The sequence below is a fragment of the uncultured Salegentibacter sp. genome (genome assembly GCF_963972535.1).
Classification (GTDB): domain Bacteria; phylum Bacteroidota; class Bacteroidia; order Flavobacteriales; family Flavobacteriaceae; genus Salegentibacter.
Genome location: NZ_CAXAVR010000006.1, coordinates 1 through 57,567, shown reverse-complemented (window position 1 = coordinate 57,567; position 57,567 = coordinate 1). Strand labels below are relative to the sequence as shown.

The following is a 57,567-nucleotide window of genomic DNA, read 5'->3' as shown; positions in this document are numbered from 1 at the left end:
TTCCAGAGGTAAGTTTTACTGAAACTTTTTTAGATTCCTCATTTTCAAAAATGATTACATTTTCTTCAAAAGCGAGGGAAACTTTAGGAATAATCTCAAAAGGTTGATAGGTTTCGCCAAAAACAGCATCATTATATTTATAAACTATAGGTTTTTCAAAGTTTAGGGAAACATCTTTAAAATTGAGCTTAAAAACTGCTTTAGTAAGACCTGGTCTTTCGGGTAGCCCAATAAGCTCACGGTTTTTTACAATATACATTCCGTTTTTTGATTCTTCCTCTAACCAGTATGGCGTGGTATAAGATGTTTTTTCCGGAACCTTTAATGCGATCTTATTTTGCCAGTTTTCGTTATTTTTTAGTTCGGTTTCGGGTTGAACTTTAGAGTCATTCGGACTTAATTCTATTGAACTCAAAATTACAGGAAAATCACTTCGGTTAATAGCCTCCAGTTTAATTGTTACGCTATCTTTTGGAGTTGCTGAAGGCTGAGAAGCTACTGCTTCTAAAAATAAGCCTGTGCTGGCGTAAATAATATTTTTAATTTCTTTGGTTTTTAATTCCCGCCAATGTTCATTTGGTAATTTCTGGATCAGCTTATAAGCTTCAAGAAGTTGGGGTAGGCTAGCGGCAGGATTTGTAAAACTGTAGTTTTCTTCAACTTGATGTAGAATTTTACTAATTTCAGCACCACCTTCTAATTTGTTCCAGGAAGTATCTATACCTTCAAATACATCTTGTGAGCGAATGGTATCTCCTTTAATTGGTTCTAAATACTCCATTTGTTTCCCTCGGGATCCAGTACTTCCAAAGCCTTGAGATTGGTGTTGGCTTCGGCTTAAAGATGCAATTTCGGGATTTGAAAGTCCAAGTAGCGGAAAATAAACTCCCGTGTCAAAACTTATAAATCTATCTTTACTGGCCTCTTCAAAAGCTTCTTCACCGTCATAAAACCAGGGCGAAGTATTAAAATATGCCCGTTTTGGTTGGTGGGTGTTGGTATACTTTAATTGATCTGGAAATTTATTGGGATTAGCGGCAGCATCAAATGCTTCTAAACTTAGAAGGGCAGAAGAAGTGTGATGCCCGTGTGTACTGCCTGGGGTGCGATGATCAAACCGATTTATAATCACATCTGGTTTAAAATTTCTAATTATCCAAACCACATCGCTTAATACTTTTTCTTTATCCCAAATTTTAAGGGTTTCTTCCGGGGTTTTAGAATAACCAAAATCGTTAGCACGGGTAAAAAACTGCTCACCACCATCTATTTCTCTCGCCGCAAGTAATTCCTGGGTTCTTATTAAGCCCAGTTGTTCTCGTAATTCAGGGCCGATTAGGTTTTGACCACCATCGCCCCGGGTTAAGGATAAATATGCTGTTCGGGCGTGTTTTTCGTTTGAAAAATAGGAAATTAATCGGGTGTTTTCATCATCGGGGTGTGCACCAATGTATAAAACCGAACCAAGGAAATTCAGCTTTTTTATTTTCTGAAATATTTCAGAAGCATTTAATTTTTCGGGTTCCTGTGCGTGTAAATTCAACAGGAAAAAACAGAAAAGTAAACTAAATAGTTTTCGCATAAATTTCACGGCGATTAATAAGACATCCAAATATAAAAACTTTAGTCGCCTGAAGATAGAAAATTAACTGCTTTTACCCGGTAATCGTGATTTAATTATGCTGAAGCTATTTATAATTTACAATAATAACAGCAGAAATTTGGAAAGTAAAAGATTTCTAAAAGCTTTAAAGACTGCTTTTATCTCCATCCAGGTAAACATCTTTAGCTACTAAAGAAACCGCTTTTTGCAGAATTAAGTTATTCGGGTAGGTTATTAATTCTCCCTCTAAAGTTCTGAGGTGCAAATGGAAAGCCTTTATATCTTCAATAATAGCTTCAATAGGTAGATCTTTATCGTGAATCTTTATTTTGTCTCCAATTTTATACGGAAATGAAAAGAAAAGAATTACACCAGAAGTGATATTGCTAAGAATAGACCAAATAGCAAAAAGCGCAACTCCAAGCACTGCAAAAACTGAAGAAAATATTAAAGAAAGTTCGGTTAGTCCCATTCCCCAGGCAATGGCTAATAAGAAAACCGCAATAAACAGGATAAGAATATTGATGTATTTAAACATTAACCGGGTTCGGGTAAAGTCTATTTCACTTCGTTTTCCAACCCTATGAGCAGCTTTTTTTAATAAAAACTGAACGATTAATAAGGCAAATACAGTAATTATCGTGTAGGTAATTTCAGATCTGTATTGAGTTAAAACTTCAAACATTTTAGTGCTAATAATTTTATATAAAGGTAGATTTTAAAAGCTATTTTCAAATAAAAATTATGGACTTATTTAAAATTTTTACTTTTTGTTTAAGGTTAACTTAAAACTTAAGATTATATTGTGTAATACTTTTATAATCAAATATTTAAAACTTAAATAGACGCAAGATCAATTAGTTCATTATAAACTAAATGGGTTGGAAGCCCTACTACGTTAAAATAACTTCCTTCCAGATTGGTAATTCCAATTAAGCCAATCCATTCCTGTATGGCATAGCCGCCAGCTTTGTCAAAGGGTTTAAAATTTTCAACGTAATAATCAATCTCCCCGCTGGTAAGTTCTTTAAAAGTTACTTTTGTTTCGCAGTTTACGGTAGATTGATGATTGTGCGTAGTAAAACATACCGAAGTAAACACACTATGGGTTTTACCAGATAATGATCTAAGCATCTCTTTAGCTTCAACCGTGGTTTCAGGTTTTCCCATAGCTTTGTCTTCGTTATATACAATGGTATCGCTGGTAATTAAAATTTGAGCTTTTTTTAATTCTTTCTGAAAAGCTTCAGCTTTTAATTGTGAGAGAAAATCGGTTATTTCTTCTTTTTTAAGGTAATCTGGACATACTTCTTTTACCGGTCTCACATCAATTTTAAAAGGGATATTTAAATCTTTAAAAAATTGGTGACGTCTTGGAGAGCCTGATGCGAGAATTATTTCTTTCTTCTTTAAAAGTTCTTTAAGCATAATTATTTTATTAAAATCCCTGTAAGATAAGATTATTTGTAAAATTTTTGTTGAATGAAGAATACCAGGTGTAAATTCTATGAAGCAAGAATAAACTGATATAAGCCTATAGAAGTTAATCCGAAAAACATTATTATTTTTAATAATAAACTTAAGTGTGAATAATGTTTCTTCTTTTTAGCTCCCCAAATTTTAACCTGAAAATAGAGTAGGGGTGCGAGTATAAAAATAAGGATATAAATTACCAGGAAAGTATTCTCAAATAAATAATTGTAAATATAATATACAATTGCGGCCACAGGTAAAATACCTATTGCAAAAATGATCTTATTGGTACGGCTATGCCCAAGGATTATAGGTAAGGTTTGTATTCCGGCGTTATAATCTCCTTTCACATCTTCCTGGTCTTTTACTATTTCTCGAAGTAAATTTATTAGAAAAGCAAAAATTGCATAATCCAGTAAAATTGAAAATAGTAAAGATTGAACCTGTTTATTTTGTGAATTTATTGCAGGAAAAAGATCAAAAACTGAAGGCAAAAGCACCACAAAGCCAACAAGCAAGCTAATTAAAACATTCCCCAGCACAGGAATTTGCTTTAAATAACTGGCATAAAGGTAGAGTAAAGCTGAAGAAAAGATGAAAATCGCAACAAACCCGGGTTTGCCCAGTAAATTAGCAAGGTAAAAACCAATTCCTACGCCAATAACATTCAAAATTATAAATAAATTATTCGCTTTTTTTTCTGAAATTTTATTGCCTATAATCAGCTTTTCCGGTTTGTTAATTTTATCGGCCTGTACATCATAAATATCATTAATTACGTATCCCGAAGCGGCAATACAAAGTGTGGCAAGCATAAGGAGCGCATACCCAAAAGTGCTAAGCGTAATTGCAGCGCCAAATTCCTCGAAAAATGAAAATTTAATCAGGATTAAAGTGAGTGCAATAAAAACCAGGTTGGGCCACCGAATTAGTTTGAGGTATGCTATCATATTTAATTATTCAGAAACAAATTTTAGACCTATGAGGGAAATAATTAAGGTGCTTAAGAAAAAGATACGCCAAAAATGCGCGGGTTCCTTAAAGATAAAAATACCCAGCAAAACGGTGCCCACAGCTCCAATACCTGTCCAAACCGCGTAAGCAGTGCCTATGGGTAGCGTTTGGGTAGCTTTGTAAAGTAGAACCATACTTAGCGTGAGCGAAAATAAAAAGCCAACAAACCAAAGGGTACTGGTATTTCCCGAGGTGACTTTCATTTTTCCCAGACAAAAAGCGAAACCTACTTCAAAAAGTCCGGCGAGAATAAGTATAATCCAGTTCATTTATTATTTATCAATCCATTTACCCTGCACTTTCATCACCTGCTCAATCACATCTCTTACACAACCTTTTCCGCCTTTTTTATGCGAAACATATTTTGAAATTTCTTTTACTTCGGCTACCGCATCCTGGGGGCAGCAAGGTAAACCAACAAGTTTCATAGGATAATAATCGGGAATATCGTCTCCCATATATAGAACATCTTCGGCGTTAATTTCATAAATATCGAAGAACTCGTCCATTTGTTCCACTTTATCGTGAATGCCCAGATAAATATCTGTAATTCCAAGGTCTCTAAGACGTTTGCGAACACCTTCGTTTTTCCCTCCAGAAATTATACAAACCGTAAAACCGGCATTTTTAGCTGCTTTTAAAGCATAACCATCTTTAATATTCATAGTACGAAGAAGTTCACCCTGAGTACTAATTTGAATGCTCCCATCGGTAAGCACACCGTCTACATCAAAAACAAAAGTGTTGATTTGGTTTAAATATTCTTTATAATTTTTTTCCATGAAAATCCTGAATAGATTGGGTTAAAATGCTGTAAATGTCTTTATTTTTTTTTGGTAAAAGTCTTAAATGAGCTTCAATCGTTTTTTGGTCATTTCTTATGGCCGGGCCGGTTTGAGCATCTTTTGGTGCTAAGCTTTCAATTTTTGAAGCGGTTTCCTTAATAAGTGGTCTTAAAATACTAAAATCTACCTGGTTTTTTTCGCAAATTTCTGCGCCAAGAGTATATAAATGATTGCTGAAATTGTTTACAAAAACTGCTGCCAGGTGTAAAGCTTTGCGTTGCTCAGAATTTACTTCTCTAACGTCTTTGGTGATTTCTAAAGCCAGTTTCTTAATTTTTTCTAAATTTTCAGCTGAATTTGCTTCGATGCAAACCGGGATTTCCCCAAAATCTACCAATTTGTTTTTAGAAAAAGTTTGCAACGGATAAAACACTCCGAAATTACTCAAATTTTCCAACGCATTTAAACTTACCGCGCCCGAGGTATGTAAAACTATCCCTGGAAGGTCTTTTAGATTATGGGCAACATCGGCAATTACATCATCTTTTAAAGCGAGTAAATAGAAATCGGCCGATTTTAAGTCGCTGATCCTGTTTGTGGTATTGGTGTAATCTTTAAAATAATTCAGGTTTTCTTCCAGGTGATTATACACCTGGATTACCCTGGTGTTTTCTGCTTCAGAAAATGCTCTAAATAGATGAAATGCAACATTCCCTGCACCTAAAATTACCACTTCTATCATTCGGCTAAATTATTAAAAATATTGAGGCAATAAAATTAACATTCATGTAGGAGAATGTCTTGATTTTTACTATTTCAAACCGTTAAAATTCCCTAAATTTGCGGGCTTAAAAGAGTTACTTCATGCAGAATAAAATAGCCTCTGTCATATTTTCTACACGTATAATGGCAGTCTTATTTGTGGTCTATGCAATAGCCCTGGCGTTGGGAACATTTATTGAAAGTTGGTACAGTATAGAAACCGCGAGAGTGTTAATTTATAACGCCTGGTGGTTTGAAGCCATTATGGTATTTTTTGTGATTAATTTCGCCGGAAATATTAAACGGTATAACCTTCATAAACGCGAAAAATGGTCTTCACTTTTAATCCATTTATCGTTTGTATTAATTTTAGTTGGTGCCTTTATTACCCGTTATATTAGTTATGAAGGTGTGATGCCTATCACGGAAGGTGAAACAACAAATATCATGCTTTCAGAAAAAACCTATTTTACCGCATTTATTGACGGGGAAATAGACGGCGAACCTCGCCGAAGGGTTTTGGAAGAACAGGTGCTTTTTGCCCCTGAAACCGAGAATGACTACGTATTAAATACCGATTATAATGGGCAACCGGTTACTATTGAAGCTACTAATTTTATTTATGGTGCTAAAGAAGAATTAGTTCCTGCCGAAGATGGAGAGAATCATCTTAAATTGGTAGAAGCCGGTGGTGGTAATCGTCACGACCATTATTTAAAAGAGGGCGAAGTTCAAAACATACACAATGTCTTATTCGCGTTAAATGAACCTACCGAGGGAGCGATTAATATAACGTATGAGGAAGAAACCGGAAAATACACTATAAACTCTCCATTTGAAGGCGATTATATGCGAATGGCCGACCAGGAGAAAGGGAATTTGGTTAAAGATTCTACCCAAAACTTAATGCTGCGCTCTCTTTATAATATAGGGGCTATGCAATTTGTAATTCCTGAACCGGTGGTTAAAGGAAAATACGATATTATAAAAACCCCAGAAAAAACCGACGGCCAGAGCGATGCTCTAACGGTAAAAGTTACTTCTGAAGGGGAATCTGAAACAGTTACTATTTTGGGTGGCCAGGGAATTCCCAGTGAACCTCATAAAGTAGAACTTGCCGGCCTGGAACTATTCCTTAACTACGGTAGTAAAGAGATAGAATTGCCTTTTGCATTAAAACTGAACGATTTTATTGCCAATAGATATCCGGGAACTGAAAACAGTTATTCTTCATTTAAAAGTAAAGTTGAAATTGTGGAAGAAGGAAAAGAAAATGTTCCCTACGAGATTTATATGAACCACGTTTTAGATCACAAAGGTTTCAGATTCTTCCAGGCCAGTTTTATGCCAGATGAAAGCGGTACAGTACTTTCTGTAAATCACGATTTCTGGGGTACCTGGGTAACTTATATAGGTTATTTTCTACTTTATTTGGGATTAATGCTCATCTTGTTTGATAAAGGTTCCCGTTTTGGAAACCTTAAGGATATGCTTGAAAAAGTAAAAGACAAAAAGAAAAAATTAACTACGGTGCTTATTTTCTTTATGGCTACCGGCTCTATGTTTGCACAAACACCGGGAGACGAGCACGAGCATGCTGAATCGGCCAAAAGAGAAGTAGATTCTATTATTAAAAGCAACGCCATAAGCGAAGAGCACGCTGCTGATTTTGGCCGACTTATAATCCAGGATGCCGGCGGAAGGATGAAACCCGCTAATACGTATTCTTCAGAATTGCTTCGGAAATTAAGCAAATCTGATTCTTACGAAGGCTTAAGTTCAGACCAGGTTTTAGTTTCACTTACTCAAAACCCAATGATTTGGTATAATGTACCTATTATTTATGTTGAAAAACATAACGATAGTTTACATAATCTTCTTGGGATAGAAGAAGGGAAAAAATACCTTACCCTTAGTAGTTTCTTTGACGAGACGGGGAATTATAAGCTTTCTCCGCTGTTAGAAGAAGCCTACCAGGCTGCTGTGCCTAATAAATTTCAGAAAGATTTTATCAATACCGATAAAAAAGTGAATTTATTATATCGTGCGCTTCAGGGTAAGATTTTAAGAATTTTCCCAATTCCGGAACATGAAAATAATAAATGGGTTTCTTATCCTGAATTAGAAGATGAAGAAGGTGCTTTTAAAGGAATGGATTCGGTGTACACCAAACAAATTCTTCCACTTTATATGACTTCCCTTTCTGATGCGGTTGAAAGTGGAGATTATTCTAAAGCAAACCAGTTTCTGGAAAGTATAAAAGGATTTCAAAAGAAATTCGGGGCCGAAGTATTGCCTTCAGAAGAAAAGGTTAATGCAGAAATTGCTTATAACAAATACGATATTTTCAGGAATCTTTTCTGGATGTATATGGTAGCCGGCTTATTTATGCTGGTTATTGTAATTGTAAAGATTTTTAAAGAAAATAAATTTATTGATTGGCTGGTTAAAATAAGCGCCGGCGTTATAATTGTTCTTTTTGTTTTACATACTTTAGGTTTAATTGCCCGGTGGTATATTTCTGGACACGCACCCTGGAGTGATGCTTACGAGTCTATGATTTACGTAGCCTGGGCCACAATGTTCTTTGGTTTGGCTTTTGGAAGAAAAAGTACCTTAACCATTGCATCTACAGCCTTTGTAACTTCAATGATTTTGATGATTGCGCACTGGAACTGGATGGATCCATCTATAGCAAACCTCCAGCCTGTATTAGATTCTTATTGGTTAATGATTCACGTTTCAGTAATTGTTGGAAGTTACGGCCCGTTTACCCTGGGAATGATTCTAGGGGCAGTGGCATTGCTTTTAATGATTTTTACTACTGAGAAAAATAAAAAGAAAATGGACCTCAATATAAAAGAGATCACCATTATTACTGAAATGGCCTTAACTGTTGGTTTAGTAATGCTAACCATTGGGAACTTTCTGGGAGGACAATGGGCTAATGAAAGCTGGGGACGTTACTGGGGCTGGGACCCTAAAGAAACCTGGGCTTTAATTAGTATTATGGTTTATGCCTTCGTAATACATATGCGACTGGTACCGGGATTACGAAGCAGGTGGTTCTTTAACCTTATGGCTGTTGTATCTTTTGCCAGTATTTTAATGACTTATTTTGGAGTAAACTTCTACTTAGCTGGTTTACACTCTTACGCAAGCGGAGATAAAGTGATAACGCCAACATTTATTTATTACGCCGTGGCTATAGTAGCCTTGCTGGGTGCAGTTTCTTACTGGAGATTCCAGAAGTTTTATGCGAAGAAGAGCAAGAAGAAAATAGAGAAGTAAGTTTGTGATATATAAAGAAAAAGAGTTGTTTGAATGTTTTAAGCAGCGTCATCCTGAATTTATTTCAGGATCTAAGTGGTTGTCAATCGAAATACACTAGAAGCTGAAACAAGTTCAGGATTACGAATAATAATAAAAAAGCCTGTCTAAATTTTTTAGACAGGCTTTTTGAGTTTATACAAAGGAATCGATTATTTAATATTTCCAACCATATCTTTAGGTTGTACCCATTCATCAAATTGCTCTTCGGTAAGATGACCTAATTCAACGGCTGCCTCTTTTAGCGTTGTGCCATCTTCGTGTGCTTTATTCGCAATTTCAGCTGCTTTGTAATACCCGATTTTTGTATTTAAAGCGGTAACCAACATCAAAGAATTATTTAAATGTTCTTTGATTCTTGGTGTGTTCGCTTCAATTCCACGGGCACAGTTAACATCAAAAGATACACAGGCGTCACCAATAAGTTCTGCACTTTGCAATAGGTTAGCAGCCATAACCGGTTTAAATACATTTAATTCAAACTGGCCCTGCATTCCGCCAACCCCAATAGCTACGTCGTTACCCATTACCTGAGCGCAAACCATAGTTAAAGCTTCACATTGCGTAGGATTCACTTTCCCTGGCATAATTGAAGAGCCCGGCTCATTGGCAGGAATATTGATCTCTCCAATTCCACTTCTTGGTCCTGAGGAAAGCATTCTAATATCGTTTCCTATTTTATTAAGGGAAACCGCTAATTGCTTTAAAGCACCGTGAGTTTCTACAAAAGCATCATGTGCGGCCAGGGCCTCAAATTTATTTCCTGCCGAAACAAATGGTAATTCGGTGAATTTTGCAATGAATTCAGAAACGCGCTTTGAATATCCTTTTGGAGTATTTAATCCAGTTCCAACCGCAGTACCACCAAGTGCTAATTCGGCTAAATGCGGAAGTGTATTTTCCAGCGCATTAATTCCGTGATCCAGTTGAGCCACATAACCACTAAACTCCTGGCCCAGGGTTAGGGGAGTGGCATCCATAAAATGCGTACGCCCAATTTTTACAACTTCTTTAAACTCATCTGACTTTTTCTTTAAAGTATCACGAAGTTGTCTTACACCCGGGAGGGTAACTTTCGTAATTTTTTTATAGGCAGCGATATGCATTCCCGTAGGAAAAGTATCGTTAGAAGATTGCGATTTATTTACATCATCGTTTGGTTGCAGGGTTTTGTCTCCTTCTCCCAAAGTTTTTCCTGCAAGTTGGTGTGCGCGGTTGGCAATAACTTCATTTACGTTCATATTGCTTTGAGTACCGCTTCCGGTTTGCCAAATTACCAAAGGAAATTGGTCATCATGTTTCCCTTCAAGAATTTCGTCACAAACCTGGGCAATGTAATCTCTTTTATCTACCGGCAAAACACCTAATTCGCAGTTGGTGTATGCAGCAGCTTTTTTGAGGTAAGCAAAACCATAAACTATTTCCAGAGGCATACTGGCGGCAGGACCAATTTTAAAATTATTCCGGGAGCGTTCCGTTTGGGCACCCCAGAGTTTATCGGCCGGAACCTTTACTTCCCCAATAGTATCTTTTTCTATTCTATAGTCCATAATTAATATATTAGTTGTGACACAAATTTACAAGTTAGCGGCTTTTTACAGGTATAAAAACAAAGAATTTAGCCTGTATTTTTTCTGATTTTCGTCAAGTAGGTGTGAATTTCTCACAAATTAATTGTGATAAGCCGGCAAAGCTTACTATCTTTGACCAGATCAAAAAAATTTTGATATTATGTTCGAATTCGATCAATACCTCGGTTTCCTGGCTTTCCTGGTTATTTTAACTATGGGATTCTGGCTTATGATTTTCCTAATGGCTATCTTACCCTATTGGATAGGCGGTTCGGTTGCTGAATTGCTTAAAGAAAAGAAAGAAGCTAGAAAAAAAGCTAAAGAAGAAAAAGCATAAAAAAAGGGACGGTTAATGTCCCTTTTTTTATGCTTTATTTTTTCCAATAAAATAAAAAACCGGCTTATTTAAGCCGGTTTTATTAGTTCTAAATTATCCTTCAAATCCAGGATCATCAAAATCTTCTTCACCACCACGTCGTTGTTCGCGTTTTTGCTGATTGAATCTATAAATTACTGAAAGGTTAATTTGTCTTTGTCTCCATTGGAATTCACTTTCCCTGTTAAAGAATTCAGTAGAAGTAAATGATTTTCTTTTTCTTGAATTTAATAAATCTCTTACGTTTAAAGAAAGCGTAACATTATCGTTTAGAATTTCTTTACTAAAAGCAAGATCTATAGAAAAAATCCCTTCGTTTTTAGTTTGTGCATTTTCCTGTGGACCACGATAGAAAGCATTGGTTTGCCAATCTATAGCACCGGGAAGTGTTACTTTAGAGCTAAACCTTGCAAACCAGCTTGTATTTTTTGCTCCATAATCTACACCATTAAATTCACCTTCAGTTTCAAACTGAAAAAAGTTAAAACTACTATTTAATCTTAACCAGTCTGCCGGGTTGTAAAGAATACCAAGTTCTCCACCGGTTCTTTTATTAGTAGCAAGGTTAATAGGGATAGTTCTAATAATATCAATACCATCTGTAGTTTCCTGGCCTGTATTTTCTTCAACTCTTTCAAACGAATCTGTTTCGTGTTGATAATAAACAGAAGAAGTAAAGGTTATTTTATCCCATCGTTTTAAGTATCCAATATCAAAAGCGCTGGCAAAAGCCGGTTGTAAATTAGGATTTCCCTGAAATACGTTAGTACGACTTGAACGAGATGGGAACGGATTAATATACCAACCTCTAGGGCGGTTAATCCTTCTATTATAACCTACAGTTATATTTTCTTCTTCGCCACCGTCACTGGATAATTCGTAAATTAAATTAACTGTTGGGAACAAGCCTAAATAATTATTGTCAAATTTTGTTTGAATTGGGAATCCAAAAGCTTCAACAAGTTCTTCATCACTTAGTCTTGAATTTATATCACCTTTAAGTTGAGTGTTTTCTAATCTTAAACCTAAGAGAAATGAAAATTTACCAAATTTGGTTCCGTATTGAGAATACAGGGCATTTACGTTTTCTTCGTAATCAAAGATATTGGTAAGCGTATCGTTAGTTACCAGATTTCCGGTAGCTAAATCTTCCTGCTGTAGACGGTAATCTGTAATTTCGTTTTCAAAATTTCCGCGGTAACCGGCTTCAAATCTAGCGTCTTCCCCAAGCGGTAAAACATAATCTGCCTGGATTAAATATTCTTTTTGATCTTCTTCGGTATAAACTTCTTCTCGTTGAAAAGCTTCAGGATTTTCCTGATTTGTAGAAATATATTCTTCGTTTATAAAAGTATTTTGAACTTCGGCATCGTTTTCATATTGAAAATCGGCTGTTAGTTCGTGACCTTCATCATTAAATTTATTCTGGTAATTTATTGAAATCTGGTAGCTATTATCTTCTTCACTTTGTAACTCTCTTCTTAAAGTTTCTTCAACTAAACTGCCACCAATATAGCGATCGCTATTATTTAAGGTTTCATCTTCATCCTCACCGTAGCGATAAAAAATACTGGCTGTAAGCGAAGATTGCTCGGTAAGGAAATATTCAATTCCAAAATTACCGTTGTAGTTTCTATTTAAACGCTCTGTTTCCCGTTCCTCGCGAATTCTATCATACTCGGGTCTAACAATTTCCCCATCAGAATTAAATCGTCTTAGATATTCGGTATCACTAAAGTTATTTTGGGGAGCATCAAAATAGCGCCATCCAATATTAGTAAATAGATTGAATTTTTCAGTTCTATAGTTAAGATTGGTGGAAAGTCCGGCATTATCAGGATGACCTAAGTTTAAATTTACTGAACCGTTGAATCCAAGGGTTTCTTTTTGTCTAAGAATGATATTTAGGATACCTGCCGTTCCTTCAGCATCATATCTAGCCGAGGGGGAAGTAATAACTTCAACACGTTCAATAGCTTCAGCAGGAAGCTGGCTTAAAACATTGCTATCTCCAAACCCGGCCATTGCCGATGGTTTACCGTTAATTAGAATTCTAACATTTTGATTCCCTCTTAAGCTAATTCCGCCTTCAACATCTACAGAAACCGAAGGAACGTTATTAAGAGCATCACTAACAGTACCTCCTGCGGTGGTAAGGTCTTTTCCTATATTATAAATCTTTTTATCAAGTTGGACGCTTACCTGTGTAGTTTCGGCCTGGACTACAACCTCGTCAAGACTATCTGAATCAAGCCCCAGAGAGATAGTACCTAAATTAATATCTGAATCTACCTTACGATCATTGAATTCTTTAGTTTCATAAGAGATAAATTCAACAATAACATTATAAGTGCCTTCTGGGACTTCTATAGAGAAATTTCCCTGGGAATTGGTTACAACTCCTGTAACATCTGCAGGTTCGTTGGCATTAACTACAGAAACTGTTGCAAACTCCAGAGGAACATTCATCTCCTCGTCCATTACTTTTCCGGAAATTTTATGCGGGCCCGATTGGGCGAAGCCGCTAAGGCTGAAAAAAAGAAAAAACGCTACACTGAGCGTACTCAAGATTTTGGTGGTCATAGAAAAATTTTATTCTTTGACCCCAATTTTTTGAAATGGTTTAATGGAATTTGGGTTAAACTCGCGTTAAATACGACTTTTAAATGTTAAAAGTACTTTTATCACTGAGCTTCAATACTTAAGATTTACGACTAATTTTCTTATTTAATTCAAGATATTTTTCAAACTGCTTTTGGCTCATTAATTTCTGCAACTTTCTATGTTCTGCCTTTTGAATTTCCTTGAGTTTAAAGATTATTTCATCTTCATGTAAAGCCGTAGTATTAAGGATTTCATTCTTTTTAAGGGTATATTCTATAATAAGATCTTCAAGTTTACCGGTTTGTTCAAAATCCAGTTCTAATTCTCTTTTCCAGGTATAGGCTAATTCCCTTGCAATTTCAAGAAGTTCTTTTCTGCTTTTTCTATGCAGGTAAAAATGGGAAAAAACAAATCCCGCAACTAGAAATCCGGCGGCTCCAATTATAGCTATTTTATGTTGAGTTTTCATTTTTTACTGGTTTGAATTACCAAAACTTTTATTGTAATAAATCTTCAATTTTAGAACCCGGGCGACCTACAACCGCAGTATCTTTAGTTTCTACAATAGGTCTTTCAATTAATTTTGGATTTTTAACCATTACAGTAATTAATTCCCTGTCGCTAAGATCTTTATTTTTATATTCTTCTTTCCAGATCTTTTCGTTGGTTCTTATTAACTGCATAGGATAAAAACTTAATTTATCCAGAATTTGCTTTAATTCAGTTTCAGAAAGAGGTTCTTTTAAATATTCTCTAACCTCATAATCTTTTCCTGAGTTTTTAACGATTTCCAATCCTTCCCGGGATTTTTTACATCTGGCGTTATGGTAAACTGTAATCATTATTTTTTGGTTTTGGCTTCTTTAAAATAAACAATAAATTCTAATTCTAAAATTTATGAGTATAAACTTATCAATCTTCCTGCCGTTGTCCCATCATCATTAAAAAAGCTTTTAAAAACATATCAATATCACCATTCATCACGGCATCTACATTTCCGGTTTCTTCTGCAGTTCTTACGTCTTTAACCAATTTATAAGGATGCATCACGTAATTTCTAATTTGAGATCCCCATTCAATTTTCATCTTAGAATCTTCAATTTCCCTACGTTGGGCCTGTTGTTTCTGAAGTTCTATTTCATACAACTGACTTTTTAAAAGCTGCATTGCCTTGGTCTTATTTTCCAGCTGCGATCGTGTTTCAGAATTTTCTACAACAATTCCAGTAGGAGCGTGGCGCAATCTAACCGCCGTTTCAACCTTATTTACATTTTGTCCCCCAGCTCCAGAAGAACGCATAGTTTCCCAGGAAATCTCAGAAGGATTAATATCTATTTCAATTGAATCATCGGCTAATGGATAAACATAAACCGAAGCAAAAGAGGTGTGCCTTTTCGCATTACTGTCAAATGGGGAAATACGCACCAGCCTGTGTACGCCATTTTCGCCTTTTAACCATCCAAAAGCAAAATCGCCTTCAATTTCAAGCGTTACCGTTTTAATTCCTGCAACATCACCGGCCTGGTAATTCAATTCTTTTATCTTAAACCTGCGTTTTTCGGCCCACATAAGGTACATACGCATAAGCATCTCGGCCCAGTCGCAACTTTCGGTACCACCGGCACCGGCAGTAATTTGTACAACAGCACTCAATTTATCACCCTCTTCCGAAAGCATATTTTTAAATTCAAGGTCTTCTATAAGGTCTAAGGCTTGCTTATGTTTTTCTTCCACATCTTTTTGCGTAGCTTCATCTTCCTTATAAAATTCATACAAAACCTCTAAATCTTCTACCAGGGTTTCTCCTTTTTCAAATTCGTCTACCCATTGCTTTTCAGTATTGAGATCACGCATTAGTGCCTCAGCTTTTTTAGGATCGTCCCAAAAATCTGGAGCAAAGGTTTTTTCTTCCTGGTTGGAGATTTCTATTTTTTTGGCATCAATGTCAAAGATACCTCCTTAACGCACCAAGGCGCTCTCTGAGATCTTTGATCTGCTCAGTTGTAATCATATCTAAATTTTATAAGGTAAAAATAGAATTTAAGACTGCGACGGGAAAGTATTTAACGATATTTTTATAGTTTTAGACTTCCTATAAAAGCACGTAAATGCAGCAATTTTCACTTATTTTGCTGTTAGTCAGTTTCTCACTTTCCAGAATAATATAATTTCTTCTGAAAAAGAAATTTTGCATTGGAGGTTTGAAATTGATTTTAGAAATTTAGTTATAATGAATCAAATGGAAATAATTTCTGTTTTTGCTGAAATAAAAAAGAAATATATATGAAAGAAATAGATTTAAGAAGTGATACCGTAACCCGCCCAACAAGCGGAATGTTAAAAGCAATAATGGGCGCCGATGTTGGGGACGATGTTTATAAGGAAGATCCTAGCGTAAACGCTTTAGAAGAAAAACTGGCAAAGATGTTCGGGAAGGATGAAGCCTTATTTTTTCCTACCGGAAGTATGGCTAACCAGGCCGCAATAAAATTGCATACACAACCTGCCGAGCAGCTTATTTGTGATAAATGGGCGCACGTTTTTAACTATGAAGGTGGTGGCGCTTCTTTTAATAGTGGGGTTTCCTGCAAGTTGGTAGATGGTGATCGCGGAATGATTACTGCTACCCAGGTTGAAGAAAATATAAATCCGCCAGACTTTTATCACAGTCCGTTAACGAGTTTGGTTTGTTTGGAAAATACCACCAATAAAGGTGGTGGCGCTTGTTACGATCTAAAGGAAATCAAAAAAATAAGAAAAGTTTGCAATACGCATAAATTAGGTTTGCATTTAGACGGCGCAAGGCTTTTTAATGCCTTGGTGGCTAAAAATGAAGATCCAAAAGAATACGGAAAATTATTTGATACTATTTCGGTTTGTCTTTCTAAAGGGCTGGGAATCCCTATGGGATCGGTGCTTATTGGTGATAAGGAAATTATGAAAAACGCGATTAGAATTCGTAAAGTTTTAGGTGGTGGTATGCGCCAGGTAGGTTTTATAGCCGCAGCCGGAATTTATGCCTTAGATAACCACGTAGAACGTTTAGCCGAAGACCATAAAAGAGCTGCAGAAATTGCTGAAACTTTAGATGCTGCAAGCTATGTGGGCGAGGTGGAAACTGTGGAAACAAATATTATTATTTTTTACCTGAAAAATGCTTCAGATGAAACTGCTTTTATGAAAAAGCTTCAGCAGGAAAATATTAGAATAAGCAATATGGGACAGGGAAAATTAAGAATTGTTACCCATTTAGATTATTCCGAAGAAATGCACCAGAAGTTTTTGAAGGTTCTACGGGAAATTAATTTATAGGTTTTAATAGAGTTTAACCTAATCTTACAATGCTTTTAATATGTTTCGGGAATTGAATTTCATAATTTTCAAAAAACCAAAATTAAGTTATGAAAAATGTATTGCCAAGAAAAGAAGTACCAAGATTAAGAGTAGAAACTACCAGCGGAATGCAATGGGATTTACGCGACCAGAAACCAGAGAATTTTACGATGGTTATTTTTTATCGCGGATTGCACTGCCCGGTTTGTAAATCGTATTTAGAAGAATTAAATAAAAAAGTTGAGAAATTTCAGGAGAAAGGAGTGAGTGTTATTTGCATTAGCGCGAATAATAAGACCCTGGCAGAAAAAACGGTGAAGGAATGGGAAGTAGATAATCTTACTATAGGTTATAATTTTAATACTGAAGATGCCCGGAAATGGGATTTATATATTTCTGAAGGAATTAACGATGAACCGGAAGTTTTCTTTGAACCCGGACTGTTTCTTGTTAAACCTGATAATACCCTTTATGCGGCTTCTATTCAAACGATGCCTTTCGCAAGGCCAAAATTTGATGAATTATTAAAGGCTATAGATTTTGTGGTAGAAAAAGAATATCCAGCAAGGGGAGAAGCATAAAAAGAAAAACCTCACAGTTTTTAGAAAGCTGTGAGGTTTTTTTGATTTAAATTCTGAAATAAATTCAGGATTTAAGATAATTAAATTCTATTTGAATTGATCTAAACCGGGAATATCTGGCATCCCGTCTTTTGCTACGGCAGCAAGTTCTGCTTCGTTAATATCTGAAGCTCTGCTTATCGCTTTATTTAAAGTGAGTACCAAATAATCTTCCAGCTGTTCTTTATCATCCATCAATTCATCAGCAACGCTAATATTCTTAATTTCACGCGTAGCGCTAATAGTTACTTTTAGAAGTCCGTCACTGGATTTTTCTTCAATAGTTACCGTTTTTAGGCGTTCTTTAGTTTCTTCAACCTTTTGTTGGGTTTCCTTGATCTTATTCATCATACCCATCATATCTCCAAACATAGTCTCTTTTTTAAATTTAATAAACACAAATTTACTAATTACAGGTTTAATCCTGTTAATTTGAACCCACTAATTATGTATTTGGTTGGGAAGCCTTACCTTTGCAAGCGCTTAAAAATAATGCAGATTTGAAAAAAGAAATTTTACCGCCAAAAGCTAAGAAAATACCTAAAACCCTGGAATTTCACGGAGACGTGAGAATAGATAATTATTACTGGATGAACAATCGCGACAATCCAGAAGTTATTGATTATCTAAATCAGGAAAATGAATATAACCAGAAAATGACTGCTCATACCAAAGATTTTCAGCAGCGGTTATTTGAGGAAATGAAAGGCCGAATAAAAGAAGATGATGAATCGGTTCCCTATAAATTGAATAATTACTGGTATTTAACCCGTTTTGAAACCGGAAAAGATTACCCAATTTATTCAAGGAAAAAGCGGGAACTGGATGCGCCTGAAGAATTGCTTTTTGATGTTAATGAAATGGCCGAAGGTTTTGAATATTACAGTCTTGGCGGATTGAATGTGAGTCCCGATAATAAAATGGTGGCTTTTGGGGTAGATACTTTAAGCCGAAGAAAATATACCATTCAAATTAAAGACCTGCAAACAGGAGAAACTTATCCTGATAAAATTGAAAATGCAACCGGAGGTTCTACCTGGGCGGCCGATAATAAAACGCTTTTCTATACTAAAAAAGACGAACAAACGCTTCGTTCTTATCGAATTTACAAGCACATTTTAGGAACTGATTCTGCTGAAGATGAACTGGTTTTTGAAGAGGAGGATGAAACTTTTAATACCTATGTTTATAAATCCAAGTCCAAGGAATATATCATCATTGGGAGTCATAGTACTTTAACTACAGAATACCGTATTTTGAAGGCTGATGATTCATCTGGTGAGTTTAAGGTTTTTCAGCCCAGGGAACGAGGTTTAGAGTATAGCATAGCGCATTACGAAGATAACTTTTACGTAATGACCAATAAAGATGGTGCCACCAACTTTAAACTTATGAAAACCCCGGTTGATAAAACTACAAAAGAAAACTGGGTAGACGTTATTCCGCATCGCGAAGATTATTTACTGGAAGATATTGATATCTTTAAAAAGTATCTGGTAGTAAGCGAGCGTAATAATGGCTTAAATAAAATAAAAGTGATTCGCTGGGATAATTCAGAAGAATATTATATTCCTTTTGATAATGAAACCTATACCGCTTATACCTCTATAAATCCTGCTTTTGATACTGATATTTTAAGATTCACTTATAATTCTATGACCACGCCAACTTCGGTTGTAGATTTTAATATGGAAACCCAAGAAAAGACGGTTTTAAAAGAACAGGAAGTTTTAGATAAAAATTTTAATAAAAATAATTACCTCTCTGAGAGAATTTGGGCTACTGCCAAAGATGGTACTAAAATTCCGGTGAGTTTGGTTTATAAAAAAGGAACTAAATTAGATGGAAATAGTCCGCTACTACAATATGCTTATGGTTCCTACGGTTCTACCATAGATCCTTATTTTTCTACGGTAAGGCTAAGTTTATTAGATCGTGGTTTCATTTATGCAATCGCACACATTCGTGGTGGGGAATACCTAGGACGTAACTGGTATGAAGACGGGAAGCTTTTCAATAAAATGAACACTTTTACTGATTATATAGATGTTTCAGAATATTTAATTCAGGAAAAATATACTTCCGCAGAACATCTTTACGCAATGGGCGGTTCAGCAGGAGGTTTGCTTATGGGCGCGGTTATTAATATGGCGCCACAGATTTATAATGGAGTTATTTCTGCAGTTCCTTTTGTAGATGTGGTAACTACTATGTTAGATGATAGTATCCCGTTAACCACTGGGGAATACGATGAATGGGGAAATCCGAATAATAAAGATTATTACGAATATATGATGCAATATTCGCCTTACGATAATGTAGTGGCGCAAGATTATCCAAATTTACTGGTAACAACAGGTTTACACGATTCCCAGGTTCAATATTGGGAACCGGCAAAATGGGTAGCGAAATTAAGAGAATTGAAGACCAATAATAATTTATTATTGTTCCATACTAATATGGATGCCGGTCACGGTGGGGCTTCCGGACGTTTTGAAGCATTGAAAGAAGTAGCCGAAGAGTATGCGTTTTTACTGGATTTGGAAGGAATTGACCACTAATTAAAAAATTTGCCTTAAATTTGGGGGATTTTACGCTCTTAAAAAGAGTGAAATAGTTAACCCAAATTTTGTAAAGAACTTCGATTTATGAAAGAAGATTTGCAAGTATATGATAATGTATTGCAGTTAATTGGCAATACACCCTTGATACAACTGAATAAAATAACCCAGGAATTTAAAGGGGAATTCTTCGCTAAAGTAGAAGCCTTTAATCCGGGACACTCCGCTAAAGACCGTATTGCACTTTATATTATTGAAGAAGCCGAGAGAAAAGGTATTCTTAAACCGGGAAGCACAATTATAGAAACTACTTCTGGTAATACCGGTTTTAGTATTGCTATGGTGAGTGTTATAAAAGGTTATGAATGTATTCTTGCGGTAAGCTCCAAAGCTTCTAACGATAAGATTGATATGCTAAAAACAATGGGTGCCAAGGTGTATGTTTGCCCGGCGCACGTTTCGGCAGACGATCCTAGATCTTATTACCAGGTTGCGAAAAGATTACATTCAGAAACTAAAGGCTCGGTTTATATTAATCAGTATTTTAATGAGCTGAATATTGATGCTCATTTTAATTCTACAGGCCCCGAGATTTGGAAACAAACCGAAGGAAAAATAACTCACCTTGTAGCTTGTAGCGGTACCGGTGGAACAATTTCTGGAACTGCCAGATATTTAAAGCAGCAAAATCCTGAAATGAAAGTTATTGGTATAGATGCTTACGGTTCAGTTTTAAAGAAATATCACGAAACAAAAGAATTTGATTCTGGTGAGATTTATCCTTACAGAATAGAAGGACTGGGAAAAAACCTTATTCCATCTGCAACAGATTTTGAGATTATTGACCGTTTTGTTAAGGTTAGTGATGAAGATAGTGCACATACCGCCAGGGAACTTGCAAAAACCGAAGGTTTATTTGTAGGTTACACCAGTGGGGCAGCTACCCAGGGATTAAAACAACTTGCTGAAGAAGGGGAATTTGACGAAAACAGTAATGTTGTTGTAATATTCCCCGATCACGGTTCCCGTTATATGGGGAAAGTCTTTAGCGACGATTGGATGGAAGAACAGGGCTTTTTTGATACTAAAAATGAAATTGAGGCAGAGCCTATAGAATTTATAAAATAAGAAGTATTTTGAAATTTATTCAGAAATAAAGTTTATAAAAGCATCCCGCGTAGGATGCTTTTCTTTTATTTGAATTTGCTGAATAAATAACTTTGTGCAATTGAGCCAATTTTAAGTATTTTTGCGGCTCGACTAAAAAAAGATCGATGAGGGATTTATTTGAAAAAATATATAAAGATAAAGGACCATTAGGAAAATGGGCAGAGCAAGCTGAAGGATATTTTGTATTTCCTAAGCTGGAAGGGCCAATTTCTAACCGAATGAAATTTAGAGGGAAAGAAGTAATTACCTGGAGTATTAATGACTACCTGGGACTTGCCAATCATCCCGAAGTAAGAAAAGTAGACGCTGAAGCTGCTGCTGAATACGGTTCGGCTTACCCAATGGGTGCTAGAATGATGAGCGGCCATACTCAACTTCACGAAAAATTGCAAGACGAATTAGCTTCTTTTGTACACAAACAATCGGCCTACTTGCTTAATTTTGGTTACCAGGGAATGGTTTCTACCATAGACGCTTTAGTTTCTAAGCAAGATGTAATTGTTTATGATGTAGATGCTCACGCCTGTATTATAGACGGTGTAAGATTACATTTAGGTCAGCGTTTTACTTATAAGCACAACGATCTTGAAAGTATAGAAAAGAACCTGCAACGTGCCACTAAAATTGCAGAGCAAACCGGAGGAGGAATTCTATTGATTTCTGAAGGCGTTTTTGGTATGCGTGGTGAACAGGGGAAATTAAAGGAAATCGTTGAGCTAAAGAAAAAATATAATTTCAGACTTTTTGTAGACGATGCTCACGGTTTTGGAACTCTTGGTAAAACAGGAGCCGGAGCAGGCGAGGAGCAGGGCGTTCAGGATGAGATTGATGTTTACTTCGCAACATTCGCGAAATCTTTAGCCAGTACCGGTGCCTTTATTGCAGCCGATAAAGAAATTATAGATTATTTAAAATATAATTTACGTTCGCAAATGTTTGCTAAGTCATTGCAAATGCAATTGGTAGTGGGAGCATTAAAACGTTTGGAAATGCTAAGAACAATGCCAGAGCTTAAAGAAAAGTTGTGGGAAAATGTTAATGCACTTCAAAACGGACTTAAAGAAAACGGATTTGATATTGGAACCACGCAAAGTTGTGTGACTCCGGTATATCTAAAAGGAAGTATTCCGGAAGCAATGGCTTTGGTGAAAGATCTTAGGGAAAACCACGGCGTTTTCTGTTCTATCGTAGTTTACCCGGTTATTCCTAAAGGACTTATTTTATTAAGAATGATTCCTACCGCTACGCATACCCTTCAGGATATTGAAGAAACCTTAACTGCTTTTTCAGCAATTAGAGAGCGTTTAGAAAACGGAACTTATAAAAGATTATCTGCTTCAGTTTCTGCTGCAATGGCAAGCAAGGAGTAGGAAATATTTAGTTTTGGAAAATTAATAAAAGCCGTTTAAAATTTCTTCTTGCTAATGTCATTCTGAACTTGTTTCAGAATCTAATTGGTATTAAACTAGACCCTGAAACAAGTTCAGGGTGACGAAAAGTGAAAATTTAAACGGCTTTTCTATGTTTAAGTTTTAGAAAAAATTAGGTTCAGGATTAATCTCCTGAACCATTAACATCTTCATTTTCCTTATAAAATCCGGTTTCTTCCAATTCTTCACCACGTTGGTTTCGGTCGCCTTCATAAGTGTCTTCAATATATTCATCATCGTCGTGAAAATCGAATCTATAAGAAACTCCGGCAGCTACCTGCCATCTCGAAGGAGTGTCTTTAAAATTAACAAGACCAGAAATATCTACCTGAAAATCTTTTCCAAATAGATAGGCTGCGCCACCTCTTACCAAATCATCGGCATATAGATCACTTATATAAGTTTGGAATTCCCCAAAAACGGCAAATTTTGGAGTAATAGCGTGGGTTAAGGTAAAGATTCCGCCGTAAGAAGGATATTCTTCTGTAAATTTATCGGCTATAAAATTCATAACCAAAACCCATCGGCCCCAGTTATGTTGGGTTATTAAAGCAGCTTTAGGGCTAATTATTGATTCCCCCTCAAACATGTAGGGATTTTCCCACCAGCTAAAATTAGCGCCGGCATACACCGAGACAGCAGGAATTAAACTTCGTAGATTTAACCGTTGATTCGCCTTCCAGCTATATAAATTTACTTTTCTCTCTTTTACACTAACTCCTGGATCAAAAACCAGGAATTTAGCGCCAAGAGTATTTGTTTTAAAGTTGCTAAATCTAAACTCATCACTGCTATTTCCCACGGGAATAGAGGTAACCTGATCCTGAAAAGAACCAAAGAAATTAAGTTCCAGGATTTCAGTTAAAAATCCATATCGTAAACCATAACTGGCACCTAAATTATCTGTGTCGCTATTAAATAAGGTATGATTATCATTACCGAAATAACCACCGGCTTCAAGTTGTAATACATTTTTGCCCACGGCATACGCGCCTTGCGATTCACCCGGGCGATTCGAATTTATGGTTTCAGTATATTGCGCATTTGCGCTAAATACTCCGAGGAAAATAAAAGCGATACCTACTTTTAAATAGTGCATATTAGATTGGTTTGTTACTTTCAAAGATAGCAGATTTATTATTTTTTTAGGAGCTCAAAGCTTCTATTCTCAAGGCTTATTTTTATTTTTGCATAAATTCCTGAAAATGATAGAAGCTTCTTTTTCCGATGTATTACAAACGATTCTAATCATTCTATTAGTATATTTTGCCTTTAAATTACTAATTAAATGGTTTGGGCCGCTTATTCTCAAATATTTCCTGCGGAAAATGGGAAAACGTTTTGAAGAACAATTCAGGCAACAACAAGGTCCTGCTTCACAGAAAAAAGAAGGAAAAGTAAGCATTGACAAGAAGCCGAAAGGAAAAAGGAATTCTAATAAAAACGTTGGGGAATATATAGATTACGAGGAAATTGATTAATTTCGGGATCAATTTTTTATATTGAAAAGGGAAGAAGCTGCCCGTTCAATTTAACAGAAAGTGATCTAAAAAATTTCAGATGGCCAATCTTAAAAAGTTTCTACCGCATCTTCTCGTTTTGGTAGGCTTCGTAATAGTTTCTTTATTTTATTTTAGTCCGGTTCTAGAAGGAAAAAAGATTTTTCAAAGCGATATAGTTCAATATATCGGAATGGCCAAAGAGCAAAACGATTTTCGCGATCAAACCGGCGAAGAACCTTACTGGACCGATTCTGCTTTTGGAGGAATGCCAACATTTCAATTAGGCGCATATTATCCGCATAACTACGTTAAAAAACTAGATTCAGTTTTAAGATTTTTACCCAGACCTTCCGATTATCTATTTCTTTATTTTATCGGCTTTTATATTCTCTTACTCTGCTTAAAACTCGATTTTAGACTCGCGTTTCTAGGTGCGTTGGCCTTCGGTTTTTCTACTTATCTTATTATTATCCTTGGAGTAGGACATAATGCCAAGGCTCACGCGATAGCTTATATGCCGATGGTCTTAGGCGGAATTATTCTCACTTTCAGGCAAAAATATTTATGGGGGTTTTTAGTCTTGGCTATTGGAATGGCGCTGCAAATTGGCGCAAACCATTTCCAGATGACCTATTATTTGCTTCTTCTGGTAATTGTTTTGGGAATTGCATATTTAATTGATGCCTACCGAAAAAATATCTTACCAAAATTCTTTAAAGCTTTAGGAGTAATGGTTGTGGCGGTTATACTGGCGATAGGCGCCAATGCTACCAATCTACTTGCCACCCAGGAATATACCGCACACAGTACCCGGGGTGATACCGGTTTAACCATTGCCCCCGACGGTTCAGATAAACCCGCAGCCGGCTTAACTTATGATTATATCACCGAGTATAGCTACGGGATAATGGAATCTTTTAACCTTTTTGCTCCCCGGTTTATGGGCGGCTCCAATGCAGAAGATATTGGAAAAGATTCAGAAATTTATGATTCCTTACTCAAACTTGGGGCATCCCCGGCACAGGCGGCTAATTTTACTGAAAATGCACCTACTTACTGGGGCGATCAGCCTTATGTAGGCGCGCCGGCGTATATTGGTGCCACAGTATTATTTCTCTTTATTTTTGCCCTTTACCTTGTGAGAGGCCGTTTAAAATGGTGGATTGTTGGAGGGAGTGTTTTAGCCTTGATTCTTTCCTGGGGTAAAAATTTTGAATTTTTTACCGAGTTCTTTATAAATTACGTTCCCCTGTACAGTAAATTTAGAGCCGTTTCTTCCATACAGGTAATTATAGAATTATGCGTTCCTGTTTTAGCCGTTTTCGGCCTTTATAAATTATTTGATCCTAAACTTCAAAAAGAAGTAAAAGTTCACGCGCTTAAATGGTCTGGGATAATTGTGGGTGGAATTGGAATTGCTTTGTTGCTTTTCCGTTCTGTACTATTTGATTTCAGTGGTGCGGGAGATTCAGCTTTAATTCAACAAATGGGCGCCGATTTTGTAAGATCTCTAAAGGAAGACAGGCAGGCAATTTATACCGAAGATCTTATTAGGTCACTTATTTTTTCCGCATTAACCGCAGCAGCCCTTTGGTTATATATTGAAAAGAAAATCACGCAAAACTGGTTAGTACCGGCTTTAGCACTTCTAATTTTAATCGATTTGATTCCTGTAGATAAACGCTATGTTAATGATGATGATTTTGTAAGCGCTAGACAGATGGATCGTCCATTCCAACCTAATGCTGCCGATCAACAAATTTTACAGGACGATGCACATTACCGTGTTTTTGACGTTTCCGGAAGCCCTTTTAATACCGGAAGAACTTCTTATTTTCACAATGCCATAGGTGGTTATCATGCAGCCAAGCCGGGCAGAATGCAGGATTTATACGATTTCTATATTTCTCAAAATAATATGGAAATTCTAAATATGCTGAATGCTAAATACTTTATTGTTCCTTCTGAAGGTGGTCAGCCGCAAGCACAACAAAATCCGAATGCTTTTGGAAATGCCTGGTTTGTGAAGGATATTATATGGGTTGAATCTGCTAACGAAGAAATACTGAATTTAAACGAAGTTGACCTTCAAAATACGGCGGTTATAAATTCAGAATTTAAAAATGAAGTTTCTGAAGATTTTAAAGCCACCGAAAATGCAGAAATTCAATTGCAAAGCTATCAGCCTAATGAATTGGTCTATGAAACTAATGCCTCATCGCCTCAGTTTGCAGTTTTTTCTGAAATGTACTACCAACCGGGTTGGCAGGCATATTTAGATGGGGAAGAAGTAGATCACGTGAGGGCAAATTATGTGTTGCGAGCTATGAATATTCCTGCAGGCGAGCATACTGTGACTTTTAGATTTGAACCTGAAGTAGTAAATACAGGGAGCAGCATTGCCCTGGCAAGTTCCATTATTTTGGTTTTAATTATTTTAGGCGGATTTTACTATAAATCCCGAAAGAGGGAATAAGTTCTTAAATGGAAAAGGTACTCATTATAACTTATTATTGGCCACCGGCTGGCGGTCCCGGCGTGCAGCGCTGGCTTAAGTTTGTGAAGTATTTAAGGGATTTTAATATTGAACCTGTGGTTTATATTCCTGAAAATCCTAATTACCCTATGTTGGATAATTCTTTAGAAAATGAAATTCCGGAGGGAATAACTATTCTTAAGAAGCCTATTTTTGAACCTTACCAATTAGCCGGTTTTTTTGCGAAAAACCAAACCAAAACCATTAGCAAAGGAATTATTGCTGCAGAGAAAAATCAGTCTTTTTTACAGAAAAGTCTACTTTTTATTAGAGGTAACTTATTTATTCCTGATGCACGGAAGTTTTGGATAAAACCATCGGTGACATTCTTGAAAACCTATTTGAAAGAAGAAGGTATTAAAAAAATAATTACAACCGGTCCGCCGCACAGTTTACACCTTATTGGTTTAAAATTGAAGCAGGAACTCGATTTAAAATGGATAGCCGATTTTAGGGATCCCTGGACTCAAATTGGGTATCATAAAAAGCTGAAACTTACTGAATCCAGCAAAAAGAAACACTTACGTCTTGAACGAGAAGTTTTAAATGCTGCCGATCAAATTATAACGACCAGTTATACTACCAAGACTGAATTTGCCGAAAAAACCAATAAACCAATAGGTATAATCACTAACGGATTTGATACTGAAGAAAATGAAGCAAATACCAACGAATTAGATACTAAATTCAGTATTTCTCATATTGGTTCCTTGCTTTCAGAAAGAAATCCCGAGAATCTTTGGACTGCCATAGCGGAACTTACAATAGAGAATTTAAATTTCTCAGAAGATCTGGAATTGAAATTAGCAGGTACGGTGAGTGAAGAAATAATCACTTCAATTAAATCTGTAGGATTAGGGGAGAAGCTTCAGTTATTAGGTTATGTAAGTCATACGCAAGCAATTGCGCTTCAGCAGAAAAGCAGGTTAGTATTATTAATTGAAATTAACAGCGAAGAAACCCGCGGAATTATTCCGGGGAAGTTATTTGAATATTTAAGTTCAAAAAGGCCCATATTAGCTATTGGACCCGAAAAATGGGATGTTCAGCAAATATTGCAGCAAACCAGATCTGGAGAATATTTTCAATATTCAGAAAAAGACCGACTTAAAAGTCTAATTTTAAAACATTACGATGCTTATAAAAAGGGCAACGGTAATTTTATAAATGGAGATATTCAGCAATATCACAGAAGAAATCTTACGCAAAACCTGGCCAGTTTAATAAAAGAGCCTATAGAATTATGGGAATAATAATCAAGCAATCTTTTAAAAACCTAATTACCACCTATTTTGGTTTTGCGATTGGTGCGATTAATACTTTGTTTCTATTCACCTACTTCCTGGAACCTGAATATTACGGGTTGGTGACTTTTTTACTTTCAGCGGCAAGTTTGCTCTGGCCTTTTATGGGATTTGGAGTGCACAGTACATTAATAAAATTCTTCACTTTTTATAAAACCAGGGAAGAAAAAGATAAGCTGCTAAATTTAGTACTGTTTTTACCGCTAATCGTTTCACTCTTGCTGGGAATAATAGTGGCTTCTGGTTATTCATTTTTAATCAATTACTTTACCCAGGGTAACGGATTGGTTCGACCGTATATTTGGCTAATTTTTTTAATAGCTTTTGCTACCGCCTATTTTGAAATCTTTTTCGCCTGGTCTAAGCTTTTTTATAAAAGTGTATTCGGAAACTTTATGAAAGAGGTTTTTCATAGGTTCTGCATCAGTTTATTACTTTTAGGAGTTTATTTTAACTGGATTACAGTGCATCAATTTATCTATTGTATTGCCGGGGTTTTTATCCTGCGACTTATTGCAATGAAGATCTATGCGTTTTCGCTCTATTTGACGCGTTTAAATTTTAAATTTCCAAAAAACTTATCACCGGTTTTAAAATATACCTCGCTAATTCTTATTGCGGGTTCAGTCGCTACCGCTTTATTAGATTTAGATAAAGTGATGATAGAATATTTTATGCCGATAGAAAACGTGGCTATCTACGGAATTGCAATTTATATCGCTACAGTAATTTCGGTGCCGCAAAAGGCAATGCACCAAATTACAAACCCCATGACGGCTGAATTCCTTAATACCAAAAATAAAAAAAGCCTTGAAGAGCTTTATAAAAAGAGTTCTTTAAACTTATTGATTGTAAGCTTACTCATTTTTATCCTGATAATCACTAACGTAAAACAACTTTACGAACTAATTCCCGATGAATATGAGTTGAGTATTCTTGTGGTTTTATTAATCTCCCTGGTGAAGCTTTATGATAACCTTCTTGGGAATAATAACAGTATTCTTTTTAATTCAGATTATTACCGAATTGTACTGTTTATAGGTGTTCTTCTTGTTTTTGTAGCCTTTGTTTTAAATTTGATATTTATTCCCAGCTTTGGGATAGAAGGAGCGGCAATTGCCAGTTTTTTAGCTTTTTTTATATATAATTCTTCTAAAATCTGGCTAGTGCATAAAAAGTTTAATTTCCTTCCGTTTACTTCAAAAACCTGGTTGGTACTTTTTACCGGAATGATCCTTTCAATTGCGTTTTATTTTTGGGATTTCGGTTTTCATCCAATTTTAAATATTGCACTTAAATCTATTTTAATAGGAATAAGTTATGTGGGACTAGCTTATTTTCTGAATTTTTCTTCAGAAGTGAATTCCATAATTAATAAGGTTTTGGGTATAAAAACCTCCTAAAAACGGGAAACCCCCGAAGCTTTTGAGGCTTCAAGGGGTTTCCAACTAACCAACCAAAAAATTAAATTATGAATTCTTTATTATCTGTTATTCACATTTCGTGCCGAACTTCTTCCTCGTGAAGAAGAATTTGAAGTTCTAGCCGAAGATCTTGTATTTGTACTGCTTTTTACCGCTTGTGTGTTATTACTTCTATTACTACTTCTGGAGGTAGCCTGCGTTCTTCTTGAGCTTGGAGCGGTTGTAGCTCTACTGGTTTGTCTCGTAGGAGTGCTTTTTACAGTTCTACTATTCCTTGCAGATGAGTTTACATTTGTATTAGAAGATCTACTGGTATTTACTGCAGCTCGTCTTGTATTCACACTTGAATTTGCATCAACTCTTGTACGGTTATTTCTGCTATTCACAACATCGCTAGTATTAGTACTTCTGGATGATCTTACAGCATTTCCTCGAGAATTGGTGCTACTATTTTTTTCTGATCTAATCGTTCTGCTTCTGTTAGCGGTGTTATTAGATCTTTCAGAATAAGCGTTGCTTCTTACATTTCTTGTATTTAAAGCTACACGAGATTCGTCACCTCTAATATCTTTTATATCACGTCTTTCAGAAGTTCTTCTTCCTTTATTATAAGAAACCGCTTGTTGATTTGGCCTGTAAAAATTTTGATGCACATTACTAGAATAATGATTATTATAATAATTTACGTGTTGCACGTAAGTAACGCGGTTTGGCTGATAGTAAGCCCTATAAGGCTGTCCAAATACTATGCTCACACTACTGCGAGGTCTTGAATAATACTGGTGCCACGGCCTGTAAACATAAGTGTTATTATAATGATTTATAAATCCTGTATAGTTGGTGATTCGGTTAAAACGGTTGTAATGAATATGTAGACCTCCAACTCTTGCAATACGGCCACGACGGTTATAATCTATAAAAACATCACCGGCCCTTATTATTCTTCCGTAGTAATCATAAAAAACCGGAACACTTTCAATTTGAATTACCGCTCCATAATCGTCATACTGCACATACGCATCATAATTATGCCCTGCGTTATAACTAATATTCATATTGGGAGTAGAAATATTTACAATGCTGGTACTTCTAAATTGAGGGTTAAAATAGAAATCAAATTCCCCGTTGGGATAAACGGCAAACTCAACACCGTTTTCAACGAAAATAAAGGCATTATTATAGGCATTACGAGGCATAGCTTCTGAAGCAGCCTTTGCAGAAATACCAATAAATAAAAAGCTGAATAAAATGGCGATATTTTTCATGGTTTGCGTTTTATGTTGTTAAAGTGATTCTCATTTAGAATCAATACATAAAATACAAACCGCGTGCCAAAAAAAGAAAACCCCTAAAAAAGCTTGTTTTTAGAGGTTTTATATAGAAAATTGAATAATTCAGTAGAAAATCTTCAATAGAAATGAAATTTAGCGTGTATTTTTTCAGAAAGAATAATAGCTATAATTTTTCTTTGAGATACTTTGCGGTAAAAGATTTTTTCGATTTAATAATTTCTTCAGGAGTGCCGTTTGCAACAATATTTCCGCCGTTTACTCCGCCACCAGGGCCAATATCAATAATATAATCGGCACATTTCACCAGGTCCATGTTGTGTTCTATCACTACTACGCTATGTCCTTTTTCTATAAGGGCATTAAAAGACTTCAATAGCTTTTTAATATCGTGAAAGTGAAGTCCTGTGGTAGGCTCATCAAAAATGAACAATGCTTTTTCTTTGGTAGCGCCTTTTACTAAGAATGAAGCCAGTTTTATTCTTTGTGCTTCACCACCTGATAGGGTAGAAGAGCTTTGCCCTAATTGCACATAACCTAAACCAACGTCTTGTAATGGTTTAAGTTTTCTAACAATTTTATCGAGTTTGTTTTCGGCAAAAAAGTTAGTGGCGTCATCAATGGTCATATTCAGTACATCGTCAATATTTTTTCCTTCAAACTGAACTTCCAGCACATCTTTTTGAAAACGTTTCCCGTTGCAGGCTTCACATTCTAAATGAACATCGGCCATAAACTGCATTTCTATGGTAACTTCGCCTTCACCTTTGCAAATTTCGCAGCGGCCTCCTTCTACATTAAACGAAAAATGTTTAGGCTTAAAACCTCGAATATTCGATAATTTTTGATCAGAAAAAAGGTTTCGAATATCGTCGTAAGCTTTAATATAGGTTACGGGATTGGAGCGGGAAGATCTACCAATTGGATTTTGGTCTATATATTCTACGCTACCTAAATTTTTAAAATCACCTTCAATATCGGTGTATTGACCGGCTTTTTCTCCATAGCCTCCAATTTTCTTCTGAACAGCAGGATAAAGAATTTTCTTCACCAGCGTACTTTTTCCACTTCCTGAAACTCCCGTTATAGCGGTAATGGTTTTAAGAGGAATTGTTACATCAATATTCTGAAGGTTATTTTCTCTAGCTCCCAAAATCCTAATTTCCCCCGAAGCTTTTCTGCGTTCTTTAGGAACAGGTATTTCCTCTTTTCCATTAAGATATTGAGCGGTAAGCGAATTTGATTTTAAAATCTGTTTTAGCGTTCCTGTGGCTACAACCTCACCGCCGTGGGTACCTGCTTCGGGGCCAATATCAATAATTTCATCGGCCGCATTCATAATATCCTCATCGTGTTCTACCACAATTACGGTGTTGCCAAGATCACGCAAGTTTTGAAGCACTCCAATTAAACGTTCTGTATCGCGCGGATGCAAACCAATAGAAGGTTCGTCTAAGATATACATAGAACCCACCAAACTACTTCCCAGGGAAGTTGCCAGGTTAATTCGTTGTGATTCACCACCAGACAGCGTGTTTGATTTTCGATTTAAGGTGAGATAATCTAAACCAACTTCCGATAAAAATTTGAGTCGGTTATTGATTTCTGTTAAAAGTCTTTTCGCAATTTGCTGGTCATATTCGTTCAATTTTAAATTAGAGAAAAATTCCCGCACTTTATCTAAAGGTTTTCCCACTAAATCGGTAATACTGTGATCGGCGATTTTTACATATTCAGCTTCAGGCCTTAAACGCTTTCCTTTACAGGTACTACAGCGGGTTTTTCCGCGATAGCGGGAAAGCATCACTCTATTCTGAATTTTATAAGCTTTACTTTCTAAAAACTGAAAGAAATCGTTTAGACCTTCAAAATGTTTATTTCCATTCCAAACCAAATCCTTTTGTTCCTGCGTAAGCTGAAACCACGGTTTATGAATTGGAAAATCAAATTTATGAGAATTATTTACTAATTGATCGCGGTACCAGCTCATACTATCGCCGCGCCACGGGAAAATGGCATTTTCATAAATTGAAAGTCCTGTATTGGGAATAACCAGATCTTCATCAATTCCAATTACATCGCCATAACCTTCGCATTTAGGGCAGGCCCCGTAAGGATTATTAAAGCTAAAAAGGTGCACATTTGGCTCCAGGAAACTAATCCCATCTAACTCAAATTTATTGCTGAAATGTCGTTTTTTTCCTGATTTTAAGTTTTCAATATAAAGTTCGCCTTTTCCTTCAAAAAAGGCAGCATCGGTAGCATCTGCTAATCTATTGTAAAAGTCTTCTTCATCTTTGGTGATAATTCGGTCTACGACTAATAAAGTATCTTTAGCTTTAATTTTTTCAAGATCTGCCTCATCTATTCTAAGAACATCGTCTTTTACTTTAATACGGCTATAACCTTGCTGCGCGAGAACCTTAATTTTTTCAGCAAGAGTTCTTCCTTCTTCTATATGAATTGGAGCCAGCAAGAGTAATTTTTCACGCTCTTCAAAAGATTTTACGTGATCTATTACATCGGCCACGCGGTCTCGTTTTACCTCGTTGCCTGAAATAGGAGAGTAGGTTCGCCCAATTCTCGCATAAAGTAATTTAAGGTAATCGTAAATCTCCGTAGATGTACCCACGGTAGAACGTGGATTGGTGGAATTTACTTTTTGCTCAATAGCTATGGCGGGAGCGATTCCTTTTATATAGTCAACTTTGGGCTTATTTAATCGGCCTAAAAACTGGCGTGCATAAGAAGATAGACTTTCAACATAGCGGCGTTGGCCTTCAGCATACAGCGTATCGAAGGCTAAACTGGATTTTCCCGAACCCGAAAGTCCGGTAATTACCACCAATTTATTCCTCGGGATAACTACATTTATATTCTTAAGATTGTGCAGTTTTGCACCTTTTATGATGATATTTTCTTTAGGATTTACCTCGGCAACGTCAATATTCATGCTTATTTTTCTAGTTCAGGAATGCAAAGGTACTTAATAAGCAGCAGTGTAAAAAGCCATAAAAATCCTATTGTAATGTTAAAAATTTAAACTTTTGTTTGCTTTTGTTAAATATATCTTGCTATATTTGGTCATTCAAAAATTATAAAACTACACCTGCCTATAGCATAAAGTTACTTTTAGAAACTAAATAACCTAACCTCAGGAGCCCCAACCGTCCTGAACAAAAGTAACTGATATGAATAACGTTGAAATCACTGACGCTGTTCTTGTGCGTGAATACATGCAAGGAAATGAAATCGCCTTAAGCAAACTTATAAACAGGCACCAACACCGAATTTATAGTTTTATTTTCTCTAAAGTTTTTGACAGGGATGTTGCTGAAGATATTTTTCAGGACACCTTCATCAAAGTCATTAACACTCTTAAACGTGGAAAATATAATGAAGAAGGTAAGTTTCTTCCCTGGGTAATGCGAATTGCACATAACCTGGTTATTGACCATTTTAGAAGAAATAAGCGTATGCCTAAATTTGATAATAGTGGCGACTTTAATATTTTTTCGGTTTTAAGTGATTCTGAATTGAATATTGAAACTCAAATTATTAAAGACCAGATTGAAAATGATGTAAAAGAGCTCATAAAAGAATTACCTGAAGACCAATTAGAGGTTCTTACTATGAGAATTTACAAGGATATGAGTTTTAAAGAAATTTCTGAGCGTACCGGTGTGAGTATTAATACCGCTTTGGGAAGAATGCGCTACGCTTTAATCAATCTTAGGAAGATTATTGAAAAACATAATTTGGTTTTAACAAACTAATCTATAATATTCCTCAAAAGATTGCGTTAGAATAAGAAACCAACGCAAAATATTATCTAATGAGGAAACTTTACACTAAAAAACTATCAAAAAAAGATCAGTTTAAGGACTTGAATCCCAAAAAAGAAACGGTAGAGTTTCTTTTAAATTATTCAAAAGCATTAAGAGTGGTGGAAACCCGAGGAATTAAATTCGGTACAATTCTTAATTAGTATATAGAAAAGTGGCTGTTTGAAAATCTCTGTTTTTCGTCAAGCTGTCCGGAAGTTTCGGGTTTCAGCTTCTAACATGTTTTTAACTTTAACATCTTATATCCTGAAATATATTCAGGATGACGTTCTTAAGAGATTTTCAGTCAGCCACTTTATTTTTAAATCTATTTTTTCTTTTTATAATATTCGCTAATCACAGTTTTTCTCCCTATTTCTTTGGTAATAATATCTTTATCAAGGTTCCAACCTCTTGCCGGGGAATATTGGCGACCGTACCAAATAATTTGTAAATGAAGTTTATTCCAAAGATCTTTTGGAAATAGGCGTTTTGCGTCTTTTTCGGTTTGGGTTACGTTTTTTCCGTTGCTTAAATTCCAGCGATACATTAATCTATGAATATGGGTGTCTACCGGAAACGCAGGAACGTTAAAAGCCTGTGCCATAACCACACTTGCGGTTTTATGACCCACCGCCGGTAAAGCTTCAAGGGCTTCAAAACTTGCGGGAACCTCGCCATTGTATTTATCCAGTAAAATTTCAGATAAACCGTGAATTCCTTTAGATTTCATAGGCGAAAGACCCACTGGTTTAATAATTTCCCGAATTTCTTCTACTGAAAGTTTTACCATAGCCTTTGGGTTATCGGCAATTTCAAATAGTTTTGGCGTGATCTGGTTCACTTTTACATCGGTACTTTGTGCTGAAAGTAGTACTGCAATCAATAAAGTATAAGGATCTTTATGATCTAACGGAATTGGAATTTCAGGATAAATATCGTTTAAGGTATCAATTACGAACTGTACCTTTTCTTGTTTGGTCATATTGTTTAAATTTACTCGATAAGTGAGATTATAACTTCGACCTTTATGTCGAAATTTTAAAAATTAAATCTAATCCTTAGGTTAGGTCAAAGGATAAATTATTGCAAAAATAAGAATTATGACAACATTAGAAGCGGGCGACAAGGCCCCTGAATTTTCAGTAAAGGATCAGGATGGAAATACAGTAAAATTATCAGATTTTAAAGGTAAAAAGTTGGTATTGTTTTTCTATCCCAAAGCGAGTACTCCGGGTTGCACAGCAGAGGCCTGCAACCTAAGAGATAACTGGGAGCGTTTTCAGGAAAAAGGTTATGCGATTCTGGGCGTGAGTGCCGATACACAGAAAAGACAAAGCAATTTTAAAAATAAATACGAATTTCCTTTTCCATTGTTAGCCGATGAAGACAGGGAAGTTATCCAGGCTTACGGTGTTTGGGGACCAAAGAAATTTATGGGAAAGGAATATGACGGAATTCACCGAACAACCTTTATTATTGATGAAGATGGTAAAATTGAAGAGGTAATTAAAAAGGTAAAAACCAAAGAGCATACCGCTCAAATTCTTTCTGAATAAATTGAATTAAATGTCACCTCGGGTGCAGTTGAAATGTTTAAAAACTCTTCGACTGCGCTCGGGGTGACCATTCTTTTAAGAATTAATCTATTAAAGTTGCTTTTTGAATAGTGGCCGTGCTATCGCAATTCTCAATTTGCAGCTCCAGGATTGCTGAATCGACTTTGTTGGTAATTAGGTAAATGTTACAAGGTTCGGTATCGGTATTGCTTCGGCTAAAGTCTACATCGCCATTTTCTAAACTTTGAGAAACCAGGGCGGTATCTAATTTATTATTCTTAAAATAGCTAAAGGCCTCTTCAGTAAAAATACGCTCTTTAATCCTTATATTCTTTAAAACACGGGCATCGGGAGAATAATCGCAAGAAGTTTTCTTTCCGCTTAAAAAGAAAAGTAAAATCACAATCCCGAAGAACAAGCCCACCGAGAAATATCCAATTCTATGAATAAGTTTCATCTATTTATAAATTTGAGAAAGTAAACCTGATTAGAAACTGATCTAAAAAATGAGCAAATTAATGTCTCTGTAAGAAAGATCAAACCAATCGGCTATAGATTTGTTGGTTAAAATTCCGTGGTAAAAGTACAAACCATTTCTCAAACCTTTATTAAATCGTAAGGTGTTTTCGAGTCCGCCTTCTTCAGCAATATGTAAAAGATATGGTGTAAATATATTACTGATTGAAAGTGAGGAAGTTCTAGCGTACCTGGAAGGGATATTTGGAACACAATAATGTAAAATATTGTGTTTAGTAAATATTGGTTTATCGTGAGTGGTAATTTCGCTGGTTTCAATACAACCTCCCATATCTATGCTAACATCTATAATTACAGCGCCACGTTTCATACTGGTTACCATATCTTCGGTAATTAGCACCGGAGAACGATTTTTACCGCGAACTGCGCCAATTAGAACATCACAACGCTTAATGGCTTTACTCAAATTTTTAGGTTGAATGGTAGAGGTGTAAAATGTTTGATTAAGATTGGTTTGAATATCTCTTAGCCGGGTAAGCGAACTGTCAAAAACTTTAATACCTGCACCCAGTCCCAAAGCCGAACGAGCAGCGAATTCACCAACTGTACCCGCGCCAAGAATTACCACTTCTACCGGTGGAACTCCACTTATATTTCCAAACATTAAACCATTTCCGTTTACATTATTGCTCATAATTTCTGAAGCAATTAATACAGAAGCAGTACCTGCAATTTCACTTAACGCCCTAACAATGGGATAACTCCCATCATCATCCCGAATAAATTCAAAGCCCAAAGCGGTAATTCGTTTAGAAGCTAATTTCTGAAAATATTCTTTGCATTGGGTTTTAAGCTGAAGCGCGGAAATTAAAATAGTTTGCTGATTAATTAAATCCAATTCTTCTAAAGAAGGTGGTTCTATTTTAAGAATAGTAGGGCAGGAGAAGACTTTACTGGTGTCTTTGGTGATTTCGGCACCGGCGTTAGAGTAATCTTTATCGCTAAATCGAGCCCATTTTCCGGCTCCAGATTCTATCATAACCCTATGGCCGTGTGCTGTAATTGCAGCAACAGCATCGGGACTTAAACAAATACGTTTTTCCTGATAAGAGGTTTCTTTAGGAACCCCAATAAATAACTGTCCCTTGTTTTTGTAGATTTCCAGGGTTTCTTCCTGCGGAATTAATTGCTCTTTGGTAAAAGGCGAAACCTGTTTGCCCATAGTTAAATGCTAAAACTTTAGAAAAGGGAAATTACAACTATTTTTAAAAACAGCGGGGATTAAAGTCGGGTATAGTATTCTTCCTGAGTTGGTTCCCAATATTCCTCTTCTTCCTGGAACGATTTAACCTCCCTGCGATCGGTTTCGGAAATAGGGGAAAAGACAGAAACATCGGTTTCATCGATTTCACTAAGGTCAATACCATATACCCGGTCAAAAATTTTGATTCGAATAAGATAAACTAAGGATAAAATAATAATAAAAAAAGGAGCAAGATATATTAGTTGATTAGTATCCAAAGGATCAACTCTTAAGTATACATCTTGATAAATGCTAATAACTAATTGATAAGAATACATCGCAATAGGTATTAAAATTGCGTGATACCACCAATGTTTACAGGTGAAAAACCATATGAATAATAAAAAAAGAGGAACTATTTTACCTAGATATGTCCAGGCAGCAGTCATTACATCTTCATAATAATTGCTTTCATATGTAAAATAAGAATTTTCCCAAACACGGCCGTTTGGGAAAATTTCATATAAATAAAATAAATAAGGTGAAAATGCAATGCAAAGAGCAATAATACTACCCAGCAGCAGGAATTTTGATCTTTGATCTGTCGACAGCTTGTTCTTTGATTTGGTCATTATTAGTATCGTTATCTGTAGTTGAAGTTACAAAAAAACTTGCTCCAAAAATTGCTGCTGCGAAAAGTACTGCTTTAAGTTTCATAATAATATAGTTTAGATTGTTGTTTCGTTTTGTTTACTGAAGCAAACCTATAAAATTATAAAACGCTAAAAATTAATACATTAATCGTACTTTTGCGCCTTTTTTTAAGCAAAAATATGGCTATTTTTTAGTGGTTTTTAATTTACACTGCTAAAAATTTAATAGCCAAAAATATAAAAATTTTCTGTTTATTATGTTTTTTTGTTTAATACTGTTTACCAAAATACCCTAAAATACTAACACTGGATTTTTTAAGCATTTAGAGTTTCATTAACTTTTCATTAACATAAATTTAACGTTCTTGTATTTTCATCCTGAATAGAAATTTCAATTTTCTGAAAGTTTTCTTCCAGGAAATCCTGTATTTTTTGTGGCCATTCTATTAAAATCCACCCAGGTGAATTTAAATATTCTTCTAAACCTATATCCAGGGCTTCATTGGGGTCTTTAAGTCTGTAAAAATCAAAATGATAAATTGGTTCCTGGGGAGTATGGTACTCATTCACTAATGAGAATGTGGGGCTTGATACTTTGTCTTCACTTCCTAAAGCTTTTACTAAAGCTTTTATAAGGGTTGTTTTTCCGGCACCCATTTCACCATAAAATAACAGAACATTATTTTTAGCGTTCTTTATTATGTATTGTACAGCCTCATCAATTTGGGCTAAATTGTAGGTAACCGGCATATTAAATATATAAATTTTGGGCAATACAAAGATAGGGAATAATTTAATATACCCTATATTCTGCTAGAAATCAGGGATTAATCCCCTATTTTGGCTCCATTACTACAAATGGTATAATCATTTCCTCCAGGGACACACCACCGTGTTGATAGGTGTTTCTGTAGTAGCTTACATAATGATTGTAATTATTAGGATAAGCAAAGAAAAGATCTCCCTTTGCGAAAATAAAAGAACTGCTCATATTAATACTGGGTAGATGTATGCTCTTTGGGTTTGTAGCCGCCAATACATCTTTTTCTTCATAAGTTAGACTTTTACCCGTTTTATACCTAAGGTTTAAACTGGTGTTCTTATCTCCAATTACTTTTGAAGGATTTTTAGCATTAATAGTTCCGTGGTCTGTGGTAAGAATTAATTTAAAACCAAGTTGTCGCGCTTGCTGAATAATATCTAATAACGGGGAATTCTTAAACCAGCTATAAGTTAAAGATCTATAAGATTTATCGTTAGAAGCCAATTCTTTAATCACTTCCATCTCTGTTTTTGAGTGAGAAAGCATATCTACAAAATTGTAAACTACAACAGTAAGATCGTTATCTTTTTGAGTTTTAAAGTTTTCTGCAAGTTTCTTACCTGCTTTTAAACTCGTAATTTTATGATATTCACTTTTAAAGCTTTTGCCCAGTCTTTTTAATTGTTCATTTAAAAACTCAGCTTCGTGATTATTTTTCCCGCCTTCTTCAGTGTCGTTTTTCCAGTATTGTGGGAATAACTTTTCCATTTCACTGGGCATTAAGCCAGAGAACATTGCATTACGAGCATATTGGGTAGCGGTGGGTAAAATACTGTAATAAGGTTCTTCCTTTTCTTTTTTGTAATAATTAGAAATCACCGGTTCTAAAGCTTTCCATTGGTCGTATCTTAAATTATCTACAACAACCAAGAGGGTAGGCTGTTTGTTGTTAATTTCTGGAACAACTTTTTCTTTAAAAATGGTATGCGACATAATTGGAGCCTCTACACCTTTTTCAAACCATGAAGGATAATTTTTGTCTATAAATTTGCAAAACTGTGTATTGGCTTCATTTTTCTGCGATTCCAGAATTTCGAACATTCCACTGTCTTCCAGGCCTTCCAGTTGAAGTTCCCAGTAAATTAGTTTCTGATAAAGTTCTGCCCATTCTTCAAAAGTATTTACCTGGCTTAAATCCATCGCGATCTTCCTAAATTCCTGCTGGTAATTTGAAGTGGTTTTTTCAGAAATAAGTCGGGAGTGATCCAGGTTCTTTTTTATACTAAGCAGAATCTGGTTGGGATTTACCGGTTTTATAAGATAATCGGCTATTTTAGAGCCTATAGCTTCCTCCATAATATATTCTTCCTCACTTTTGGTAATCATTACAATAGGAAGATTTTCTCTTTTCTCTTTAATTTCAGCAAGAGTTTCCAGGCCGGTAAGTCCGGGCATATTTTCATCAAGAAAAACTATATCAAAACTTTCTTCTTCAATTTGTTCTAGTGCTTCAGTTCCACTTTGGCTGGTAACCACTTCATAATCTTTAGATTCAAGAAACAAAATATGCGGTTTCAGTAAATCTATTTCATCATCTACCCAAAGTATTTTTATCTTATTCATATCTTATATTTTTTACTCATTTAATGAGATTTTCTTCTTCTATGTATTTTTGACTTTAAGTCGTTTTTCAATTACTTGTTCTAATTAGTTTATTGAAAATTGAGGTTTTTTATAACTTAATAATTGGTTTTTCAACTTCCAAAGTCTATCTATGTATCTTTGTTTTAAATTAATACGTTACAAAGCTTGACTTCAACTAATAAACTTAAAATATTAAACGATCCAATTTACGGATTTATTACCATCCCGAGTGAGCGAATCTTCAGTATTATTGAGCATCCTTACTTTCAGCGCTTACGCAGAATTTCACAAATGGGAATGTCTTATTTGGTTTATCCCGGTGCGCATCATACCCGTTTTCATCATGCTATTGGCTGTGTGCATTTAATGCAAAAAGCAGTGCAGATACTTCGGCATAAAGGAGTTATAATTTCTGAAGCCGAAGAAGAAGCTCTGCAAATTGCCATTTTACTGCACGATATTGGCCACGGCCCGTTCTCTCACGCAATGGAACATAGCATTGTAGAAGGCGTAGATCACGAAAGTATTTCTTTGCTTTTTATGGAAGAAATGAACCGTGACTTTAACCAAAGTTTAACGCTGGCACTTCAAATTTTCCGCGGAACATATAACCGAAGATTTTTAAACCAGTTAATTTCAAGTCAGTTGGATATGGATAGGCTTGATTATTTAAAGCGTGATAGTTTTTATACCGGAGCCGCAGAGGGAAACATAAATAGCGAACGTTTAATAACCATGTTAAATGTGGTAAATGACGATTTGGTGATTGAGGAAAAAGGAATTTATTCAGTAGAAAAATTTCTTGTTGCAAGAAGACTAATGTACTGGCAGGTTTATCTGCATAAAACCAGTTTGGTAGCAGAGCAACTTTTAATAAGAGTTTTAAAACGTGCTAAAGAGCTGGTTGAAAAAGGTGAAAAACTTAATGCCAGTAAAGCGCTTTCGTATTTTCTTTATAATAAGATAGGTCCAGAGAATTTTTCTTCTGAAACCCTATCGGTTTTTGCTCGTTTAGACGATTACGATATTATTTCTGCAATGAAAGAATGGCAATATCACAACGATTTTGTGCTGAGTAATTTATGTAATATGATTATAAACCGGGATCTTCTAAAAGTAAAGATTAAGAAGAAAAAACCATCGGTAGAAAAGCTTGAAAAACGTCGCATAGCACTGCAGGAAAAAGAGAGTATTTCAGCAGAAGAAGCAGATTATTTTGTGTTTAGCGGCGAAGTGACAAACACCGCTTATAAAAGTGAAAATAATAATATTAATATTTTACATAAAAATGGGAAGATTAGCGATGTAGCTAAAGCATCAGACCAATTAAACCTGAAAGCCCTTTCAAAAACTGTGGTTAAGTATTATATATGCTACCCGAAGGCCAAACATTAACGCTTTTTTTTTACTTTTGCCAGAATGAAATTTACAGCAGCACAAATAGCAGAGATTCTCGACGGAAAAATTGAGGGCAATCCTGAGGTCGAAGTATCTGAATTAGCTAAAATTGAAGAAGGCGGGGAAGGTTCCCTTACCTTTTTGAGTAATCCTAAATATACTTCTTATATATATTCTACCCAGGCGTCTATAACCATTGTAAATAGTGATTTTGTAGCCGAAGAACCAATTACAACCACTTTAATAAAGGTAAAAGATGCTTACAAAGCATTCTCTAAATTACTTGAATATTACAACCAGATAAAATTAAACAAGCAAGGAATTGAACAGCCCAGCTTTGTTTCAGATTCAGCTGAGTTTGGAGAAAATCTTTATTTGGGTGCTTTCGCATATATTGGTGACAATGTGAAAATTGGTAAAAACGTAAAAATTTATCCTAATGTTTATATTGGGGATAATGTTAAGATAGCAGATGATGTTATTATCTTTCCCGGTGTAAAAGTTTATTCAGAAACAATTATAGGTAATAATTGTGTATTACACAGCGGCGTGATAGTAGGAGCAGATGGTTTTGGATTTAGCCCTGGAGAAGATGGGATATATTCAAAAGTTCCTCAAATTGGAAATGTAATTATAGAAGATAATGTAGATATTGGGGCTGGTACTACAATAGACCGTGCCACATTAGGTTCTACTATTATAAGAAAAGGTGTAAAACTGGATAATCAAATTCAAATTGCACATAATGTTGAAATTGGCTCTAACACAGCTATCGCTGCACAAGCGGGAATTGCAGGTTCTACTAAAATTGGTAAAAACTGCCTAATTGGAGGACAGGCCGGCATCGCAGGACATTTGCAAATTGGAGACAGGGTGAAAATTCAGGCGCAATCTGGGATTGGTCGAAATGTGAAAGATGATGAAATGCTACAGGGTTCTCCCGCTTTTGGCTATGGAGATTTTGCCAAATCTTATGTTCATTTTAAAAACTTACCTAAAACCATAGATACACTTAACCAATTAGAAAAAAAGATTAAAAATGGCTTATAAACAGGCGAAACAACATACCATAGATAAAGAGATTTCTCTTCAAGGGGTTGGGCTGCATACCGGGCAGAAAGTGAAAATGACTTTTAAACCTGCTGCAGAAAATACCGGTTATGTTTTTAAAAGAATGGATCTTGAAGGAGAACCCGAGATTGAAGCAGATGTAAGTTATGTTGTAAATACCCAAAGAGGTACCAACCTGGAGAAGAAAGGGGTGAAAATCCAAACTTCAGAACACGTGCTGGCCGCTTGTGTAGGTATGGATATAGATAATATTGTAATTGAATTAGATGCATCTGAACCTCCAATAATGGATGGCTCTTCAAAGTTCTTTGTTGAAGCTTTAGAAAAAGCCGGGGTAGTTGCACAGGAAGCAGAGCGTGAAGAATTTGTAGTAGAAGAAGTAATTACTTATCACGACGATGAAAGTGGAAGCGAAATAATTGTAATGCCCGCCGATGAATACCAGGTAACCACCATGGTTGATTTTGAAACAAAAGTTTTGGGCACGCAAAACGCTACAATTTCACACCTTTCTGAGTTTAAGAATGAAATTGCAAATGCGCGAACTTTTAGCTTTTTACACGAGCTTGAAGCTTTGTTAGATCACGGATTAATTAAAGGAGGCGATCTAAACAATGCTATTGTTTATGTAGACAAAGAAATAAACGAAGAAACCTTTAAAAAACTTCGCATTGCTTTTAATCGTGATAATATTTCGGTTAAACCAAATGGAATTCTGGATAATTTAACCTTACATTATCCTAATGAAGCTGCAAGACATAAACTTTTAGATGTGGTGGGAGATCTTGCTTTAATAGGAACCAGAATTCGTGGAAAAGTTATTGCCAACAAGCCTGGGCATTATGTAAATACCCAATTTGCTAAAAAACTGGCTAAAATAATTAAAGCCGAAAAACGCAATAATGTTCCAAAAATAGATTTTGATCAAAAACCATTAATGGATGTTACCGATATCATGGATATATTGCCACATCGCTCTCCATTTCTCCTGGTAGATAAAATTTATAGCTGTACAGATAGCTGTGTGATTGGTTTAAAGAATGTAACCATGAACGAGCCTTTTTTTGTAGGCCATTTTCCGGGAAAACCGGTGATGCCCGGCGTACTCCAGGTAGAAGCTATGGCTCAAACCGGGGGTATTCTTGCTTTAAAATCGGTGCCAGATCCAGAAAATTATCTTACTTATTTTATGAAAATAGATAATGTAAGATTTAAACAACAGGTAGTACCTGGAGACACTTTAATATTTAAATTAGAATTACTTGCGCCTATTCGCCGTGGAATTTGCCAAATGCAGGGCTATGCCTATGTGAATGGAAAATTAGCTACCGAGGCTGTATTAATGGCGCAAATTGTAAAATCAAAATAAAAAATATGAACCAGCCTTTAGCTTACGTACATCCGGGAGCCAAAATTGCTAAAAATGTAGTGATAGAACCTTTTACCACTATTCATAATAATGTGGTAATTGGCGAAGGAACCTGGATAGGATCTAACGTAACTATAATGGAAGGTGCCCGCATTGGAAAGAATTGCAGTATTTTTCCGGGAGCCGTTATTTCTGCTATTCCGCAGGATAAAAAGTTTGACGACGAAGATACCATTACGGTTATTGGAGATAACACAACCATTAGGGAATGTGTAACTATTAATCGTGGTACTACAGACCGAATGAAAACGGTAATTGGGAGAAATTGCTGGATTATGGCTTATTGCCATATTGCACACGATTGTATTGTAGGAGATAATTGTATTTTCTCTAATAACAGTACCCTTGCCGGACATATAAATGTTGGAGATTACGTGATTCTTGCAGGAATGGCCGCAATTCAGCAGTTTTGTAGTATTGGGAGGCATGCCTTTGTAACGGGTGGTTCTCTGGTTAGAAAAGATGTGCCACCGTTTGTAAAAGCGGGAAGAGAGCCGCTTTCTTATGTTGGTATTAATTCTATTGGCTTACGCCGAAGAGGATATACTACCGAAAAAATTCGTGAAATACAGGATATTTATAGAATTTTATATCAGAAAAACTATAACAACTCCCAGGCTGTTGCTATAATTGAAGCTGAAATGCAAGCAACTGCAGAAAGAGACGAAATTTTAGAATTCATTAAAAACTCACAGCGAGGTATCATGAAAGGATACTTTAGCTCTAATTAAAATAAAAAAATGGCTAGTACAAGCGATATTAGAAACGGATTGTGTATTCGTTACAACCACGATATTTATAAGATAACTGAATTTTTACACGTAAAACCTGGAAAAGGACCTGCTTTTGTAAGAACTAAACTTAAAAGCGTAACTACAGGGAAAGTTATAGAAAACACATTTTCTGCCGGTCATAAAATTGAAGATGTTCGTGTAGAGACCCATAAGTTTCAGTATTTATATAATGATGGTGAATTTTATCATTTTATGAATGTTGAAGATTATACCCAAATTCGTCTTGTAGAGCAAGCTTTAGATCAGCCAAAACTTTTAAAGGAAGGCGAAGTGGTTACAGTTATAATCAATACCGAAGATAACGCTCCTCTTTCAGTAGAAATGCCCGCCAGCGTTGTGTTAGAAGTATCACACACTGAGCCTGGGGTTAAAGGAAATACAGCTACAAACGCTACAAAGCCGGCAACTGTTGAAACCGGCGCTGAAGTAAACGTTCCTTTGTTTATTAATGAAGGCGACAAAATTAAAATTGAAACCGAAAAGGGTACTTACAAGGAAAGAATTAAAGAGTAGTTCTTTCAGAAATAAAGGAATGAAAATTCACAAGATCGTCATCCTGTCCCGAAGTTTCGAGATATTTCAGGATCTAGGATAATAAAAATTAATATTCATGTTAGAAGCTGAAATAAGTTCAGCTTCACATTATAGGATTTTTTATCTTTTTCTATAGTTAACATTAATCAATATGAAATTTCCACAAGAACATACGCTGCAACAAATTGCCACTATTATTGATGCTCAATACATTGGGGATGCAAATTTTCCGGTTTTGGGTATGAATGAAATTCACGTGGTAACACCCGGCGATATTGTTTTTGTAGATCATCCAAAATATTACGATAAAGCTTTAAATTCGGCCGCGACCGTAATTTTAATCAATAAAAAAGTCGATTGTCCTGAAGGTAAAGCTTTGCTTATTTCAAAAGATCCTTTTTCAGATTTTAATAAGCTTACCCAATATTTCAAACCCTTTCAGAAATCTGAAAAATCTATTTCAGATTCAGCACAAATAGGGGAGGGTACGCATATTCAACCAAATACTTTTATTGGGAATAATGTGAAAATAGGTAGTAATTGCTTAATTCATTCCAACGTAAGTATATATGATAATGCGGTTATCGGGAATAACGTGATTATACATTCCGGTACTGTTTTGGGTGGTGATGCTTTCTATTACAAAACCCGGCCAGAAGGTTTTGATAAATTAAGATCTGGCGGACGTGTGGTTATAGAAGATGATGTAGAAATTGGCGCAAATTGCACTATAGATAAAGGAGTTACGGGAGATACTACGATTAAAGAAGGAACCAAACTGGATAATTTAATCCAGGTTGGTCACGATACCGTTATTGGTAGAAAATGCCTTATCGCCAGCCAGGTAGGCATAGCCGGTGCTGTAACTATTGAAGACGAAGTTACTGTTTGGGGCCAGGTTGGGATGCGCAGCGGGATAACCGTAGAAAAAGGCGGAATTCTTATGGGCCAGGCCGGCATCACGAAATCTACAAAGGCTAATAAAATTTATACAGGAAACCCGGCAATGGAATCCCGGGCCAAATTAAAAGAGTTGGCGCTCTTAAGGCAATTACCTAAATTGCTGGAAAAATTAAAGTAAAAGACTATGGGCTTAAAAAGTAAAGAGATTGTTGAGAATTTTTATACCTCCTTATTTAAGGATGAAAAAGGAACATTAGACAATTATTTGCATCCCAATGTAAATCTCACCTGGTATGGTACTACCGGACTTAAAAAGCTGAATTTTGATGAGATTCTTTCCATTAGAAATGATATGTCTAAAAACTACGAATCGCTTAAAGCTGAAGTTGAAAAGACAGTAGAAGAAGATCATCAAATCGCTATTCAGTTTACTTATCACGTAAAAACCATAGAAAATCCCGATGAAGAAATGCCGCTTGCGCATTTTATGGCCATTTGGGAATTAAAAGACAATAAACTTTTTAAAGGGGTACAAATCTCGCAACTTGGAGAAGAGATAGATGAAAGTCCCTGGTCTTAAATTTTAAAGATTCGCATTAATTCAAGATTTTGAGTTAAAACTTTAATTCAATTTTAAGAGTACAAGCCCAATAAACCACCAAAAAACTTTAGGTTTTATATTTAAAAACCTACTTTTGTAATCGCAAAAATCAAAAAATTTATGAGCGTTTTAGTCAATAAAAATTCAAAAATAATAGTTCAGGGATTTACCGGTAGCGAAGGTACTTTTCACGCTGAACAAATGATAGAATACGGAACCAATGTTGTTGGAGGTGTAACTCCCGGTAAAGGTGGTCAAAAACACCTTAATAAACCGGTTTTTAATACAGTTTCTGAAGCTGTTGAAAAAACAGATGCAGATGTTTCAATAATCTTTGTACCACCAGCTTTCGCTGCAGATGCAATTATGGAAGCTGCAGATGCAGGTATTAAAGTAATTATTACAATTACAGAAGGTATTCCTGTTGCCGATATGGTAAAGGCTTACGATTATATTCAGGATAAAGATTGCCGCTTGGTAGGTCCTAACTGTCCGGGTGTAATTACTCCGGGAGAAGCAAAAGTTGGGATTATGCCAGGTTTTGTTTTCAAAAAAGGAAAAGTAGGAATTGTATCTAAATCGGGTACTTTAACTTACGAAGCAGCAGATCAGGTTGTAAAACAAGGTCTTGGAATTACCACTGCAATTGGTATTGGTGGAGATCCAATTATCGGAACCACTACTAAAGAAGCCGTAGAATTATTGATGAACGACGAAGAAACCGAATGCATCGTGATGATTGGTGAAATTGGAGGTCAATTAGAAGCAGATGCGGCTAAGTGGATTAAAGAAAATGGAAACAGAAAACCGGTTGTAGGCTTTATAGCAGGTGAAACTGCACCAGCAGGCCGTACAATGGGGCACGCAGGAGCAATTGTAGGTGGCAGCGAAGATACCGCTCAAGCAAAAAAAGCTATTCTAAAGGAAAATGGAATTTACGTTGTTGATTCTCCAGCTGAAATTGGAAAAAAAGTAGCCGAAGTTATGAAAGGATAATATCTGGCTTAAAACTATATTAAAATCCTCCTTATTTGGCATAATGGCTAAATACAGGAGGATTTTTTATTTCTTGCCTTCAGCTTTTGCTATATTTGAAACTATTAAATAAACACCAATCTTTTTATAAATATGAAATTATTAGAAGGAAAAAATGCCATAATAACCGGTGGTAGTCGCGGAATAGGGAAAGGTATTGCAGAAGTGTTTGCACAACACGGTGCAAATGTAGCTTTTACCTATAATTCTTCAGCCGAATCTGCAAATGCACTTGCCGATGAGTTAAGTAAACTTGGAGTAAAAGCTAAAGCTTACCAGTCTAATGCTGCAAGTTTTAAGGAAGCAGAGCAATTGGTAAAGGATGTAGCTGCCGATTTTGGAGATATAGATATAGTGGTTAATAATGCCGGAATCACCAAAGACAACTTGCTAATGCGAATGAGCGAAGAAGATTTTGATAAGGTGATTGAAGTTAATCTGAAATCTATCTTTAATATGACCAAAGCGGTACAACGCACTATGCTGAAACAACGCAAAGGAAGTATTATTAATATGAGTTCGGTAGTTGGAGTTACCGGAAACGCCGGCCAGGCAAATTACGCAGCCTCAAAAGCCGGAATTATAGGTTTTTCTAAATCTATGGCACAGGAACTTGGTTCCAGGAATATTAGAACCAACGTGATTGCTCCAGGATTCATAGAAACCGAAATGACAGAAAAGCTTGATGAAAAAGTTGTGGATGGATGGAGACAGGCTATCCCGTTAAAACGAGGTGGAGCTCCAGAAGATATTGCAAACGCCTGTGTCTTTCTTGGCAGCGACCTTAGTTCTTATATTACCGGCCAGGTACTTCACGTAGACGGCGGAATGCACACCTAGTTAGATAAAAGTGAATAGTTATTAGTTAAAAGATTTACCATTAACTTTTAACTCTATTTCCCATAAATGAATATAAGCAACATCATACTCATAGCCCTGGCCATAATTACTGCGCTGGGGTTTGCTTTTTTTCAGTATCTCTTTAAGAATAAAAATAAAAGAAGGGAAATTTACATTCTTTTTGCTCTACGATTTTTCTCAGTCTTTATACTTCTTTTGCTACTTATTAATCCTAAAATTTCTTCAACAACTTACGAACTCGAAAAACCGAATTTAATTTTGGCTGTAGATGATTCTGAATCTATCGCGCATTTAGAGCAGGAAGATACAGTGCGGGATATTTTAGAAGACTTAAAGTCGAATAAAGCGCTTCAGGAGCGTTTTGAGTTGGTGCAATATAACTTTGAGAATGAACTGATAAACTCTAACACACCCGAATTTAAAGCTTCCCAAACCAATATTTACGCTGCGCTGGAATCATTAAAAGAATTATTTCGAAAAAAAGCTACGGCCGTAATTCTTATTTCTGACGGTAATCAAAGCACGGGTAGGGATTTTCGTTACTTTAAACCCGGAAATAACCAGGAAATTTATCCCTTAGTGGTAGGTGATACCACGCAATATTCAGATTTAGAATTAGCTCAACTTAATGTAAATACCTACGCTTTTTTAGATAATCGCTTTCCCGTTGAAGCTTTTATTTCCTATTCTGGCGAAGAACAAATAAATTCAGAATTCGTAATTAAATCTGAGGAGAATATAATTTTTTCAGAAAAAATTTCTCTTAATTCAGATAACAATTCGGCTGTAATTCGTACTGAGCTTCCGGCTTCAAAGCTTGGTGTTCTTTCTTATAAAGCCGAAATTATTCCGTTAGAAAATGAAAAAAACAAAGCAAACAATTCTAAAAAGTTTGCCGTTGAAGTCATTGACGAACGCAGTAAAATTCTGTTAATAAGTGCTGCGCCACATCCCGATATAGGAACTTTTAAAAAGTCTATTGAAACCAATAAACAACGACAACTTGATATAAAATATCTTCAGGATAATTTATCAAATTTAGAAGACTATCAGCTAGTTATATTGTACCAGCCAACTTCAGGTTTTGCCACTATCTTTGAAGATTTAAAAGAGAATAATCAAAATTACCTACTGGTTACTGGAACTCAAACCGATTGGAATTTTATTAATAGAATTCAGGATTTTGTGGCAAAAGATTTTACTAATCAGTCACAGGAAATTTTTGCTGTAAAAAATTCCAATTTTATTCAATTTCAGTTTGAAGAAACCGGGTTTTCAGAATTTCCTCCGTTGGAAGATAAGTTTGGAAATATCAATATTCAAAATAATAGTTTTGAAAGCATTTATTTTCAGAAAATTGAAAATGTAGAAACTTCACAGCCTTTAATCGCTATTGCCGGAAAAGGCCAAAATAAAAATGCCTTTATTTTTGGAGAAAATCTCTGGAGATGGCGTTCTAATACCTTTTTAGAGCATAAATCTTTTGAAAAATTTGATAATTTTATTGGTAAGCTGGTTCAGAATATTGCTTCAACACAACAACGAGAACGATTAACAGTAGATTATAATTCATTTTATTACGAAAATGAAGCTGTAAAAATAACCGCTAATTTCTTCGATCAAAATTATCAGTTTGATCCTAACGCGAACCTGGTGATTTCCGCAGAAAATGCTGTAGAGAATCTAGAGTCTCAATTAGTTCTAAGAAACAACGGTTATGAAGTAGATTTAGGCAATTTACCTGCCGGAAATTATGATTTTACGATTACCGAAACAACATCTCAAATATCCCGTTCAGGTAGCTTTGAAGTAATTGCCTACAATATTGAGCAGCAGTTTATTTCAGCTAATAAAAATGCGATAGAGGCGCTTGCAGAAAATTCTGGAACCAGGGTTTATTACAAAGATGAACTTCAGGAAATAAGCAATGCACTTTTAAGCAACGATAAATACAAACCTGTTCAGAAAAGCCGTCAAAAAATTGTACCTTTGGTAGACTGGTATTACCTTCTATTTCTGCTTGTTTTGATACTCACCGCAGAATGGTTTTTCAGAAAATACAAAGGATTAATTTAAATACAATTATATAGATGGAAAGATTACCTAAACTCGGAATTCCTATTATTATAGGAATCGTACTTTTAATAATATTTGTTGCAAAATCTACTGTTACCATAGGTTCTGGTGAAGCCGGTGTGCTTTATAAAACTTTTGGTGGCGGTGTAGTTACAGATGAGCCACCGTTAAATGAAGGTTTTCACCTGGTAGCTCCCTGGAACAGGGTTTTTGTTTATGAAGTAAGACAACAGTCGCTGGAAGAACAAATGCAAGTGCTAAGTTCTAACGGACTTCAAATTGATATTGATGCTTCTACCTGGTTTCAACCTTCTTATGCAAACCTGGGAAGCCTACACAGGGAAAAAGGTGAAGAATATATTAGGCGTTTACTTCAACCCGCAGTAAGATCAGCTGCAAGATCTGTTGTAGGAAGATATAACCCAGAGCAACTTTATGCCAGTAAGAGAGAAGCTATTCAGAAAGAGATCTTAGAAGAAACTCAAATTTTGCTACAGGACCAATATGTACAGGTAAACGAGGTTTTGGTACGTGATGTATCCCTTCCGCCAAATATTAAAGATGCGATTGAGCGTAAATTACGCCAGGAGCAGGAATCTTTAGAATATGAATTTCGCTTGACCAAAGCTGAACAAGAAGCCGAACGTCAACGAATTGATGCTGAAGGTAAAGCTCGTGCTAACGAAATCTTAAACGCCTCTTTAACACCCAATATTCTAAAGGAAAAAGGAATTCAGGCAACATTAGAACTTGCGAAATCGGGTAACTCTAAAACCGTTATTATAGGTTCAGGTGAAGATGGTATGCCTTTAATTTTAGGTGGTTCAAATTAAACTATTAAAGATGAGATCTATTTTCTTAAATATCGCAAGGCTTTCTATTTTTATAGGAAGCCTTGCTATTTCTGCACAAACGACTTCCGTTATTGATTCCGGAAAACTGGAATCAGCTACTCCTGCTGAAGTAGGTATGTCTTCAGAAAGAATTCAGAAGATTGAAGAAATGCTCCAATCGGCAATTGAAGAAAATCAAATACCGGGAGCGGTTGCTTTAATAGCCAGGGATGGGAAAATTGTTTTTTACGAAGCTTATGGCGAAGCTAATGCCTCAGGAAAAGAACTTGAAAAAGATGCGATTTTTAGATTAGCCTCTCAAACAAAAGCTATTACAGCTACCGCGGTAATGATGCTTTGGGAAGAAGGAAAGTTCCGTTTGGACGATCCTGTTTCAAAGTATATCCCTGAATTTAAAGATCCCAAAATTCTAAAGAGTTTTAATGAAGCTGACAGTAGTTTTACTTCTACGCCAGCTGAAAATGAAATAACTATTCGGCACCTACTAACACATACTTCTGGTCTTGGTTATGGAGCGATAGACAGTGACGAGCGTATTAAAAAGATTTACGCAAAGGCGGGAATTACCGAATTGTTCACTGAAGAAGAAGTTAAGATTGGAGAAAATGTAAAAAAATTGGCCGTTTTACCTTTACATCACGAGCCCGGTGAAAAATTCACTTATAGTTTAGGTTTGGATGTTCTGGGTTATTTTATTGAAGTAGTTTCAGGACAGGATTTTGATGAATTCTTACAAGAGAGAATCTTCGACCCTCTGCAAATGGATGATACCCGGTTCTATCAACCTTCATCTAAAAAAGATCGCTTAGTGGCTATACAGCATAAAAAAGATGGAAAATGGGAAGATTTTCCGAATACATTTTATAATACCAATTATCCGCTAACAGAAGATGGAACATTTTTTTCAGGAGGCGCCGGGCTATCGGGCACGGCAGAAGATTATGCTAAATTCCTTCAAATGTATCTAAACGGAGGAGAATACAATGGTATTCGCTTATTAAGCCGGAAAACGGTAGATATTATAATGGGAAATCAAACAGGAGAAAAATTTAATTTTCCAAATCAGTACTATGGTATTGCCTTTGGCGTAGTTAGCAAAAAAGGAGAAATTGCAGGAGGGCAGGGTAGTGCCGGTACTTTTGATTGGGGTGGTTATTTCAATACCCAGTATTTCGCCGATCCCGAAGAGCAAATAATTGGTATTTTGTTGAAGCAAACCCAGGGAAATACCGGTGATGAAACCGGCTGGAAATTCCGGCAAATGCTTTTTAGTGCCATAGATGATTAGTTATAGAGTCAACTGAATTTTGCTGCTAATGCAAACTTCAACAGATTTTCAGAAAATTACTTCGAGTGAGATTCCGAAATATTAAGAGGAGTAATGTAGATCTAATAGGCCTCGAAGCATTGAAATCTAGATTATCGAGTAAAACAATTCATAAAAAATAAGAAAGCTGTTTTGCAGTTTAAAATTTATATTTAGATTTGTAATCACAATGAAGAATTTTCAATTACATCACCATCATATTTACTACTGCGCTCAGGCGAGGTAAATTTGGTGTGTTGTAATTTCAACATATTTAAAACCCGTTTGAGCTATTCAAACGGGTTTTTTATTTTATAGCCACCAACCAAAGTTTAAAAAGAAAAATTTAAAAAATGAGCCAGGAAAAATTAAGAATTGCTATTCAAAAATCAGGGAGATTAAACGAAGATTCCCTTAAAATATTAAAGGATGCAGGCATTTCTATAGATAATGGAAAAGAACAACTCAAAGCTTCGTCTCGTAACTTTCCTTTGGAAGTAATGTATCTTAGAAACGGTGATATTCCTCAATATTTAAGAGATGGTGTTGTAGATGCAGCAATTATTGGGGAGAATGTTTTAATTGAAAAGGGTAAAGATATTATCCAGGGCGAAAAACTTGGCTTTTCAAAATGTCGTGTTTCTCTCGCTGTACCAAAATCTATGAAATATGCCGGAATAGAAGACCTTGATGGTAAAAAAATAGCCACTTCTTATCCTAATACCGTAAACGAATTTCTGGAGAAAAAAGGAATTACAGCCGAATTGCATATTATTAATGGTTCAGTAGAAATAGCTCCAAATATTGGGCTTGCAGATGGTATTTGTGATATTGTTTCCAGCGGAAGCACGCTTTTCAAAAACGGGCTAAAAGAGGTAGAAGTAATGCTGAAGAGTGAAGCTGTTCTTGCTATCTCTCCAAAAATTTCTGAAGCTCGTCAACATATCTTAGAGAAATTACAATTCAGGTTGAAATCTGTTTTAAATGCGCGGACTTCTAAATATATACTTTTAAATGCGCCAAATGAGAATTTAGAGAACATTATCAAATTACTGCCTGGAATGCGCAGCCCAACTGTTTTACCACTTGCTGAAGAAGGTTGGAGTTCTATACATACCGTAATTAATGAAGAGCGCTTCTGGGAAGTTATAGATGAATTAAAACAAAATGGTGCCGAAGGTATTTTAGTAGCGCCAATCGAAAAAATGGTACTTTAAGATGAAAAAGTTTTTTAATCCTACTAAAGCTGAGTGGCCTGAAATTTTAAAAAGGCCCACCCAAACCGTAGAAGATATTGAAGAAACGGTAAACCAGGTTTTTGCTGAAGTTAAAACAAAAGGGGACGCCGCGGTTTCAAAATATACCGAACTTTTTGACGGCATAAACCTCGCAAATACTCAGGTTACAGATAAAGAAGTAAGTGCTGCTGCAAATGAGGTTTCCAAGGAATTGAAAGAAGCCATAAAATTGGCAAAAAGTAATATTGAAAAATTTCACACCGCCCAGAAAACCGATAGGATTGAAATTGAAACTACCAACGGCGTAAAATGTTGGCAGGAAAAGAGGGCGATTCAAAAAGTTGGGTTGTATATTCCCGGTGGCAGCGCTCCTTTATTTTCTACCATTTTAATGTTAGCCGCACCCGCAAATATTGCTGGTTGTAAGGAAATTGTGCTTTGTACTCCGCCAGATAAGAACGGAAATGTGCATCCTGCCATTTTATACACCGCCGAACTGTGTGGCGTTACCAAAATATATAAAGTTGGGGGAATCCAGGCAATTGCGGCTATGACCTTTGGGACAGAAAGTATTCCTAAAGTTTACAAGATCTTTGGTCCCGGAAATCAATTTGTTACCGTTGCCAAACAATTGGCTACCCGCCATAATGTGGCTATAGATATGCCTGCCGGGCCATCAGAATTATTAGTTTTCGCAGACGATTCTTCCAATGCTGCTTTTGTTGCTTCAGATCTTCTAAGCCAGGCAGAGCACGGTGCCGATAGCCAGGTAATTCTTGTTTCTACTTCCAAAAATTTAATTGAAGAGGTAGAGAAAGAGGTGGAAAGTCAGTTAGAAGTTTTACCCAGGAAAAGTATTGCTAAAAAGGCAATAGCCCACTCGAGGCTAATTTATGTTGAAAAGAAAGAAGATGCACTGGAATTGATCGACGAATATGGGCCAGAGCACTTTATTATTTGTTCTGATGATGAGGCCTTTTTTACTGAAGGAATTCAGAATGCAGGTTCGGTTTTTATAGGAAACTATACCCCAGAAAGTGCGGGCGATTATGCTTCAGGAACAAACCATACTTTGCCAACAAATGGCTACGCCAAGCAATATAGCGGTGTAAATCTTGATAGTTTTATGAAGAGTATGACTTTTCAAAAAATAACAGAAGAAGGAATTAAGGAAATTGGGCCTGCCATAGAATTAATGGCTGAAGCCGAAGGTTTGGAAGCGCATAAAAATGCGGTGACATTACGATTAAAGGAGTTAAAATAAACAAATGTAGTTAATTGAAAACCCTATTAAGACGTCATTCTGAATTTATTTCAGAATCTAAGATTGTAAATTATAGAAAAATTAGACCCTGAAACAAGTTCAGGGTGACGAAGAGAATAATTTTAAGTGCACTCTAAATAGAATGAAAAAATTCAATATACATAACCTGGTAAGGCCAAACGTGGCCGGTTTAAAACCTTATTCTTCCGCAAGGGACGAATACCAGTCTACGGGCTCAGAAATGGTTTTTCTGGATGCTAATGAAAATCCGTTTCAAACCGATGTTAACCGTTATCCAGATCCGCAACAACGCAACCTAAAGGCTGAATTAGCAAAAATCAAAAATGTTTCGACGGAACATATTTTGTTAGGAAATGGGAGCGATGAAGTGCTGGATCTATTGTTTAGAGCATTTTGTGAACCGGCCGAGGATAATGTTATCACATTACCGCCTACTTATGGAATGTATAAGGTGTTGGCAAATATCAATAATATTGAGAATAGGGAGATTTTACTGAATTTGGATTTTGAGCCTAATGTTGAAGAAATCCTGAATTCGGTAGACCAAAACACAAAAATGATCTTTTTGTGTTCGCCGAATAATCCCACCGGAAACTCATTTTCCGAACAAAAGATCATTCATATTCTTGAGAATTTTAAGGGATTAGTAATTATCGATGAAGCTTATATTGATTTTTCGACTGAAGAAAGCTGGCTAAATAAATTGGAAAAATACCCAAATTTGGTGATCACCCAAACGCTTTCAAAAGCATATGGAATGGCGGGAATTAGATTGGGAATTTGCTATGCTTCCGAAGAAATTATTCAGATTTTAAATAAGATAAAACCACCTTATAATGTAAACGAATTAACTCAGCTAAGAGCTTTAGAGCGTGTACTGAATAAGGAAAAAGTGGATTCGGAAATATCTGATTTACTGAAGGAAAGAGCTCTTTTAAGTAAAGCATTAGTTCAAGTGAATTTTATTGAAAAAATATATCCTTCAGATGCTAATTTTATATTGGTAAAAGTAGATGACGCCAATAAACGTTATGACCAACTATTAGAAAAAGGCATAGTAATCAGAAACCGAACCACACAACCGCTTTGTGAAAATACCTTACGGTTTACGGTGGGGACTGGAGAGGAGAATTATAAATTACTTGAGGCATTGAAACATATAGATTAAACGTAAGCGTCATCCTGAACTGGTTTCAGGATCTAAGTTGTTAGCATAAAAACATATTATAAGCTGAAACAAGTTCAGCTTGAATTGGTGGTTAGACCATCGAAGAAAAAATAGATTATGAAAAAAGTATTATTTATAGATCGTGATGGGACTTTAATTCACGA

The 57,567-nt window shown here is 35.9% G+C and carries 50 protein-coding genes; 28 read left to right on the top strand and 22 right to left on the bottom strand.

What is annotated here, in order from left to right; genetic code table 11:
- The 7 genes from AACZ30_RS01825 to AACZ30_RS01795 all read right to left on the bottom strand — a co-directional run.
- Positions 1 to 1,582: PIG-L family deacetylase (locus AACZ30_RS01825; protein WP_339647377.1), on the bottom strand; the 1,582-nt coding region annotated here is incomplete at its 3' end.
- Between the two features lie 166 nt (positions 1,583 to 1,748).
- Positions 1,749 to 2,288 (bottom strand): mechanosensitive ion channel domain-containing protein, encoded by a 540-nt coding sequence (locus tag AACZ30_RS01820; RefSeq protein WP_075326733.1) that lies wholly within the window; start codon positions 2,286 to 2,288, stop codon positions 1,749 to 1,751.
- A gap of 152 nt (positions 2,289 to 2,440) precedes the next feature.
- Entirely contained in the window at positions 2,441 to 3,031 is a 591-nt protein-coding gene (locus AACZ30_RS01815) for a Maf family nucleotide pyrophosphatase (protein WP_339647374.1), read from the bottom strand.
- A gap of 77 nt (positions 3,032 to 3,108) precedes the next feature.
- Positions 3,109 to 4,026 (bottom strand): geranylgeranylglycerol-phosphate geranylgeranyltransferase, encoded by a 918-nt coding sequence (locus tag AACZ30_RS01810; RefSeq protein WP_339647372.1) that lies wholly within the window; start codon positions 4,024 to 4,026, stop codon positions 3,109 to 3,111.
- Positions 4,027 to 4,032: 6 nt separating this feature from the next.
- Positions 4,033 to 4,359, bottom strand: a complete 327-nt coding sequence (locus AACZ30_RS01805) for a multidrug efflux SMR transporter (RefSeq protein WP_075326736.1) — start codon at positions 4,357 to 4,359, stop codon at positions 4,033 to 4,035.
- Positions 4,360 to 4,362: 3 nt separating this feature from the next.
- Positions 4,363 to 4,872: an HAD-IIIA family hydrolase gene (locus AACZ30_RS01800; protein WP_075326737.1), complete on the bottom strand. Its 510-nt coding sequence runs from the start codon at positions 4,870 to 4,872 to the stop codon at positions 4,363 to 4,365.
- Positions 4,856 to 5,617, bottom strand: a complete 762-nt coding sequence (locus tag AACZ30_RS01795) for a DUF2520 domain-containing protein (RefSeq protein ID WP_075326738.1) — start codon at positions 5,615 to 5,617, stop codon at positions 4,856 to 4,858. Before AACZ30_RS01795 ends, AACZ30_RS01800 begins: the two co-directional genes overlap by 17 nt.
- Before the next feature lie 122 nt (positions 5,618 to 5,739).
- Here AACZ30_RS01795 and ccsA point away from each other — a divergent pair, with 122 nt between their 5' ends.
- Positions 5,740 to 8,928 carry a cytochrome c biogenesis protein CcsA gene (ccsA, locus tag AACZ30_RS01790; RefSeq protein WP_339647364.1) on the top strand — a complete coding sequence of 1,063 codons (3,189 nt, stop codon included), beginning with the start codon at positions 5,740 to 5,742 and terminating at the stop codon, positions 8,926 to 8,928.
- 191 nt (positions 8,929 to 9,119) lie between these two features.
- Here ccsA and fumC read toward each other — a convergent pair whose 3' ends face one another.
- Positions 9,120 to 10,517: a class II fumarate hydratase gene (gene fumC / locus AACZ30_RS01785; protein WP_339647362.1), complete on the bottom strand. Its 1,398-nt coding sequence runs from the start codon at positions 10,515 to 10,517 to the stop codon at positions 9,120 to 9,122.
- 181 nt (positions 10,518 to 10,698) lie between these two features.
- Between fumC and AACZ30_RS01780 the strand changes: the two genes are divergently transcribed.
- Positions 10,699 to 10,875 (top strand): hypothetical protein, encoded by a 177-nt coding sequence (locus tag AACZ30_RS01780; protein ID WP_093302571.1) that lies wholly within the window; start codon positions 10,699 to 10,701, stop codon positions 10,873 to 10,875.
- Positions 10,876 to 10,968: 93 nt separating this feature from the next.
- On the opposite strand, the gene AACZ30_RS01775 is transcribed toward AACZ30_RS01780, so the two are convergent.
- From AACZ30_RS01775 to prfB, 4 genes are all read right to left on the bottom strand, one after another.
- Positions 10,969 to 13,497 carry a TonB-dependent receptor gene (locus AACZ30_RS01775; protein ID WP_075326741.1) on the bottom strand — a complete coding sequence of 843 codons (2,529 nt, stop codon included), beginning with the start codon at positions 13,495 to 13,497 and terminating at the stop codon, positions 10,969 to 10,971.
- A gap of 118 nt (positions 13,498 to 13,615) precedes the next feature.
- Positions 13,616 to 13,987: a hypothetical protein gene (locus AACZ30_RS01770; protein ID WP_075326742.1), complete on the bottom strand. Its 372-nt coding sequence runs from the start codon at positions 13,985 to 13,987 to the stop codon at positions 13,616 to 13,618.
- 28 nt (positions 13,988 to 14,015) lie between these two features.
- Entirely contained in the window at positions 14,016 to 14,360 is a 345-nt protein-coding gene (gene arsC, locus AACZ30_RS01765) for an arsenate reductase (glutaredoxin) (RefSeq protein WP_075326743.1), read from the bottom strand.
- Between the two features lie 70 nt (positions 14,361 to 14,430).
- Positions 14,431 to 15,529, bottom strand: a protein-coding gene (gene prfB, locus AACZ30_RS01760; RefSeq protein ID WP_339647347.1) for a peptide chain release factor 2 whose coding sequence is annotated in 2 segments (ribosomal slippage) — positions 14,431 to 15,465 and positions 15,467 to 15,529 — 1,098 coding nt in all. Because the reading frame shifts where the segments join, the coding sequence is not laid out codon by codon here.
- 272 nt (positions 15,530 to 15,801) lie between these two features.
- Here prfB and AACZ30_RS01755 point away from each other — a divergent pair.
- Positions 15,802 to 16,830 carry a GntG family PLP-dependent aldolase gene (locus AACZ30_RS01755; RefSeq protein ID WP_339647345.1) on the top strand — a complete coding sequence of 343 codons (1,029 nt, stop codon included), beginning with the start codon at positions 15,802 to 15,804 and terminating at the stop codon, positions 16,828 to 16,830.
- An 89-nt stretch (positions 16,831 to 16,919) separates the two neighbouring features.
- The gene (locus AACZ30_RS01750) at positions 16,920 to 17,432 is read left to right on the top strand and encodes a redoxin domain-containing protein (RefSeq protein ID WP_075326745.1); all 513 of its coding nucleotides are present in this window, start codon (positions 16,920 to 16,922) and stop codon (positions 17,430 to 17,432) included.
- 87 nt (positions 17,433 to 17,519) lie between these two features.
- Here AACZ30_RS01750 and AACZ30_RS01745 read toward each other — a convergent pair whose 3' ends face one another.
- Complete coding sequence (locus tag AACZ30_RS01745; protein WP_262506662.1) at positions 17,520 to 17,864, bottom strand: YbaB/EbfC family nucleoid-associated protein; 345 nt, start codon at positions 17,862 to 17,864, stop codon at positions 17,520 to 17,522.
- A 107-nt stretch (positions 17,865 to 17,971) separates the two neighbouring features.
- On the opposite strand from AACZ30_RS01745, the gene AACZ30_RS01740 reads away from it, so the two are divergent.
- From AACZ30_RS01740 to AACZ30_RS01730, 3 genes are all read left to right on the top strand, one after another.
- A complete protein-coding gene (locus tag AACZ30_RS01740) occupies positions 17,972 to 20,032 on the top strand; it encodes a S9 family peptidase (RefSeq protein ID WP_339647341.1) in 2,061 nt (686 codons plus the stop codon).
- A gap of 87 nt (positions 20,033 to 20,119) precedes the next feature.
- A complete protein-coding gene (locus AACZ30_RS01735; RefSeq protein ID WP_339647338.1) occupies positions 20,120 to 21,160 on the top strand; it encodes a cysteine synthase family protein in 1,041 nt (346 codons plus the stop codon).
- Positions 21,161 to 21,306: 146 nt separating this feature from the next.
- On the top strand, positions 21,307 to 22,572 hold the full coding sequence (locus AACZ30_RS01730; RefSeq protein WP_339647335.1) for an aminotransferase class I/II-fold pyridoxal phosphate-dependent enzyme: 1,266 nt from the start codon (positions 21,307 to 21,309) through the stop codon (positions 22,570 to 22,572).
- Positions 22,573 to 22,756: 184 nt separating this feature from the next.
- Here the strand turns inward: AACZ30_RS01730 and AACZ30_RS01725 are convergent, their stop codons facing one another.
- Positions 22,757 to 23,731: a transporter gene (locus AACZ30_RS01725; RefSeq protein WP_339647332.1), complete on the bottom strand. Its 975-nt coding sequence runs from the start codon at positions 23,729 to 23,731 to the stop codon at positions 22,757 to 22,759.
- Between the two features lie 106 nt (positions 23,732 to 23,837).
- On the opposite strand from AACZ30_RS01725, the gene AACZ30_RS01720 reads away from it, so the two are divergent.
- From AACZ30_RS01720 to AACZ30_RS01705, 4 genes are all read left to right on the top strand, one after another.
- Positions 23,838 to 24,113 carry a DUF4834 domain-containing protein gene (locus AACZ30_RS01720; RefSeq protein WP_339647329.1) on the top strand — a complete coding sequence of 92 codons (276 nt, stop codon included), beginning with the start codon at positions 23,838 to 23,840 and terminating at the stop codon, positions 24,111 to 24,113.
- 79 nt (positions 24,114 to 24,192) lie between these two features.
- Complete coding sequence (locus AACZ30_RS01715; RefSeq protein WP_339647326.1) at positions 24,193 to 26,610, top strand: YfhO family protein; 2,418 nt, start codon at positions 24,193 to 24,195, stop codon at positions 26,608 to 26,610.
- 8 nt (positions 26,611 to 26,618) lie between these two features.
- A complete protein-coding gene (locus tag AACZ30_RS01710; protein ID WP_339647323.1) occupies positions 26,619 to 27,923 on the top strand; it encodes a glycosyltransferase family 4 protein in 1,305 nt (434 codons plus the stop codon).
- A complete protein-coding gene (locus tag AACZ30_RS01705; RefSeq protein WP_339647320.1) occupies positions 27,914 to 29,377 on the top strand; it encodes a polysaccharide biosynthesis C-terminal domain-containing protein in 1,464 nt (487 codons plus the stop codon). Before AACZ30_RS01710 ends, AACZ30_RS01705 begins: the two co-directional genes overlap by 10 nt.
- A gap of 80 nt (positions 29,378 to 29,457) precedes the next feature.
- Here AACZ30_RS01705 and AACZ30_RS01700 read toward each other — a convergent pair whose 3' ends face one another.
- Both AACZ30_RS01700 and uvrA read right to left on the bottom strand, forming a co-directional pair.
- Positions 29,458 to 30,663, bottom strand: coding sequence for a hypothetical protein (locus AACZ30_RS01700; RefSeq protein WP_339647318.1), 1,206 nt, complete (start codon positions 30,661 to 30,663; stop codon positions 29,458 to 29,460).
- Positions 30,664 to 30,853: 190 nt separating this feature from the next.
- A complete protein-coding gene (gene uvrA / locus AACZ30_RS01695) occupies positions 30,854 to 33,640 on the bottom strand; it encodes an excinuclease ABC subunit UvrA (RefSeq protein ID WP_339647316.1) in 2,787 nt (928 codons plus the stop codon).
- A gap of 238 nt (positions 33,641 to 33,878) precedes the next feature.
- Here uvrA and AACZ30_RS01690 point away from each other — a divergent pair, with 238 nt between their 5' ends.
- Positions 33,879 to 34,463 (top strand): sigma-70 family RNA polymerase sigma factor, encoded by a 585-nt coding sequence (locus AACZ30_RS01690; protein ID WP_075326756.1) that lies wholly within the window; start codon positions 33,879 to 33,881, stop codon positions 34,461 to 34,463.
- Positions 34,464 to 34,839: 376 nt separating this feature from the next.
- Here the strand turns inward: AACZ30_RS01690 and nth are convergent, their stop codons facing one another.
- A complete protein-coding gene (nth, locus tag AACZ30_RS01685) occupies positions 34,840 to 35,496 on the bottom strand; it encodes an endonuclease III (RefSeq protein WP_339647310.1) in 657 nt (218 codons plus the stop codon).
- 118 nt (positions 35,497 to 35,614) lie between these two features.
- Between nth and bcp the strand changes: the two genes are divergently transcribed.
- Positions 35,615 to 36,070, top strand: a complete 456-nt coding sequence (gene bcp / locus AACZ30_RS01680) for a thioredoxin-dependent thiol peroxidase (protein WP_075326758.1) — start codon at positions 35,615 to 35,617, stop codon at positions 36,068 to 36,070.
- 82 nt (positions 36,071 to 36,152) lie between these two features.
- Here the strand turns inward: bcp and AACZ30_RS01675 are convergent, their stop codons facing one another.
- The 5 genes from AACZ30_RS01675 to AACZ30_RS01655 form a co-directional block, all read right to left on the bottom strand.
- Entirely contained in the window at positions 36,153 to 36,527 is a 375-nt protein-coding gene (locus AACZ30_RS01675; RefSeq protein ID WP_339647307.1) for a hypothetical protein, read from the bottom strand.
- Between the two features lie 42 nt (positions 36,528 to 36,569).
- Positions 36,570 to 37,769: an alanine dehydrogenase gene (locus AACZ30_RS01670; RefSeq protein ID WP_339647304.1), complete on the bottom strand. Its 1,200-nt coding sequence runs from the start codon at positions 37,767 to 37,769 to the stop codon at positions 36,570 to 36,572.
- Between the two features lie 59 nt (positions 37,770 to 37,828).
- Positions 37,829 to 38,422: a hypothetical protein gene (locus tag AACZ30_RS01665; protein WP_339647301.1), complete on the bottom strand. Its 594-nt coding sequence runs from the start codon at positions 38,420 to 38,422 to the stop codon at positions 37,829 to 37,831.
- 366 nt (positions 38,423 to 38,788) lie between these two features.
- Entirely contained in the window at positions 38,789 to 39,193 is a 405-nt protein-coding gene (gene tsaE / locus AACZ30_RS01660; RefSeq protein ID WP_339647298.1) for a tRNA (adenosine(37)-N6)-threonylcarbamoyltransferase complex ATPase subunit type 1 TsaE, read from the bottom strand.
- Between the two features lie 85 nt (positions 39,194 to 39,278).
- Positions 39,279 to 40,829, bottom strand: coding sequence for a bifunctional response regulator/alkaline phosphatase family protein (locus AACZ30_RS01655; RefSeq protein ID WP_075326763.1), 1,551 nt, complete (start codon positions 40,827 to 40,829; stop codon positions 39,279 to 39,281).
- A gap of 186 nt (positions 40,830 to 41,015) precedes the next feature.
- Between AACZ30_RS01655 and AACZ30_RS01650 the strand changes: the two genes are divergently transcribed.
- The 15 genes from AACZ30_RS01650 (at position 41,016) to hisC (ending at position 57,403) form a co-directional block, all read left to right on the top strand.
- The gene (locus tag AACZ30_RS01650; protein ID WP_075326764.1) at positions 41,016 to 42,245 is read left to right on the top strand and encodes an HD domain-containing protein; all 1,230 of its coding nucleotides are present in this window, start codon (positions 41,016 to 41,018) and stop codon (positions 42,243 to 42,245) included.
- 24 nt (positions 42,246 to 42,269) lie between these two features.
- Complete coding sequence (gene lpxD, locus AACZ30_RS01645; RefSeq protein ID WP_075326765.1) at positions 42,270 to 43,298, top strand: UDP-3-O-(3-hydroxymyristoyl)glucosamine N-acyltransferase; 1,029 nt, start codon at positions 42,270 to 42,272, stop codon at positions 43,296 to 43,298.
- A complete protein-coding gene (locus tag AACZ30_RS01640; RefSeq protein WP_075326766.1) occupies positions 43,288 to 44,688 on the top strand; it encodes a bifunctional UDP-3-O-[3-hydroxymyristoyl] N-acetylglucosamine deacetylase/3-hydroxyacyl-ACP dehydratase in 1,401 nt (466 codons plus the stop codon). The genes lpxD and AACZ30_RS01640 overlap by 11 nt, the downstream gene beginning before the upstream one ends.
- A 5-nt stretch (positions 44,689 to 44,693) precedes the next feature.
- The gene (lpxA, locus tag AACZ30_RS01635) at positions 44,694 to 45,479 is read left to right on the top strand and encodes an acyl-ACP--UDP-N-acetylglucosamine O-acyltransferase (RefSeq protein ID WP_339647287.1); all 786 of its coding nucleotides are present in this window, start codon (positions 44,694 to 44,696) and stop codon (positions 45,477 to 45,479) included.
- 9 nt (positions 45,480 to 45,488) lie between these two features.
- On the top strand, positions 45,489 to 46,055 hold the full coding sequence (gene efp, locus AACZ30_RS01630) for an elongation factor P (RefSeq protein ID WP_075326768.1): 567 nt from the start codon (positions 45,489 to 45,491) through the stop codon (positions 46,053 to 46,055).
- 172 nt (positions 46,056 to 46,227) lie between these two features.
- Positions 46,228 to 47,157, top strand: a complete 930-nt coding sequence (locus tag AACZ30_RS01625) for a UDP-3-O-(3-hydroxymyristoyl)glucosamine N-acyltransferase (RefSeq protein ID WP_339647283.1) — start codon at positions 46,228 to 46,230, stop codon at positions 47,155 to 47,157.
- A 6-nt stretch (positions 47,158 to 47,163) separates the two neighbouring features.
- Entirely contained in the window at positions 47,164 to 47,559 is a 396-nt protein-coding gene (locus AACZ30_RS01620) for a hypothetical protein (RefSeq protein WP_075326770.1), read from the top strand.
- A gap of 141 nt (positions 47,560 to 47,700) precedes the next feature.
- Entirely contained in the window at positions 47,701 to 48,576 is an 876-nt protein-coding gene (sucD, locus tag AACZ30_RS01615; RefSeq protein ID WP_339647279.1) for a succinate--CoA ligase subunit alpha, read from the top strand.
- A 132-nt stretch (positions 48,577 to 48,708) separates the two neighbouring features.
- On the top strand, positions 48,709 to 49,455 hold the full coding sequence (gene fabG, locus AACZ30_RS01610; RefSeq protein ID WP_075326772.1) for a 3-oxoacyl-[acyl-carrier-protein] reductase: 747 nt from the start codon (positions 48,709 to 48,711) through the stop codon (positions 49,453 to 49,455).
- Between the two features lie 66 nt (positions 49,456 to 49,521).
- Positions 49,522 to 51,552, top strand: coding sequence for a VWA domain-containing protein (locus tag AACZ30_RS01605; protein ID WP_339647274.1), 2,031 nt, complete (start codon positions 49,522 to 49,524; stop codon positions 51,550 to 51,552).
- A gap of 14 nt (positions 51,553 to 51,566) precedes the next feature.
- Complete coding sequence (locus AACZ30_RS01600) at positions 51,567 to 52,385, top strand: prohibitin family protein (protein ID WP_093302589.1); 819 nt, start codon at positions 51,567 to 51,569, stop codon at positions 52,383 to 52,385.
- Positions 52,386 to 52,395: 10 nt separating this feature from the next.
- Complete coding sequence (locus AACZ30_RS01595; RefSeq protein WP_339647266.1) at positions 52,396 to 53,694, top strand: serine hydrolase domain-containing protein; 1,299 nt, start codon at positions 52,396 to 52,398, stop codon at positions 53,692 to 53,694.
- A gap of 371 nt (positions 53,695 to 54,065) precedes the next feature.
- The gene (hisG, locus tag AACZ30_RS01590) at positions 54,066 to 54,929 is read left to right on the top strand and encodes an ATP phosphoribosyltransferase (protein ID WP_286761653.1); all 864 of its coding nucleotides are present in this window, start codon (positions 54,066 to 54,068) and stop codon (positions 54,927 to 54,929) included.
- A gap of 1 nt (position 54,930) precedes the next feature.
- The gene (hisD, locus tag AACZ30_RS01585; RefSeq protein WP_339647262.1) at positions 54,931 to 56,214 is read left to right on the top strand and encodes a histidinol dehydrogenase; all 1,284 of its coding nucleotides are present in this window, start codon (positions 54,931 to 54,933) and stop codon (positions 56,212 to 56,214) included.
- 142 nt (positions 56,215 to 56,356) lie between these two features.
- Positions 56,357 to 57,403 carry a histidinol-phosphate transaminase gene (hisC, locus tag AACZ30_RS01580; RefSeq protein WP_339647260.1) on the top strand — a complete coding sequence of 349 codons (1,047 nt, stop codon included), beginning with the start codon at positions 56,357 to 56,359 and terminating at the stop codon, positions 57,401 to 57,403.
- Positions 57,404 to 57,567 lie beyond the last annotated feature (164 nt).

Coding starts and splice junctions, on each gene's coding strand:
- AACZ30_RS01820 (WP_075326733.1), bottom strand. CDS start 2,288: ATGTTTGAAGTTTTAACTCAATACAGATCTGAAATTACCTACACGATA.
- AACZ30_RS01815 (WP_339647374.1), bottom strand. CDS start 3,031: ATGCTTAAAGAACTTTTAAAGAAGAAAGAAATAATTCTCGCATCAGGC.
- AACZ30_RS01810 (WP_339647372.1), bottom strand. CDS start 4,026: ATGATAGCATACCTCAAACTAATTCGGTGGCCCAACCTGGTTTTTATT.
- AACZ30_RS01805 (WP_075326736.1), bottom strand. CDS start 4,359: ATGAACTGGATTATACTTATTCTCGCCGGACTTTTTGAAGTAGGTTTC.
- AACZ30_RS01800 (WP_075326737.1), bottom strand. CDS start 4,872: ATGGAAAAAAATTATAAAGAATATTTAAACCAAATCAACACTTTTGTT.
- AACZ30_RS01795 (WP_075326738.1), bottom strand. CDS start 5,617: ATGATAGAAGTGGTAATTTTAGGTGCAGGGAATGTTGCATTTCATCTA.
- ccsA (WP_339647364.1), top strand. CDS start 5,740: ATGCAGAATAAAATAGCCTCTGTCATATTTTCTACACGTATAATGGCA.
- fumC (WP_339647362.1), bottom strand. CDS start 10,517: ATGGACTATAGAATAGAAAAAGATACTATTGGGGAAGTAAAGGTTCCG.
- AACZ30_RS01780 (WP_093302571.1), top strand. CDS start 10,699: ATGTTCGAATTCGATCAATACCTCGGTTTCCTGGCTTTCCTGGTTATT.
- AACZ30_RS01775 (WP_075326741.1), bottom strand. CDS start 13,497: ATGACCACCAAAATCTTGAGTACGCTCAGTGTAGCGTTTTTTCTTTTT.
- AACZ30_RS01770 (WP_075326742.1), bottom strand. CDS start 13,987: ATGAAAACTCAACATAAAATAGCTATAATTGGAGCCGCCGGATTTCTA.
- arsC (WP_075326743.1), bottom strand. CDS start 14,360: ATGATTACAGTTTACCATAACGCCAGATGTAAAAAATCCCGGGAAGGA.
- AACZ30_RS01755 (WP_339647345.1), top strand. CDS start 15,802: ATGAAAGAAATAGATTTAAGAAGTGATACCGTAACCCGCCCAACAAGC.
- AACZ30_RS01750 (WP_075326745.1), top strand. CDS start 16,920: ATGAAAAATGTATTGCCAAGAAAAGAAGTACCAAGATTAAGAGTAGAA.
- AACZ30_RS01735 (WP_339647338.1), top strand. CDS start 20,120: ATGAAAGAAGATTTGCAAGTATATGATAATGTATTGCAGTTAATTGGC.
- AACZ30_RS01730 (WP_339647335.1), top strand. CDS start 21,307: ATGAGGGATTTATTTGAAAAAATATATAAAGATAAAGGACCATTAGGA.
- AACZ30_RS01725 (WP_339647332.1), bottom strand. CDS start 23,731: ATGCACTATTTAAAAGTAGGTATCGCTTTTATTTTCCTCGGAGTATTT.
- AACZ30_RS01720 (WP_339647329.1), top strand. CDS start 23,838: ATGATAGAAGCTTCTTTTTCCGATGTATTACAAACGATTCTAATCATT.
- AACZ30_RS01715 (WP_339647326.1), top strand. CDS start 24,193: ATGGCCAATCTTAAAAAGTTTCTACCGCATCTTCTCGTTTTGGTAGGC.
- AACZ30_RS01710 (WP_339647323.1), top strand. CDS start 26,619: ATGGAAAAGGTACTCATTATAACTTATTATTGGCCACCGGCTGGCGGT.
- AACZ30_RS01705 (WP_339647320.1), top strand. CDS start 27,914: ATGGGAATAATAATCAAGCAATCTTTTAAAAACCTAATTACCACCTAT.
- AACZ30_RS01700 (WP_339647318.1), bottom strand. CDS start 30,663: ATGAAAAATATCGCCATTTTATTCAGCTTTTTATTTATTGGTATTTCT.
- uvrA (WP_339647316.1), bottom strand. CDS start 33,640: ATGAATATTGACGTTGCCGAGGTAAATCCTAAAGAAAATATCATCATA.
- AACZ30_RS01690 (WP_075326756.1), top strand. CDS start 33,879: ATGAATAACGTTGAAATCACTGACGCTGTTCTTGTGCGTGAATACATG.
- nth (WP_339647310.1), bottom strand. CDS start 35,496: ATGACCAAACAAGAAAAGGTACAGTTCGTAATTGATACCTTAAACGAT.
- bcp (WP_075326758.1), top strand. CDS start 35,615: ATGACAACATTAGAAGCGGGCGACAAGGCCCCTGAATTTTCAGTAAAG.
- AACZ30_RS01675 (WP_339647307.1), bottom strand. CDS start 36,527: ATGAAACTTATTCATAGAATTGGATATTTCTCGGTGGGCTTGTTCTTC.
- AACZ30_RS01670 (WP_339647304.1), bottom strand. CDS start 37,769: ATGGGCAAACAGGTTTCGCCTTTTACCAAAGAGCAATTAATTCCGCAG.
- AACZ30_RS01665 (WP_339647301.1), bottom strand. CDS start 38,422: ATGACCAAATCAAAGAACAAGCTGTCGACAGATCAAAGATCAAAATTC.
- tsaE (WP_339647298.1), bottom strand. CDS start 39,193: ATGCCGGTTACCTACAATTTAGCCCAAATTGATGAGGCTGTACAATAC.
- AACZ30_RS01655 (WP_075326763.1), bottom strand. CDS start 40,829: ATGAATAAGATAAAAATACTTTGGGTAGATGATGAAATAGATTTACTG.
- lpxD (WP_075326765.1), top strand. CDS start 42,270: ATGAAATTTACAGCAGCACAAATAGCAGAGATTCTCGACGGAAAAATT.
- AACZ30_RS01640 (WP_075326766.1), top strand. CDS start 43,288: ATGGCTTATAAACAGGCGAAACAACATACCATAGATAAAGAGATTTCT.
- lpxA (WP_339647287.1), top strand. CDS start 44,694: ATGAACCAGCCTTTAGCTTACGTACATCCGGGAGCCAAAATTGCTAAA.
- efp (WP_075326768.1), top strand. CDS start 45,489: ATGGCTAGTACAAGCGATATTAGAAACGGATTGTGTATTCGTTACAAC.
- AACZ30_RS01625 (WP_339647283.1), top strand. CDS start 46,228: ATGAAATTTCCACAAGAACATACGCTGCAACAAATTGCCACTATTATT.
- AACZ30_RS01620 (WP_075326770.1), top strand. CDS start 47,164: ATGGGCTTAAAAAGTAAAGAGATTGTTGAGAATTTTTATACCTCCTTA.
- sucD (WP_339647279.1), top strand. CDS start 47,701: ATGAGCGTTTTAGTCAATAAAAATTCAAAAATAATAGTTCAGGGATTT.
- fabG (WP_075326772.1), top strand. CDS start 48,709: ATGAAATTATTAGAAGGAAAAAATGCCATAATAACCGGTGGTAGTCGC.
- AACZ30_RS01605 (WP_339647274.1), top strand. CDS start 49,522: ATGAATATAAGCAACATCATACTCATAGCCCTGGCCATAATTACTGCG.
- AACZ30_RS01600 (WP_093302589.1), top strand. CDS start 51,567: ATGGAAAGATTACCTAAACTCGGAATTCCTATTATTATAGGAATCGTA.
- AACZ30_RS01595 (WP_339647266.1), top strand. CDS start 52,396: ATGAGATCTATTTTCTTAAATATCGCAAGGCTTTCTATTTTTATAGGA.
- hisG (WP_286761653.1), top strand. CDS start 54,066: ATGAGCCAGGAAAAATTAAGAATTGCTATTCAAAAATCAGGGAGATTA.
- hisD (WP_339647262.1), top strand. CDS start 54,931: ATGAAAAAGTTTTTTAATCCTACTAAAGCTGAGTGGCCTGAAATTTTA.
- hisC (WP_339647260.1), top strand. CDS start 56,357: ATGAAAAAATTCAATATACATAACCTGGTAAGGCCAAACGTGGCCGGT.